Source organism: Paenibacillus sp. GD4 (genome assembly GCF_030846225.1).
Taxonomy (GTDB): Bacteria; Bacillota; Bacilli; order Paenibacillales; family NBRC-103111; genus Paenibacillus_G; species Paenibacillus_G silviterrae.
In genome coordinates this window covers 2,012,976-2,070,646 of the sequence record NZ_JAVCYK010000001.1, presented here as the reverse complement: position 1 = coordinate 2,070,646, position 57,671 = coordinate 2,012,976, and the positions used below count along the sequence as shown (strand labels likewise).

The following is a 57,671-nucleotide window of genomic DNA, read 5'->3' as shown; positions in this document are numbered from 1 at the left end:
GGGATTTCAAAGCCATCGTTGGCTTGTCTCCGGAAGAATATGTTCGAAAAAGCGTATGAAACTCAAAGCTTCCGCCTTGCCTGGCGGGAGTTTTTTTGTGGGGAGCCTCGTTCGGGGTTCCCTCCTTTTACCGTCGTGCCGTTTATCATAGTCTAAAGCGACCTTGGCATAATACCTATGTACCTCAAAAAGAAGGAGGTGCATACTTTTCATGGGCCTTGCCTTGCTATTGATTTTAGGCGTGCTTGGGTTTCTTTTTGCGCGGTGGTTTTTGTTTCAGACCGACTATGTACAGCCGGCATTCGCCGGAATTCCGGTCGCAAAGGCAAACCATAATTTACCTAGGGAGGAATCAGGCATGGTGGACAAAAAACTGGTAGAAAATATTGCCAAGAGCAAAGTAGAAGAAGAGCTGGGCGAGGAGCTTATCCCGCTGAGGGCTCAATTGCAGCAAATGCAATCGACACTGTCCCAGCTGCAAAGCCAACAGCAGCAACAGGCCAGCCAAATGATGAGTCCAAGCTCCAGCAGTGCGATGAGTTCGAGCGGCCAAGCGAACGGCACACAGCAGGTAAATCAGCTGTTGCAGCAAATGCAGCAATTCCGCACGCAAGCTCAGCAGCAGCAGCAGCAATCGTTCCAGCAACTGCAGCAAACCATTCAACAAGTAACTCAAATGCTCGGAACGGTAGCTCAAACGATCCAATCGTTCTCCGTGCTGGCGCAAATGACTCAGCAAATCGACCAGTCCCAGCAGCAGCTTCAACAGGTGAGCATGCAGCAATCGCTGTTCCAGCAGCAGGCACAAGCGATGCAGCAGCAGCAAACGGCAATGCAGAATCAGCTGAGCCAATCGAATACTACACCCATGCAGTAAGCCGGCAGGAACGTGAGATCCGGCAAAAAAGGGACTGCCGGCAAGCATACCGGACAGTCCCTTATTTTGTTCGAAAATGTCTTACAGAAGGCCTCTCGCACGGGCAAGCAGCAATCCGAAGCCAAGCCTCGTATCCGGCCAAATGCCGCTGCCGATGTTGCGGAAAGCTTCCGCGGTTTCTACATACACGACCTCAATGTCTTCATCGGGGTCGAGCTGCTGAGATCCCGCCTCTTGAATCGCATTTGTGAAAAAAAGCGTCACGGTAATCGGGCTTGTCGGGATGGAGAACGTGCCAAGCTCCGTCAGCTTGTCCGTTACGAGACCGGTTTCTTCCCTCAGCTCGCGGCAGGCCGCCTCCTCTATGCTCTCATACGTATGCATTCTTCCACCGGGCAGCTCGAAGGTGGGATGCGATCTTCCCCTCCGCGTCTGCTTCACTAGGACCAATCGGTCCTGGTGCAGGACAACGATCTTCGCTGCATGAATCTGCGGCTTGGCATTCGTCATCAGTCCGGCACCCCCTGGCAAGTAGTTTTTATAAGTACTAGTATAATCCTACTGGAGGGGGAATGCCAATCATCCCGTGCAAAAGAATCCCGAATCGTTATCTCTTAATGAAGCATAACCGGATCGGGCTTAGCCGCGGCCTGTTTATCGCCGGATAACCGTCCTTTGCTGTAAGGCACACACATCGGCGTACCAAACAGCGGATCCGGCATAATCCGGCACTTCAGATCGAAGACGGCCTCGATCATCGACTCCGTAACGATCTCCTCGGGCTTACCCTGCGCATATATTTGTTTATCCTTAATGGCGACAATATGATGTGCGTAGCGGCAGGCAAGATTAATATCGTGAAGCACCATCACGACGGTCCGCCCTTGCGAAGCATTGAGCTCGAACAGCAGATCGAGCACTTCAATTTGATGCGTCATATCGAGATAGGTAGTCGGCTCATCGAGCAGAATGGAATCGGTCTGCTGGGCCAGCGTCATGGCAATCCAGGCACGCTGACGTTGTCCGCCGGATAACGAATCGACTGCGCGTTCCGCCAGCTCGCTCAGATGCGTCGCTTCCAGCGCCGAGCGGACCTGCTCCTCGTCCTCGGAGGACCATTGCCGCAGCCAGCTCTGGTACGGATAGCGCCCTTGCTTCACGAGCTCCAGCACGGTCAGTCCCTCGGGGGCAACGGGCCCCTGTGGAAGGATGGCCAGCTGCTTGGCGATTTCCTTGGTCGGCATCTCCGCGATATTACGTCCGTCCAGCAAGATCGAGCCCTCCTGCGGCTTCAACAGCCTGGCCATGGAGCGCAGCAGGGTGGACTTGCCGCAGCCGTTGCTGCCGATAAACACGGTGACCTTCCCCTTCGGGATCATGAGGTCCAGGTTGGAGAAGATCGGACTTGTGCTGCCGCCGTACGATAACGATAAGCGCTTTGCCTCCAGGATGGTCATAAGTAAGTACACTCCTCTATACGGTTCAGCGGCCTGCCCGCTGTCGAAGTAATAAGTAGATGAAGAACGGTGCGCCGATCGCGGCGGTAAACACTCCTGCAGGAATATCCAGCGGCGCGAACGCGGTGCGGGCAACAAGATCGGCCAGCAGTAAAATCAGCGCCCCGATCAAAGCGCTCGCCGGAATGACACCGCCGAAGGACGGGCCGACGAGCTTGCGGGCGATGTGCGGCGCCATCAAGCCGATGAAGCTGATAGCGCCGCCTATGGCTACGGCCGATCCGGCCAGAGCCACGCTAAGCAGCAGCAGTACCAGCCGCTTCTGTTCCACGCGGGTGCCGACACTGGCGGCGACGTCGTCGCCAAGTTGTTGGACATTGACGTGACGGGCTAACAGCCACGTCAGCGGGATCAGCACGCCCACCCATGGCAGCAGCACGTAGACGTCTTTATCCCAGGAGACCCCATAAATGCTGCCGGTCATGAAGGTCAGAGATTTATTGGCGAGCACCATCGGTCCCGAGATGAGCAGCATGTAGGTCAGCGAGCTCATCGCCGTAGACATCCCGATGCCGATCAGGACGAGCCGCAGCGGAGACACCCCGTGCTTCCAGGCGGTGACATAGATGAAGGCGGAGACGACGAAAGCCCCGACCATGGCAGCCACCGGGAGAAGGTGAATCGTCAGCGTTTCGGCCCAGAAGAAGAAGAAGGCTACAGCGCCCAGCGTAGCTCCTCCCGTAATCCCTACCCATTCGGGTGAGGCGAGAGGATTGCGGATCACTCCCTGGAGGATGGCGCCGGCCACTGCCAAGGCCGATCCGGCCAGAATAGCGATCAGGATGCGAGGCATCCTTAGCTTGAAGATGATAACTTCCTGTGCCGACGTACCGTAACCGAATAAGGTTCGCAGCACATCGGAGAGGGCCATTTTGGAGCTGCCGAGACCGATGCTCAGAACGGCGATAACCGCAACGACGACTATTAGGGCAAGAGTAACCCACAGGGCACGGGTTTGCAGCAGGAAGGAGACGGAGCCGCCCCGGTTGCGCAGCGTAAGCAGTTTCTTCATTAGAGCGACGCTCCCTTCCTGGCGATATACACAAAGAAAGGAACTCCGATGATAGCCGTCATGACGCCGACGGGAACTTCCTTGGGCATTGCGATATAGCGGGAGCCGAGATCCGCGCCGACAAGCAGAATGGCGCCAAGGAGCGCGCAGTACGGAATGACCCAGCGGTAATCAGTGCCTATCAGGAACCGGGTGATATGAGGAATAATCAAGCCGACAAAGGCAATCGGTCCGGCTACGGATACCGCTCCTCCGGCCAGCAGGACGATGACCGTGGCGACGCCCAGCTTAATCCAAACGGTTCGTTGGCCGAGTCCGCGGGCCACATCCTCACCCATGGCAAGAATATTGATATGTCTTGCAATCCACAGAGCTCCGGCAAAACCGACCAGCACGTAAGGAAGCACGGTCTTCAGCATCGCCAGATCTCTCCCGGCGACGGAGCCTACGAGCCAGTACAGCACCTGATCGAAGGTCTTTCCGTTCGACAGAAGTATTCCTTGCGTCATGGAGGCGAAGAGGGCCGTGACGGCAGCGCCTGCGAGAGTAATTTGCACTGGAGTCATTCCGTCCCTGCCGATCGAGCCAAGAGCATACACAGCCACCGCACTCACTGCCGCGCCGACGAAGGCAATCCAGGTGAAGGACTGCAGTCCGGACACCCCAAGGTAAGCGGAGGCGATGACAATAAACAGCGAGGCGCCGGAATTGACGCCGAGCAAGCTGGGGGAAGCCAGCGGATTGCGCGTCAACGCTTGCATGAGAGCTCCGGATACGGCAAGCCCTGCGCCGACGATGGCGGCGATGCAAGCCCGGGGAACGCGAGCCGTACGAATAATAAGATGCTCATTTGAGCCGTCGAAGGCGCGATAAGCGTCAATGAATTGATGAAACGGGATATCGGTAACACCGAACAGCACGCTGCCGGTTACGCATAATACCAGCACGATAAAGCAAGCCAGCAGTCCTGCGGTGCGATAACCTATTAATAATGGTTTAGAAGTCATGAAGCGGCCTACTTTCCAGCGTTGTCCCATAAGATGATAAACAGATGATAACCATTCTCATGATAGGCTATAAGGAATTGATCTGTCAATGATTCTGAGAATCATTATCATAATTTTGTTGACACCAAGCGTTTCAGCATGTATAGTATCTTGTGGGAATGATAATCGTTATCATTTAGGTAATCTACATAAAGGGAGGCACCATTGTTATGCTACAAGGCTTGGCCATTAGAAAAAGAAGATTCGGATTTGTTCAGACGATGATTGCTTTGATCGTGTTTGCTCTCGTTTTGGCGGGATGCGGCAAGCAGGCTACTGGGGAGCAGAACGCTGCAGAGGGTAAGGCTCCGGCTCCGGCGCAAAACCAAGAGGTGCGTAAAGTAAAGCATGCTATGGGCGAGGCTGAGATCAAAGGGACGCCTAAGAAGGTCGTTGTGTTGACGAACGAAGGAACGGAGGCGCTTCTGGCCCTTGGCGTGAAACCGGTAGGCGCGGTGAAATCCTTCCTTGGCAATCCCTGGTATGACCATATCAAGGCGGAGATGCAAGGGGTTACGGAGCTAGGATTGGAGAGCCAGCCGAATATGGAGCTGATCGCCGGTCTACAGCCGGACCTGATCATTGCCAACAAGCTCCGTCATGAGAAAATCTATGATCAGCTTAAGGCGATTGCACCGACTGTGGTATCCGAGACACTTCGCGGCGAGTGGAAGGAAAACTTCGCTCTGTACGCTGAGGCGCTGAACAAAAAGGCGGAAGGGCAGAAGGTCATCGGTGATTTCGATAACCGGGTTGCGGACCTGCGCTCCAAAGCCGGCGACAAGCTGAAGAAGACGGTATCCGTCGTCCGCTTCATGGCAGGCAAGACGAGAATTTACTATACCGATACATTCTCGGGTGTTATTTTCAAGCAAATTGGTATTGCTAGACCGGAGACCAAGAGCAAGGAGACGTTCGCCGACGAGATTACGAAGGAGCGTCTGCCGGAGGTTGAGGCCGATACGCTGTTCTATTTCACCTATGAGACCGGAGACAACAAGGCAAGCGCAACCGAGACGGAGTGGACGAACGACCCGCTTTGGAAAAATCTCAACGTGGTGAAGTCAGGCAATGCCCATCGCGTGAGCGATGCCATCTGGAACACAGCGGGCGGAGTGAAGGCAGCGAACCTGATGCTTGACGATCTGTACAAATTTTATGGAGTACAAAAATAAATTGCACGACAAGGCAAAACAGCCGATCCGCCACTACTGGGGATCGGCTGTTTTTTTCGTTAATCCTGGGCGAAAATCGCATAAATCGATCGGATTTCGATTTGCCGCTCTTGTGCGAAATCCCGGAGCACGATCGTATCCTGGTCTAACTTTGATAATTGCCCTTGATAAGTGCCTTCGCGCGTACAGAGCACCACTTGCTTGCCTAACGACTTCGGAAGAGAATATTGAATATATGCGGCTTTCGGGGAGCCGGCTCGCCCGGTATGCAGACCCGGAAGTGAGGTTTCGTTATAAATGGACATTTACCATGCCTCCTTTACAAGCAATATATCGGTTATTCGTCCCGTAAAGAAGGGGTAAATGCCTATTTATTCGAAAAATGTCTGGGGATGGAAGGTTATCTGCAAAAAATATGCTTGCCGATCTGCTTAATTTGCGGCCGGCTCCAGATCCACTTCGAGGTGGCCGTTACCGGATTGAAATAATAGATCGCCCCACCGGAAGGATCCCAGCCGTCGATCGCATCCCGTACCGCCTGATAGCTGGTTGTGTTGGGCTCGAGCCAGATCTGGCCGTCATCAACGGCCGTGAAGGCGCCGGGTTGGAAAATGACGCCGGATACGGTGTTAGGGAACAAGGAGCTGTTCACCCGGTTCAAAATGACGGCAGCCACCGCAACCTGTCCCGTATAAGGCTCCCCACGGGCTTCTCCGTGGACGGCACGTGCAAGCAGCGTAACGTCATTGCTGCTAAAGCGGCCATATCCTCCCGGTCGTACCCATGCCTTAGTGGCCTGGTAGAGCTTGTCTTTCGTTTGGGGACCTGCGATGCCGTCCACCGTCATGCCGAAACGGGATTGAAACGTCCTCACAGCTTGATATGTGCCCCAGCCGTAAATTCCGTCGATGCTTCCATGATAAAACCCGATAAACTGCAGACGCCCCTGCAGCTCGTACACATCCCCTCCGCGGGAGCCGTATTTGAGCGTCCCCGTATGGAAGGAGAAGGATGTATGCGGAGATACGACAATACCGCCTATGGTGAGCGCTGCAAGCAGTAAGCTAGTGATAAGAAGTCGATAGCTTCGACGAAACAACATGGTTACACCCCTCTTTTTACACTGCTGACATGTTTTAATTTGGCAAGGCACCCGTTTCCCTATTCATGGGTCTTGTTCGAAGCGATGGCCGCGCAGTATGATAGAGATATACATTAGGGGAAATGGGGAAACCGACCATGCTGCCGTCTCGAAAGCTTGCCTTGTGCACCGGTATCGGGCTAGTTCTTACGCTTGGAGGATTATACTCGACGAAATGGTGGGGGCAGCAGCCGCTGCAGGGCGTGGGTGAGCAGGCTGCCGAGGCAGCCAAGCCGGTTCAGCCGGATGCCTGGTGGAAGGAACGAGCCCTGGCTGCGGAAGAACAGGGGCGCATGGATGTAGCCGCAGATTATCGGGCGCGGATCGAGGCGTTTCGTCTTTCGCAGGAGCCCGCTGCTGCGACGCCTGTGCCGGCTGCTGCGGACGGAGGGAAGGCTGTGCCGCCGCTGGCCGCCTCCAGCCTTTATGTGGCGAAGCCGCTGCCGGAACGGAAGGCACCGTTAGCCCTGCACGAGCCGGTGCACGGAACCTACCTCGGCATGCTGGGGGCCGATCGGAGGGTCGGGTACGATACGAGCCGCATTGAGGGCGTTTACGGACGCAAGCATGCGATGTATTTATCGTATGTCGGCTGGAGGAAATTTCAGGCGGATACGCAGACCTATTTTCCAAAACGGACGGCGGATCGGGTGAAGGAGCTCGGGGGCTCCCTGCAGATCGGCTGGGAGCCCCGGTATGGACTCGACGACGTCAAGGACGACGAGTATGTCCGGACCTTCGCCAAAGAGGCTAAGGCGTCGGGGATCCCGGTATTTCTCCGCTATGCTTCGGAGATGAACGGAGCTTGGGTACCATGGTACGGCGATCCCAAGAAATATATTGAGAAGTTTCGCTTGGTTCATGACATTATGGCGGAGGAAGCGCCCAATGTCGCGATGGTATGGTCACCGAACTTCCTACCGGCGAACAATATCGATGAGTATTATCCGGGTGATGCTTACGTGGACTGGGTCGGATTCTCGCTCTACGCCACTCCGCTGACGGGCGGCAAAGAGCATCTGGACTACAACGTCATTGATTATTTTGAGCCGCTGTACCGAAAATACAGCCATAAGCCGATTATGATCTCCGAGGGCGCTGTAGCCCATACCGTGCTGGAGGGGGAGAAGGCTTACGAGATCTGGGCGGAAGGGCAGCTTGGCTATATGTACGGCCTGCTGCCGCGCATGTTCCCGCAGGTGAAGGCGATCCTGTACTTCAATTTCAGCCGGGCGCAAGCGGTAAGGTCGAAGATGGAGTATGTCTACGACCTCGGGGAAAATTTGTACCTGGACGGCAAGTACCGCCGCTTGATCGGCTCGGATTGGTTTCTGAGCCAGGTGGAGCAGGGGGGCAGCAGTCCGGTCTCTTACACCTACGACCGGCTGGCGGCAGCCTCCTTGCCGGCCGGCAAGCATAAGATCATGGCGTATGCGAAGCCGGAGGGCAAGGAATGGCCTTTCGCCGTCGCTGTGTACCAAGGGGACCGGCGTCTGGGTATTAGCTATGAGATGCCGTGGGAGATGGATATCGAAGTTGCTCCAGGGCAAGCGAATGCGGATTGGCGTATTGTAGCGTACAACCGGAGCATGGAGCCGATGGGTTCCGGAACCTATCAGCCTTAAGATGCACAAAATCAAAAAAGCAGGACGCCGCCCGGCGCCTGCTTTTTTTGCATAGCCCATTACGCCTCTAGCTGATACTCAGTCTGGGAGCTCAGTCATGTGGTAGAATCCTGTGCATTGTGCGTTCGTCTATGCCGCTGTGTCTGCTGGTGCTTAGCGCGATACCGGGTGGGACTTTGGCCGTAAAGCGCGGTAAACTGCTTAGTCATGTAGAAGGGGCTGCGGAACCCGACCTCCTCCGCAATCTCGCCTACCTGAAGCGCGGTGTGCTCCAGCAGCCGGGCCGCATGCCGAAGGCGCAGCTTCAGCAGCGTCTCGATGACCGAATCGCCGGTCTGCTCCTTGAACAGATGCGCGAACCGGGAGGGCGAGAGCAGAACCCTCTTGGCCAAATCCTCAATAGAATGCTGCTGCTTGAGGTGGCTGCTCAAGTACTGGATCGTATCCTCCACGCGGGAATCAAGCGTGTTTCGTTCATCGAGGTTTTGCTGGAGAAGAATGAGGATCTCCTTCATATCGTTCATGGCCAAGAGATTGGCCCAATAGGTCGTTTCCCGGCTGTCTTGAATGAGGCGGCGGAACCCGTCCGTGAGACGGTTTCGCAGCAGTTTAGTCTTCACATGGGTACCATGATGTCCCGGCAGCTTAGCCGGCAGCCGCAGCAGCTCGGACCAGCCGGGCTCCGGCACGAAGTGAGCCCATACGAATTCCCACGTTTCTCCCTCGGGGGTCAAATAATGGTGGGGGGTTCCCGGAGACAGCAGCACGACGTCGCCCTCTCCGCAGCGATAAGCGTCAGAGCCCATACGGTATTCGCCTTCCCCGGCCAAGGTGAAGGTAATCAGCCAATCGCGCGTTCCCTTGGAGCGGTTCGTAGCGTACCCGAAGGGCTCGGTAAAATGACCGGATACCAGGATGCCGGGCGGCGGCGATTTGCTCTCGACAGCAGGATCGTTATGGTTTTTAGCCATTTGCTTCATTCCTTCCTTGTGAACTTCATTTTATGATGAATGCAGAGAAGCCGCAACGATTTTCAAATAATGGAGGAGATTGGAATGAGTGGACATAAGCTTGGGGGCGTGCTTTCTACAGAACAGAAAGAGCAGTTTGCGACAGATGGATTTCTGGTGGTGGAGGGCCTGTTTCGAGACGAAGTCGACCAAATCAGGGACAACTTCATGCAGCTTTATGCGGGAGGTCCGATTCCCGGCTGCTTCGAGCCCGTCCGTGAAGAAGAGGCGAACGGGGACATTCTGAAGCTGTACCCTCGCATGATGCATCCGCACCGAGTAAATCGTCTTGCCATGGACTATATGGTGCATCCGAAGGTCATGAACATTTTGGCGGACTTGTATGGCGAGGAGCCATTGGCGGCCCAGAGCATGTTTTACTTCAAGCCTCCGGGCGCGCGGGGGCAGGCGCTGCATCAGGATAACTTCTACCTTCGGGTGGAGCCGGGCACCTGTATTGCAGCCTGGACGGCGGTGGACCCGGCGGATGAAGAAAACGGAGGGCTCGTCGTCGTCCCGAAATCCAACCGTTTCGACGTGGAATGCCCGCACCAGGCAAACCCGGCCGAATCGTTCACGAAGGATGAGGTGGATGTGCCGGAGGGTTATCAAGTCGTTCCCGTGAATATGAAGGCGGGGGACGTCCTGTTCTTTAACGGCAGCGTCATCCACGGCTCGTATCCGAACCGTTCGAAGGACCGTTTCCGAAGAGCCTTCATTTGCCATTATGCAAGCATTTCCTCTACGAAGATTTCTCACTACTATAAGCCGATGTACCGGATGGACGGGTCGGAAGTGACGGATATGCTGTATGAGGATAACGGGGGACCTTGCGGGGCGGAGCACAAAGTAACGGCTGCGCATTGATGAACCTGCTTACGAAGGGAGCGTACCTTGTTGAAATTGCAATTTGTGAAAGCCTTATGGGGAATGCAGGGCAGCCTAGAGGAGCAATTCGCACGTATAGCGGAAGCGGGCTATAGCGGGGTGGAGTCTCCGATGCCGTCAGCGGAAGACGAAGAGCGTTTCCGCTACTTGCTGAAGGAGCACGGATTGGACTATATAGCGATGGTATTTACGACGGGCTCAAGCGTAGAGGAGCATATCCGGTCCTTCGAGCGGCAGGTGGAGAGAGCGGCCGGCTTTAGCCCTGTGCTGATTAATGCGCATAGTGCCCGGGATGTAATGGGATACGGGGACCAGCTGGTGTTTTACCGAAGGGCGGTAGGGGTGGAGCGTGGGATTGGCCTGCCTATCGGTCACGAGACGCACCGCGGACGTGCGATGTTCGCCCCTTGGACGACCGGGAGGCTGCTCGAGGATGTCCCCGAGCTGAGGCTGGTGGCGGACTTCAGTCATTGGGTGTGCGTATGTGAATCGCTTCTTCCCGACATGGGGGCCTACCTGGACCAAGCCATATCCCGTACGATCCACATTCACGGTCGTGTCGGCTATGCGCAGGGACCTCAGGTGCCTGATCCGTCGGCACCGGAATATTCCCGCGAGCTTGCCGTCCATATGGGATGGTGGGAGCGAATCGTCGCAGAAAGGGCGAAGCAGGGAGCCGAAGCGGTCACCTTTACGCCGGAATTCGGACCGCCGCCGTATCTTCACACGCTGCCGCATACCGGTGCGCCGGTAGCCGATCTGTGGAAGGTATGTCTCTGGATGCGGGATTACGCGGCAGCGCGGCTGCAGGTGTGATGGGGAATTGAAAACCATACGAAGACAGAGAAGCAGAGAAGCAGAGAAGCAGAGAAGCCGTGGGAGCGGCCTCCCTGCTTTTTGCGCTTATTCCCTTCTTCCGGCAGGCAGGGAATGAAGGGAGCGGAATGCGCTGGGGGTCATCCGGGTCTGTTTCTTGAACGTATGGCAGAAGTGGGAAACATCCTGAAAGCCGGAACGTGCCGCAACTTCAATGACGGACAGCTCCGAATGGAGGAGCAGGGCCTTTGCTTTGTTAATGCGGAAGGCGAGAAGGTATTGGTTCGGCGCATAGCCGGTATACTCTTTGAAAATGCGATACATATATGAACGAGACAGCTTATAGCGGCTTGCTACCTCATCCATATGGATAGGGTCCTCATAATGCTCGGCAATGTGGCTTAAAATTTGTTCGACCTTCGCGGTCAAGCCGGCTTCCGAACGAACGGGCCCATGGGAGAACCGCACCAGACGAGCCATATCCACCAGGCACTTCATGAGGAGACTTTTGACGGAGGCCTCGAAATACGGTTCTCTGTACAGCAGCTCTTTTTCCAACTGATAGAGCGTATCCTGCAGCATGGCGATGGAGCTGGCGGCGGGCGGTATGAAAAAGGAGTCCTCCGTCTTCAGTTGGCGGCCGAAGCCGCTGCTGAGCTGATCGTCCTGACGGAGCAACGCCTCCATATAATTCTCGTCCACGGAGAGAACGAAGCGCTGAAATGCCAAGCGTTCATCCGGCTTTGATAAGTGAAGCACCATCGGTCTGACGATAATAAGGGCTCCGGGCGATAAGGAATAGACGCGGTCTCCGGCCAGGAAGCTGCCGGCTCCCTGTACACATAAATACACCTCATAGCCTTGATGGGAATGAAGCATGGGCTGGCGAAGCAGCGTTTCGCGGAAGGCGCACAGAACGGGAGATTCCTCCAGCATCCGGTTGGTCACATTGTCAATGCAGTGGTCGGGCTGATTCCCGAATTTGTCCTCTTGCCCCATTCCCTACTCCCCTCTCGGATTCGAGCCGTTCAGTCTATTGTAGCAAATTGTAGACAATTCCCCAATGGAAGGAGAAGATTCCCCAAGCCATTTGAAAGATGTACCCGTTATAGTCGGTAGTAGAGATCATGAAGGCAAAGGAGCTGTTATACGGATGGGAATGACGATAACCGTGCAGCGTGTCAAACAAGCTGCCGCACTCGTATACGAGCAGATGAGGAAGGATCATACCGGCAATTGGGGAATGAATATCAACGCCTGGGATTGGGTGCCTGGGGTAGGGGTCATTGCGATTTTGTCTTATTATGAACAGAGCGGGGATGCAGAGCTTCTGACGTATCTGACGGAATGGACCCGCAGGAACAAAGGGGCATCGGAGCAGCTAAAGGTAATTAATTCTATGGCGCCATTCGCAATTTTCCCGGAGCTGTACCGCAAGTCGTCCGATCCGTATTACTTGGAAGCGGCGCTGCGTATCGGGGAGTGGATGATGAACGAGGCGCCGAGGACGCGCGAGGGTGCATTCGAGCATACCGTAACGGAAAACGCGAATTTTCCGGAGCAGGTGTGGGCGGACACCGTCTTCATGGCAGTGTTGCTCCTGGCCAGAGTGGCCCGTCTGACGAAACGTCAAGACTTCGCGGAGGAATCGCTTCGGCAGCTGGCTCTCCATCTGCGGCTCTTGCAGGATCAGGAAACCGGGGTGCTGTTCCATGGGTGGAACTGCATCTCACAGGACCATATGTCAGCCGCAAGGTGGACAAGAGCCAATGCATGGGTGGCAGTTGGAACGCCCATGATTCTGCGCGAGCTGGCGGGAGGGACGGTGATACCGGAAGAGATCGGATCCCGATACCGGAGGCTGATGGAAGGGCTTGTCCGTTACCAGCAGGAGAACGGGCTGTGGCCGACGGTTATGGATCAGCCGGACTTTTACCAGGAAACGTCCGGAAGCGCCGGGATCGCCTGCGGTATTGTGCTGGGTATCCGGGAAGGTCTGCTGAGTCCGACTATGAAAGGGGCGGCGGATCGGGCGGCGGAGGCCGTACTGCACAAAATCGATGCGGCCGGCACCGTCACGGGGGTATCTGGCGGTACGCCGGTAATGGAGTCCGTGGAAGCGTACAACCGGATCGCTTGTTACCCCACATTATACGGCCAGGGTCTTGTACTGATGCTGCTAGCACAGTATTTGCCCGAGCCTCATCTTGATGGCATAAGGATGTGAACAGAGAATGAATAACAGCCGCGATAGAGGCAAGCTTCATGGCTTGGACAGCAAATGGTTTGACCATTTGAAGAGGAAGCTCAATTCCTTGCATGCCCGTTACAATCCCGAAATCAAGATGCTCCGCTGCCCTTTTTCAAGCCCAGGGTACCATACGACGATCAAACAGGCTGACTTTGTCCATCCGGTCCGGGAGACCATGGATTATGCGCTTGCTCTTCTGGATGGGGGAGATCCGACGTATCGGCAGCGGGCGTTCGATATCATGGGCCAAGTGGTCTCCCTACAGGACCCAAACCCTCAATCGCCTACATACGGAATCTGGTCCTGGTTTTGGGAGGAGCCTCTTGCGAAGATGGCGCCGCCGGATTGGAATTGGGCTGATTTTATCGGGAAAAGGCTGCTGCTGGTACTGATCCGGCATGGGGACGTGCTTCCTAGTGAGCTGTCGGGACTAATCCGTCAGGCGATCGGCCATAGCTGTGAAGCCATTATCAAGCGGAATGTGGGGCCGGATTATACGAATATCGCAATCATGGGGGCCTTTGTCACGTTAATTGCGGGAGAACGGCTGGAGAACTCCCGTTACGCGGAATACGGCCTTGCACGGCTGAAACGGTTGTACGATTATACGATGCAAACAGGAGCGTTCCTAGAATACAACAGCCCGCCCTACAGCACGCTGGCGATACTGGAGCTGTCCGCACTGGCGGTGTATACCGCCTCTGAGGAGGCGAGGCAAATCACGAACGAGCTGCTGGAGGGAACCTGGCAAACGATAGCAGAGCATTATCATCCGCTGCTGAAGCAGTGGTCCGGGCCGCATGCCCGTTCGTATTCTTCGTTCCTCGATCCGGTACGCCGTTCGTTCCTGCACGCAGCCTGCCGTGGGGAGGTTCCTTTTATAAGCGAAGAGGAATTCCAATACGATACCGAATGGTACGGTCAGGGGGTAGCATGCCCGGAGCGGGTGTTGGAGCTGTTCGCCGAGCTGCCGGGAGTCCGGGAATTGCGTCAGGATTTACCCCCGAATCAGGCATTCAGTACCCGAACGGCATATACTTATATGACGCCAAGCTATTCACTGGGCACGTTCAATCACAATGTGATGTGGAATCAGTGCCGCAATCTGCTTGCCTATCTGGACGCGGGTGAACAGGAACAATGTTATGTGCGGCTGCGTGTTCTGCACGACGGCTACGACTTTTGCTCGGCGGTGTTCAAGAGCAATCAGAAGCATGGTTCCGTGCTGTACGGGATCCAGTTCGCTTTGGATGGCGGGGATACTCATGTGAATTTGGACCCTATTCACGGAAGGATGACGGCATCCGATCTGCGGATCCGGCTTGAAACCGGTTGTACCGGGCAAGCGCCGTCATGGGAACGTCTAGGAGACGAGGTATACCGGACGAGGATAGGGCAAACCGCGCTGACGGTACGCGGCCTGTACGGGGGGATGAGCGGACTCGGTCCGTTCCGTTGGGAAACGGCAGCTGAAGGCACGGCCTCTTACTTGGATTTGGTCGTTTATGAAGGGGAAGCGGCACCTATTGATTTTCATGCGATGGAAGAGGCGTTGTTTTGCTTCGCCCTTACCCTCTCGGAGGATACGGTGCTGCAGCCCAAGGCCTCGGCCGACTCGCAGCCGCACACCGTTCGGCTTATGCTGCAGCAGGCGGGAGCGGAGGAGCCGCTTCAGCTCACGCTTGCGAAGAAGCCCGACACCCGTGCCGTTTTGTTTCAGTAACGAGCTTAGGTTGGAAACGAAATCGACGCTTGCGGATACAGCTGAGGGCTGCCCGTAAGCGTCGAATCATCACCTGGCTTGACTATAGAAGCGGAAGCCGTTCTTCCCGCCTTGCTTGACTTGATACATCGCCGTGTCGGCCCGTATTAGCAGCGTATCCGCGTCCGTACCGTCCTCCGGGTGGAGGGCGATCCCGATACTTGGCGTAATGCAGAGCTGCTCTTGCCGGTAGCGAATCGGTTCGCCAAGCACGTGGATTAGCCGCTCGGAAAGCTTCACCACATCGTCCAATTCGCTGATGCCGCGCAGCAGCACTGTAAATTCATCCCCGCCCATCCGGGCGACCAGGTCCTGTGAACGCACTGAGCTTCTCAAGCGGCCTGCAACCTCGCCCAGCACGTAATCCCCTGCCGCATGTCCATGCGTATCATTAATCTGCTTGAAGCCGTCCAGGTCGATCCACACGACGGCGACTCGTTCACCGGGCTGGGAATCCGGACCGAGCAGCTCCGTTAACCGGTTGTGAAACAGACGGCGGTTCGGCAGCTCCGTAAGCGAATCGTGAAATGCCAGGAAGTTAATCGTTTCCAGAGCCCGCTTATGTCCGGTAATGTCTTTGGCGATACAGTACATGCCGACCACTTCTTCATCAACATAAATCGGCAGCAGCTTCATATTCAGCTCCACCCGGTTTCCGAGTGAGTCGGTCAGCGCCGAGTCAAAATGCTGCGTACCGCTGCTCTTCGTCTGCTCAAGGTGATGTCTGAAGGCGGACCTTTCCTCAGGAACGATCCACTCCTCCAGCCTGCCGTCGAGCAGCAATTCCAGCCTGTTCCCCATCATACGCTGGCCGGCAGGATTGACATCGGTCATCCTCCCGGCCAAATTCAGCGACAGGACGGCATCCGGATTTTGCTCAAAGAGAGACTTGAAGCGCTGCTCGCTTTCCTTCAGCTTCCGTTCGGCGTGCTTCCGGCCGGTTATATCCCGAATGACGCAGGCGTAGGAGATCACATCACCGTTCCGGCTTCTAATCGGAGCTACCGTTTCGCTTACCGGAAGCAGGGTGCCGTCCTTTCTCAGCCGAAAGGTCTCGCTTAGCTTCAGCTCCCACTGCCCCCCGAGCAGCCTCTCGTGGAACTCAGGCCAATCCTGCTCTCTTAACGTAGGCAGACGGGTTCCGAACACCTCCTCCAAGGTCCAGCCGAACACCGATTGGAACGTCTGGTTCACATACATGACTTGATCCTGGAGATTGCATACGATGAATGCTACGGTCGCATTATTGGTAAGAGCCTCCACCATCCCCCGGAAAAGCTCCACATCTTTACTCCACTGATGCCAAACTCCCTTGAAGGGAGCTTCTGGTACGTTGGTCATCCTTCCTCACTCCTAGCTGTCAAGCATATATCTTCTTCATCGTATGGAAGGTGGGAAAATTTCGTTAATTAATTATCATTTTCATTAAAAGTTTCATTCAGCAGGAGATGAGCCTGACGGATTCGCTCCAACTCACCCGGCTCCGCCTTCGAGGACATGTACCGGACGTCCCCGGTGCCGCTTCGGGAGAGCAGACCGTGCTGCTCCAAGACCTGACGGAGCCGCTTTATCGTTCCGCCGCTTCCGTCGATCAGCTCGACATGTGAGGGCAGCAGCTTGCGGAAATGCCGGCGGAAAAACGGGAAATGCGTGCACCCCAGCACGACCGAGCCATATTCCTCCATCCGGTAAGGAAGCAGCATCTCCCTGAGGTAGGGAAGCACCGCCTCCTCGCGAAATTCAAACTGCTCGCACAGGGTCACGAGCTCCGGGAGCGGTAGCGAGTCGACGATACTTTCGTTGTCCGTTTTAGCCACCAGGTCCTGATATTTCGTCTCCCTCAGCGTGAGCGGAGTTGCCGTAACCAGAACGCGTTTATGGAGCGCCTGCACGCGTTCTACCGCAGGCTTTACAGCCGGCTCCATGCCGATAATGGGAAAAGGAAAGGAGGCCCGCAGCTCGCTGACTGCGATGCTCGTAGCCGTATTGCAGGCGATGACCAGCGCCTTGATCCCCTGATCATGGAGCTCGGTAACCGCTTCGAAGATGCTTTGCTTCACAAGCTCCTTCGGTTTGGTCCCGTAAGGCACGTGTTTCGTATCTGCATAATAAATATAATCCTCATAGGGCAGCTGTCTCAGCGCTTCGTGAAGCACCGTGATCCCGCCAATGCCGGAGTCCATGAATGCGATGCGCATAGTGTCACCTTTTCGTTGCCTAAATTGTCTTCTTATCATTGTATACGGAATGATTGCGGAATGCATTACTCCCACACTGAGAAATCACTGAAATTTCCCTGAGAATTGGTGGAAGCTTACCGGAATTGCAGCTGGTGCAGCACCTGCTCCACCTTGCGAAGGTGAGCGGACATCCGTTCCCTGGCGAGGGAGGCCTCCTGCCGTTCCACGGCGTCCAGAATGGACAGGTGCTCTTCGTATAGCCGGTCCGATTCGCTTCGTTCGGCGAACAGCCAGAGCCTGCGGCTTTCCCGCATGACCGACCCCATGGACAGAAAAAGCCCCTCCAGCGTTCTTACGAGCAGGCCGTTGCCGGCGGCACGTGCGATGCCGAGATGGAAGGCCGCATCCGCCTTCTCCAGCAGCGCTTCCTCGTTCGAGGAGCCCATGTCCGCGAGTATGCTGCGAAGACCGGTAAGGTCGGCCTCACTTCGGCGGGAGGCGGCGAGGGCGGCGGATTCCGTCTCAAGGATAAAGCGCAGCTCCAGCCACTCCCGCAGCTGCTCGGCACTTTCGATTTCAGGAGCCTCCGCGGTCAAGGGCTCGCTTGTCCGCAGGACGAAGGTGCCGCCTCCATGGCGCACGTCGACCCAGCCCTGCGTCTTCAGCGACATCAGCGCCTCGCGTATCGTGGAACGGCCTACGCCATGGCGCTGGGCCAGCTGCTCCACGGAAGGCAGGCGCGTCCCCTCCGGCCACTCCCCTTGGCGGATATGATCCCGCAAAGTATCGGCGATAACTTCATAAGCTTTCCGAATCATACACATCGTCACTTCACTTTCCGTACCATGCTTAAGTACCGTCATTGTAGCATGTTTTGGCGCAAAGTGCTCGGTACTGGCATGACACGCATCCTTTCGGCATAGGCTCGGTACTACGTAAAGATAGTACTTCTCATTTCCCCGGTTACCAGTAAAATGAAAACTAAGATCAGGTCTTAACAACAGGCAACAAAATAAAATAGATGAGGTGTTGTTCATGAGAAAAAGACGGAATACGGCAGCGTTTAGCTTCTTGGCTTGGGGATCCTTTGCAGCGGCATTTATCGGAATGTTTATCGGAATTTATACACTGCAGGAGCCGCTTTCGGTGAAGGGCTATTACGCAGTGAGCGCACTTTACCTCACGATGGCGTCCTTCGTGCTGCAGAAGGTGGTAAGGGATAATCACGAAGACGAGTACAACGGCAAAAAGCGCAATACCGGCGCCTTCACCTTCCTGGCTTGGGTTTCCTTCGTACTGGCGCTGGCCGCGATGCTGATCGGTATCATTAACTTGGAGCAGCCGCTCTCCGTTAAGGGCTATTATGCGATGACGGCGCTGTTTCTGACCATGTCCTCCTTCGTGCTGCAGAAAACGGTGCGTGACAACAAGGAGGATGAGGCACTCGAACCGCCCGCGACAGAGGAGCATCTATAATGGGAATACCGCTTCGCGCCTCGGAAGGTGTGAGCGGTATTTTTTAGTATAGCGGAATATTCCCTACCCAAGGGGGAGGGGACGCGGTAGGCTGGTAAGAGTGTCATCAAGAGAAGAGGAGATGGTATAGATGACGACAACCATTCGGATCCGTCCTGCGACCGAGGAGGATGAGCCCTTTTTGCGGGAGATGCTGTATGTGTCGGTTTATGTGCCGGACGGAGCGGAACCGCCGGGTAGAGACATACTCGATTCGCCGGGAATAGGAGCCTATATCAAGGATTGGGGCAGGCCGGGGGACTTCGGCTTCATCGCGGAGACGGAGGACGGGCTGGCCATCGGCTCCGCTACGGCGCGGCTGTTCCAGGCAGACCGACCCGGCTACGGGTTTATTGACGAAGCGACGCCGGAGCTCGGAATTGCGCTGCTGCCCGCTTATAGAGGCTTAGGAGCAGGAACGAAACTGCTGCAAGCGCTGGCGGAAGAGGCGATGAAGAGAGGATATGAAGCCCTTTCGCTTAGCGTGGATCCGCGAAATCCGGCTGTCCGCTTATATAAGAGGCTCGGTTTTGTTGAAAAGGGCATGAGCGGCACATCGGCTGTCATGCGATGGAGCTTGAAAGAAACATGAGGAAGCCCTCCATGGAGGAGGGCTAGGATGCCGTCAATACCCATAGAGGATGATGGTGCCGCTATACGCCGTACCGTTGTTCGGGTTAATCGTGATTTGACTATTCCCGAGGGTGAGTCCGGGAATGTTGGCGGTATTATGCAGCACGATCGGGGGCTTTGCCAAAGGGGCGGGGAAGGCGATGGTTTGGGCTGTGCCCGTGCTGTTTACGTAGCCGGTCAATTCAAGGATGATTTTCCGGTAAGGCCTGGATGGGTTGGAGGTAGCAAAGCCGTCCTCCGCAATCATGGTGAGCACGACATTGCCCCCTGTGCTCCCCGTAACCGTAACCGGCCGGGGGGACCGGGGCATCAGGTAGCTTCGTCCGTCGCCGCCTACTGTAAAGTCGCTGTAATCGAACTCTCCCCGCCAGACGGCTCCGTTCCCATTCAGACGAAACACGCCAAGTCCTCCAGCCCGCTTGTAGAAGGGCGCATCCCCCGGCTCATACACCATACGCCCGAAGACAGAGCCGAGGACGACGGCATAATCCCGAGGTCTCGACAGAATGGCGTGATCCTGCCAATCGCTCCAGCTAAAGCCTACGTTGCGAATGATGGAGTCCTTTACCGTGCCGCTATCGGTTGCATTCCAGCGCTCGGTATAAATCGCCCCGTTGCCGATCGCCTCGAAGCGTAAATTATCGATCGTCCAGCCGTTGAAAAAGCCTTGGCTGGCACCCGGATTCGCAGGGGCAGGCTGATAAATGCCGTAAGGGCAATATCCGGTGTGGCAGCGCAGGATCCAGGTGCCCGAATGGCCTTCCTTGTCCCCGTTGATTGCAATCCCCGCCATTGCCGCTCCCGTAAATTCACTGTCCAGAATCGTATGATCGCCCTCATCCCGCTGCATATATAGATTGTAATAGTTTGCCTCCAGGCGGCAGCCGACAATTTGCACGTGGCTGGCACCGTTAATGTTGATGCCGTATTTGAAATTCGCGATCTTGACCCGGTTAAAAAAGCACTTCTTCGTCGCCTCAACCCCTACGGTTGTTGTTGTAATGGCCCCGATTTGTCTCGGTCCGGGACCGACGAGATACAAATCCTCCATCCCGGTGCCGTAGCCGGTCGCCGCGCTGCTGAGGAGAAACGCGGGGACATTGTCTCCGAGACTCGGAATCAGGATTCGGCTGGTGTTCATGCCGATGCCCCGGACGATAATGTTGTCCAAGGGGATGGGAGCCGTCAGGGAAGCCAGCCGGTAGTCGCCCCGGGAAAGCTGCAGCAGCCCGCCGCCTACGGAGTTCAAATAGGAAACGGCGCTTAAGAAAGCGGACGTATCGTCCTTCTGACCATCGCCTGCAGCCCCATAATCTTCGACGTGCGCAACCCCCCGGTAGCTGCCGGCAGGCGGGTTGCCTCCCCCGGCTGTCGACGTTTCGAAGGAAACATCGTCATGCCAGCTGCCCGTATACCAGGAGCCGATGCCGTGCCGGGTCGCCGTTTGATTAAAGGCATCGGCCGCCTTCAGCTTGGATTGTCCGTTATAAAATATCTCGATAGAGCTTCCGATAAAGGTCGCTTTGACCTCGCCTCCCTCCACATAGGAAATCGGGGCCGTACCGAGAGGCGTGTTCTGATCGTTCTGCCGTCTGTACAAGTTGATGGAATTCTGGTCGGAGCGAACCTCTGCAAAAAAATAGTTTTGGGCATTGGAAGCCCGGAAGGTTAGCCAGGCGGAGTTGCCGCCGTTCCCTTTCAGTTTTGCTTTGAGGGAACCGTCAGATTCGCCCGAATCGATCACGGCATTTTGATTACCAGAGCCTATGGCTTCCGCCCGGTTCGAATTAATCCGCCAGGAGCCGTTGAGAATTTGCCAAGGCTGTCCCGTTTCCGCTGTGCCCAGAGAGCTGCTTGTGCTTGCACGGTTGAAGGAATCCGTAAATATCAGCGCCATTCCGATCACCCTTTCTCTAAGTTAGCTTGAAATTGATATAGTATATGAGGTGGAAGATTAAAAGGTTTGGATAACTATGACACAGAAAGGGGAAAGTGGCTTTTTCGTCACATTGGCACGGGCTGACGGGGTCTGGGTCAAGGGGAATAGCTGTAAGGGATTTTTTATGTAGACGCGAAGGGTGGTTTTGATTACAATAAAGTCATCAGATGACCTGATGTATTTGTGAGGTCTGGATTAGGGAGAGGATAAAGCATGGCTTTGGCTGAATCGGTACGCAAGGAACTGGCTTCTATTGTAGGGGCAGGATGGTTCCGTGATGATAAAGAAACGCTCGTTTCTTACAGCTACGATGCGACGCCGCTGTATCAATCGATGCCGGACGGGGTCATTTTCCCTTCCTCGACGGAAGAGGTTTCCGCGATTATGAAGGTGTGTGCGGCGCACAAAATTCCGGTTACCCCCCGGGGAGCAGGGAGCAATTTGTGCGCGGGCGTGGTGCCGCTGAAGGGCGGAATGGTCATGGTGATGACGCGGATGAACCGGCTGATTGAGATTGATGAGGAGAATTTGACCGCCACTTTCCAAATGGGGCTGAATACCAAGCAGTTTCACCTTGCGGTCGAGGATACGGGCTTGTTTTATCCCCCGGATCCGAGCAGCATGATTATTTGCACGATGGGCGGCAATATTGCCCTTGGAGCGGGGGGCTTGCGCGGACTGAAATACGGCACGACGAAGGATTACGTCATCGGCCTGGAGGCGGTGCTGGCGAACGGGGACATCCTGCGTACCGGCGGGAAGCTGGTGAAGGATGTAGCCGGCTATGACCTGACCCGCCTGCTCGTAGGATCGGGCGGCACGCTGGCCATCCTCACGGAAGCGACGGTGAAGCTGGTGCCGAAGCCTGTTTATCGCCGCGCCATGCTGGCAGTATATGCGGACCTGCAGTCGGCGGCGAAGACGGTTTCACAAATTATCGCCAACCGCATAACTCCTTGTACGCTTGAATTCATGGATCAGGCTACCATCCAGGTGGTGGAATCGTTCGCCAAGATCGGACTTCCGGTGGAAGCGCAGGCCATTCTGGCGATCGAACAGGATGGCGAGGAAGCTCTTGTGGAGCGGGATTTGAAGCTGATCGAGGACATTTGCCGAAGTGCCGGAGCGATTCAGGTGAAGGTTGCGGCTACGCCGGAGGAGGGCATGAAGGTTATGGAGGCGCGGAGGAGCGCTTTGGCGGCATTATCCCGGCTTCGTCCTACGACGATCCTTGAGGATGCCACGGTGCCCCGCTCGAAGATTGCCGACATGGTGCTGGAGATCCAGCGGATCGCGGACAAATATAACGTGCAGATCTGCACGTTCGGCCATGCGGGCGACGGGAATCTGCATCCGACGGCGATGACGGATGCACGCGACGAAGAGGAGATCCACCGTGTGGAATCGGCCTTTGCCGAAATTTTTGAGGTCACGATAGCGCTTGGGGGAACGATTACCGGGGAGCACGGTGTAGGTCATGTCAAGGCGCCGTACCTGGAGTGGAAGGTAGGATCCTCGGGAATTGATTTGATGAAGCGGCTGAAGACGGCTTTCGACCCGGAGGGGCTGCTCAATCCGGGTAAGCTGTTCGCCGAGACGCGTAAGCGGATTGTGTTTGCCTCCGAGGCGGCTTCCTCGGATGCCGGGACCTCGGGCGAGGCTTCAGCGAAGGGCGGTGTGTGAGGATGGCGACGGAAATACAACGGTTAGCCGGAACGTTGAAGCAGACGCTGGACTCGGACCAGCTTACAAACTGCATGCGCTGCGGCTTCTGTCAGTCGGCGTGCCCGACTTTCCAGGAGACCGGTCTGGAGGCGGCGTCGCCGCGGGGACGGATCGCCTTGATGAAGGCGGTGGCCGACGGGCTGATGGAGCCGGATGCGGCGTTCAAGCAGCAGATGGATCTGTGCCTTGGCTGCCGGGCCTGCGAGCCGGCCTGCCCGTCCGACGTCAAGTACGGGCAGCTCATCGAGCAGACTCGGGAAGCGATTGCCACGGAGACGGACTACCCGTGGCACGTGCGTTCGCTGCGCAAGCTGTTCATGGAGCAGCTGTTCCCCCATCACGGGCGCATGCGCGTGATGGGCGGCCTGCTCCGGCTGTACCAGCGCAGCGGCTTGCAGCGCCTGGCCCGAGCGGCCGGCGTGATGAAGCTGTTCCCGCAGCATATGCGGGAAATGGAAGCCGTGCTGCCTGAGGCGGGCAGCGACGGAGTTGTGCTGCGCTGGCAGCGGCTCGGCCTGCCTGCGCGAGAGGAGCAGGCGCCGGATGGGGCGCGGCTGCTTGTCATTCCCGCGGCCGGCGAGCCTCTTGCCCGCGTGGGACTGTTCCGCGGCTGCATCATGGACGTCCTGTTCACGGATACCAACGTGAACACGGTCCGTCTGCTGCGCCGTGCGGGATACGAGGTCGTCATCCCGACCTCGCAGACCTGCTGCGGTGCGCTTCACGCGCACGCGGGTGAAACGGCCAGCGCCCGGAGGCTGGCCGAGCAGAACATCGCCGCCTTCGGGGGAGCTCGCATCGATTGGATTGCGAGCAATGCCGGCGGCTGCGGCGCCAGCTTGAAGGAGGCGGACCACCTCCTTCATCAGGATGCAGCTTTGGCGGGTCCCGCCAAGCAATTTGCAGCCCGCGTCCGCGACGTGTCGGAGCTGCTCGCCGAGGGCCGCCCTCTGCCGTTGAAGCGGCAGGCAGGCTCAACCTCGCAGGTCGTGACGTATCAGGACTCTTGTCATTTGCGCAATGTGATGCGCGTGCAGTCGCAGCCTCGCGAGCTCGTCCGCTCGGTGCCCGGCGTTCAGCTGCGCGAGCTTCAGGGTGCCGACCGCTGCTGCGGCTCCGCCGGCATCTACAACCTGACGCAGCCGGAGATGTCCGCCAGCGTGTTGGACCACAAGATGGAGAATGTAGAGCGAACCAAGGCGCAGGTTCTTCTAACCGCTAACCCCGGCTGCCTGCTCCAGATGAAGTGGGGCGTCCAGCGTGCGGAGCTGCAGGGCAAGATGGAAGCCCTGCATTTGGTGGACTTTTTGGCGGAATCGCTGGATGAAGAGGAAAGAGAGAGAAGCTAGTGCTGGTTTCAGCGCCCGGATCTCGATGAGATTTCGGGCGTTTTTGTGCTACTCGTGTGTAGTGAAGGAGCATATCCTACAGCCTTGAAACGTTATCCCTTTCGCTCAGTAGCTCAGCGTGGGCCTGCATCTCGACCTCATTGTATCTGAGCCATGGGGATAAGGTGGGTTTATCGTCGCGCTTCGATTAAGTGAGCGCCCGGGTCTCGATGAGATTTCGGGCGTTTTTGTGCTACTCGTGTGCAGCGAAGGAGCATATCCGCACAGCCTTGGAACGTTATCCCTTTCGCTCAGTAGCTCACTATCGACTGGCACCTCGACCCACTGTTCTGAGCCATGGGGATAAGGGTCCAACGGATTCGAATGAAGAGAACGGGTACTGAAATGGATACGAGACACGAATAGGTGGACATAGGCAAGGTGATGTTTTTGATGTGACATCTTAACCTCATCGGAACTGAGCCACGGGGATAAGAATCCAACGGAAGAAATACAGGAAAAGTGTAGCGGTGGCGTTCGAGCCCAATGGCAAATCTGCCACTGCAAGAACTAAATGCTTCGAAATCCCTGGATTAGTGTGAGATCTGCTATTACAAGGTCCAAGCGGATTTCAGTTAAGGGGAATCCGCGCCTGCAATGGCAAATCTGCCATTGCAGGGACCCTAAGGTGCGAATTGCAACCATTTAGTGTGAAATATGCGATTAAACGATGCAAGAGATCCCCTCACGCACAGAAAAGCCCGCCGCTCCGAAGAGCGGCGAGCATGACCGTCATCCGACGGAGACAACCTGAGGAGCCTTCACCTGCAGCGGCAGAGTGAAATAGAAACAGCTTCCGTGGCCCCAGTCGCTTGAAACCCCGATCTCACCGCCGTGCAGCTCGACGATTTCTTTGGCGATGGCAAGGCCCAGGCCGCTGCCGCCGTCGGCGGAATTGCGGGACTTGGAGCCGCGGTAGAATCGGTCGAAGAGATGGGGCAGATCTTCTTGGGCAATTCCGCTGCCGGTATCCGTTACTTGAACGAGGAGGGCCCCCCCATCGACGCTGACCCCGCCCACAAGCCGCAAGCTTCCGCCTCGCGGTGTATGCTTGATGGCATTGTAGACAAGATTCGAGATGACTTGTCCGATCCGGTCCGGGTCTGCGATGACGGCGAAGCCGCCTTGCTTCAACGGCTCCTGCAGCATCAGCTCATACCTCAGCCCGGCTTGCTCTGCGTCGATCTCATGCTTCTGGTACAGCTGCTGCAGCAGCTCGGCGGCCTCACAGCTGCTGTGGCTTAACTGAAGCTGACGGGTCTCCATTTTGCTCAGAAGGAACAGGTCCTTAATCAGCCTGCGAATGCTCAGTACGCGAGAATGCACGACCTTCAAGTATTTCTGCTGCTGAGCAGGCTCGGTAATGACGCCGTCAATCAAAGCCTCGACATAGCCCTGGATGGAAGTTAGCGGGGTCCCTAAGTCGTGCGAAATATTCGATAGCAGGTTGCGGCGGGATTCCTCCATTCGGCGGATTTCCTCCGTCCGCTCTCGCACCTTGTCCTCCATATGCTGATAAAGGCGGGCGTTCTCCAGCGAAATGGCCGCCTGAGAGGCAAGGATGTCAATCACCGTGCGGCGTTCCTCGGTAAAGGCATGAGTGGCCAGCGAGTTCTCCAGGTAGAGGACGGCTGTCACCGAGCCTTGATACATCACGGGCAGACAAAATACGGATCGTGCGCTGCCGTTTTGCACATAAGGATCGTTCTGGAACATGACCTCCGAGGAGGCATCCTCGAGCACCAGATGCTCCGCTGTCCGTACCGTATAATAAACAATGGACATCGGGAGCTTACCGTACACCGTCACCGGCAGGGAGTCCAGAATGTGAATTTGTTCCCCCTCGGCGGTCGTTTCCGCTTCTACCTCCACGATCAGACTGTCCTTCTCTTTCATGAGAAAGACACCGCGAGTAGCTCCGGCTGTCAGCATCACGACCCGCATCAGCTTCTGCATGAGCTGCTCCCAGACGATTTCGCCGGAAATCATCTGAGAGGCCTTGACGATAGCGGCCAGATCAAGCGAAATCGGAGACATCGTGGTCGTCGAATGGGCCGAGAGGCCAAGGCCGTTAGGCGGCACCAGCAGCAGCCAGTCGGGGAACATCCGCTCAAGCAGCTTGGCCTTCGCCTTCGCTCCCCACCGGACGTACCCCTGGTACGCCTCGGCCATGTATACTTTGCCGACCTGGTCCTGTCCCCGCTGGGCGTAGAAACGTGCCGCCCGCTCGGCTGCCAGGGCCTCGAACTGCGTAAACCCGCCGAAGCGCGCCGAGTGGATCGCGGCATGGTAGCAGGGCTCGGCTTTGCGGGCATTGCCGCCAACCCGGTAACGCTCGGCTTCCGCCAGCTGGTACAGATGCTTGTAGTTGTCGGGGCAATGCTCCGCCCACGTCTTCAGCTTCCGGCAGATGCCCCGAAGCCTCCGTTCCTCAAGCAGCCGCTCCCGGCCGGAGAGGTGGGGGATGACCGCTGCCAACGTCAGCGCGTAATAGAAGTAATGCTCGACGGTGTGAAAGAGCGCCAAAGACACATGCACAAGCGCTTGGGAGCGGCGGGCCTCGTCCAGCGCTTCCTTGTAACGCTCGAACATGTAGTAGAGCTTCATTTTTTTCATGTAATACACTTGCAAAATCACTTGGTTGAAGCAGGCTTCGAGCTTCTTCACCCGATGGGCTTCCTCCTCAGGTGAAGCCGCCAGCACGAACGAAGGCTCCTCCACACCCTGCAGGTTGTTCAGCACGTGGCTGAGCAGCTCCAGCATGTACACCGTATCCTTGCTGTGCGTTTGCCTTACGAAAGGCAGCTGACGCCGAATGTCCTCCTGAACCTGGCTTAATCGCACTCCTAGAAAATCCGACATCAAGATGGTGTACGTCACCGCATAACTCGCAAACACAAGGTCCCCCGCCTCCATCGCCGCGTGAAACGATTTGGAGAGGTGGTCAAGGCTCGTTCGCATATGCCGTTTCCACGGATTGATGAACACGGCGAACGTAAACCGGCTCTTGCTCTTCAGGCTTTGCTGGTGAAACCGTTCGCTAAGCGCTACCCCGAGACGACCGAACTCCTCGCTCAAAGTAAACTGACCGAAGCCTGAGCCGATCATGAGCCCGTAAGCATTATAGGCGTTGGACGACTCGAAGGTGTTCCCGTGCTTCAGGGACAGATTCACGATCTGGAGAAGCATGTAAAGGTAAAGATTCGCGTTAACAAAATAAGCCGGCGTGCCCACATTCATCATCAGCTTGGCGAGCATCATCGTTTCTTCGTTCGTCATCTGCTTCAGATGCAGCAGATCCTGTACGGTTTTGCGGCCCATACGCATCCGGATTTTGCCCATGATCAGCAAAATGTCGGTACGGCCGGGGGAGGATGAGAGCTTCAAGCCAAGGCTGCGTAGTCCCTCCATGCCGATGGCGACCGCCGCTTCATGCTCAACCATATTGGTCAGCATAATGACCATGATATTGTAAGCCTCCGCCCGGTCGAGATGGGTTCGGGCGCGTGTCGTCAGAAGCGTAAACTGCGCTTTCGCTTCATCGAAGCGGCCGTTCAAATAGTCGGCCTCCATCATGCCGAGCTGCAGAGGATAGGCCAGGTCATAGCGCTGGTGCCAGCCTTCTTCGCCAAGCAGGTCAAGACCGCCGCCGAATAGGCTGCCGTGCCAACGGCCTTGCGACCGGCCTTAAGGTTCAGAACAGCCAGCCGTTCCTTCTCTTCCTGATCTTCAATCAATGCGGAGCCTGCGTTATAATGGTTGGCGGTTTCAAAAAGCGCCTCATCCCCCTGATGCTCCAAGCGTTCGGCAAGCAAGCGCCCGAGCCGCAGGTGAATGGCATGCTTCTCCAGCACGGGAACATGCTCATAACACCATTCACGAATTTTGTCATGCAAAAATTTGAACCGAATCGGCTCATGACCCGGTGTGCTCGAGTCCGACGGCTGATCTCCGCTTTGAAACGGCAAAAATTTGTAGGCTGTACCGATGGGCATGATCAGGTGGGCTTGAATCGCTTCCCAAAGCGAATCGAGCGTTTCCTGCTGCGAATCTCCGGCGAGAATGGCCAGCTGCTGTAAATCGAAATGAAAGCCGATGCAGGAAGCGAGACGAAGCACCTGAACGGCTTCCGCCGGAAGGGCCTCGATTTTGTCACCGACCATGCCGAGCACATGATCGCTTAAGTTCAGCTCGCGAATGGTGCAGGAATCCCACATCCACCTTGCCTCTTCATAATCGAAATAAAGCAAGCCCTTGCGGTGCAGCTCGGTAAGGAACTGCTTCAGATAAAACGGGTTGCCTCCCGTTTTGTGAATCAGCATCCCTGCCAAATGGCGGCAATCCTCCGGTCCGCAGTTCAGCGTGTCGCACAGCATACGGAGCACGTCTTCGGGCTCCAGCGCCTGCAGGACGATCGATTCCGCATCGGCCTTCTTGTCCAGCTCGCCAAGCAGCCAGTTCAGGGCATGAGCCTCCTGCAGCTCATTGTCGCGATAAGCGCCGATGATGAGGAACGATTCCAGCTTGGCCTCCTCGATCAGATAGAGCATCAGCTGGAGCGAGCCTTGGTCTGCCCATTGCAGATCGTCGAGGAACAGGATCAAAGGGGTTCCATGCGCGCTGAAGCATGTCAGGAAGAGGCGAATGGCGGTGTGAAACCGCTGCTTGGCTTCCGACGCAGGAAGCGGCTCTACCCGGGGCTGCGGCCCTAAGATCCATTCCAGCTCAGGAAGAACCTCAGCGAGAACGGGGGCATGCTCGCCAAGCGTGCTACGCAGCGCGTTCGCCTTGGTTTCCAGCTCCTCTCCCGATTCGGAGGCAAGCCGGCGGATCAGTAGGCGAAAGGCTTGCAGGAACGCGGAGTAAGGCACGTGGCGACGCAGGGAATCGAATTTACCTAGAATGAATTGTCCCTCGTCCTCATTCGCCCTTTTCATCATCTCGAGAATAAAGCTGGACTTGCCGATGCCGGAGTAGCCTGAAACGAGCACGCAGATGCTCTCGCTGAACGATAGCCGCTCATACACGGCATGCAATCGCTCGAGCTCTTGCTCCCTTCCGTATAAACGCTGAGGTATATAAAAGGAATCCTTCCGATCATTGGTGCCGATCGCGAACTCATCAGACAAGCTGGAGGACAGCAGTCCCTCATAGCAATGCTCCAGATCGCAGAGCAGTCCGTAAGCGCTCTGATACCGGTCCTCGGCGTTTTTGGCCAGGCATTTCATGACGATATCGGATACGGACTGCGGGATGCTCGGATCCATTTGAGCGGGAGGCAGAGGGGCTTTGGCAATGTGGCTGTGAATGAGCTCCATCGGCTCGGTCGTGGTGAAGGGCAGCTGCCCGGTCAGCAGCTCATACATGGTTACGCCGAACGAATAAAAATCCGTCCGCCGGTCGATGACCCGGTTCATGCGTCCGGTTTGCTCCGGAGACATGTGGGTCAGCGTACCCTCCAGCTCCCGGGGACTCAGCGGCTCCGAGGTTTCGGTATCGAGCAGGGAAGCGATGCCGAAGTCGGTGATCTTAACCGTTTCGCAGGAGGAATCCACGATGATATTGCTTGGCTTCACATCCTTATGAATGACGCCGCTTCGATGCAGCGATTCGAGGATCGCCGCCAGCTTCACTGACAGCTGGAGCGCTTCACTCAGCTCAAGGCGCCTTCGGGCGAGCAGATGGTGCAAGGACTCGCCTCCGAAGTCCTCCAGAAAAAGCGCATACGATCTGCCGTCGGGAACCATGGCGAGCGGTCGTACAACCCCCGGAAGATTGACGCTTCTTGCAATGTCGTACTCCCTGTGCAGCCTTGCATCGTCCTCCGGCAGCGGATGGTCGGAACGAAGCCGTTTGACAATGACATGTCTTCCCGTGGCTTGATGCCTGCCGCGGCTGATGAGTGTCCGTGTTCCCTCATATATGGTTTCAACCAAGTCATAATCGGATATTGAGATCAAATGTCCAGGCTCCTCAGTTGTGATATGATCCCATAATTATACAACAGATTTGAGATGAGGTGTGCGTTAGGCGAACAATTCTCCGATTGCCGTTCTGCCGTCCCACGGTTCATCCTTGCGGAAGCGGGTACGGTCATTCGAATGCCAAGGCGCGAGCCAGTCGATATGAAAGGCTTCGTACCGGTACATCTCGAACACCTCACAACGCTCCGCTTCGACCCCGGATGCCTCCAGAATGGCGTTTACCGCCCGGCGGGCCGCTTCGTTAGCTCCTTCCATAGTGGCCAGGTCCGTATTCGTGCGAACATAGTCCGAGGCCAGGAACAGGTTGGAAACGCTGGTGTAGGCATACGGTCTTAGCGGCCAGGTATGGACCTCGTTGACGAGCAGCGGCTCAATATTCACGCAGTTTTGCCCGCCGTTTGTGAACTGGATATCGGTATCAAGGAACGAGGAGTGGAGCACCTCATCCCGCAAAATCTCCGTGCCGACATTCAGCCCCTTCTTCAGCTGATACCACACCTCTTCACGGATTTCTTCCGCCGTGCATTCCATCGCCGGCTTTTTATGCAGCTCTCCCGGCGTTGTCCAGTCCGACACATCGACGGAGAGGATGCCTTTGACCGTACCGTCACCATATTGGCTGAGATCAACGTGGGGCCAGAACTGCTTTTGCGAAATGGACGTCAGCGACCAGGGGGAATCGAAATACATCACGTGACCCGGGGTTACGGGAACGTCCTCTTTGAGGTAAAACTGAATGCCGTTCATCCAATCCACCGCGCTGGACAGACGACGAATGTTATCCAGGTCCACATGCGCATCGGCCGCTTCATCCGTGATGAACGTAGCCATCACCTCTACAGGAAAGGCGGCGACATAATAGTCCGCTTCCACCTCGTAGGTAACCCCGTCGCGGGTGACAATCACCTTCTGCACCTGACCGTCCCGGATATCGATCTTCTCCACTTTGGCATCAAGATGATAGGTTACATGCTTTGCCCGCAGGTAGTCGAGCCAGGGCTGAATCCAGCGGTCATTGGTCGGACCGTTCAGGATGCGCACGAAGGAGGTGCCGGGCGTTAACAGGTCCATTGTCATTTGGGCGGCTACTGTACCTACGGTCTTGGTGTTCGCTTTGGTCGATTTGCAGGCTACCAGAGTGCGCGTAATGTTGGCGAAAACCTTCTGGAAGGTGGGGGAGTGCTGGGCCGCTTCGATAAAATCCCACCAGGCGATGCGCTGGTACTCCTCTTCGCGGCGCTCGTCACAGCTGGTCATTACCTGCCACAGCTTGTCCGTATATTGGTCGATGTCCTCCATCGTAAGTCCCAGGCCGTTATCGAAGAGGGTGTGAATCACCGTTTTAATATTACCGGGTGTCAGCTCCATCTTGGTGACGAGCTCGACCATCGGGTGGGTTTCCGTCGAAATATTCAGCCGGGGCACCTCCACTAGATTGTCATATACGGTTTGTTTGCCGTAAGGAATACGCTTCATCGTGTCGATGACATGCTTGTAGAACTTCGGGAACAGCCGGAAGCCGTGTTCCCCCGGAAGGTCCGGACGCCCATCCTTGCCTGACCCTTCAAAGGGCATGCTCCGCGCTTTACCGCCCGGGATTTTTTTGAATTCAAACACCTCTACTTCAAATCCGCGTAACATCAGTTCATGGGCCGCAGTCATACCGGCTACACCGCCGCCTAGGACAGCCACTCGTTTCCCCATCGGAAAATCCCCCTTTTTTTGCCTATTTCCTCCAATTTTAATACAAAGAGTCCTAGGAATAAAGTCCTTTTCTGCGGAAAATGGTCGAATCTCGCGAAAACGCAATGATCACTTTGTGCTACTTTTCAGCGATTCGGGGGGTACCGGCGAACCGGGACCGAAAGTACACTAAAGAGGAGAAGAGCGATAACAAAGGAGGCCGATGGGCATGATCACGAAGGGACAGCCGTTTTCTATTGAGCAGTATCGGGAGGAAGGGTATTGCGGACCGATTCAGGGGCTTACACTGCAAGAGGCGGATGATTACTATGAACGCTTCTTCGGGGTTCTAGGACAGTCCCGGTACGAGCCGGGCCCGGCTGGGATGAATTTATCCGCCTGGCATCAGCGCCACCGCTGGGCTTACGAGCTGGCTACGCATCCCGGCATCGTAGCTGCAATGAAGCAAATTCTTGGGGACGATCTGGTGCTGTGGGCGATGCATTTTTGGTATAAGGAACCGGGAAACGGCAAATACATTCCATGGCATCAGGACATCAATTATTGGCCGATGGAGCCCGCAATTAACGCTACGGCTTGGGTGAGCCTCGGGTGGTCGATTCGCGAAAACGGCTGTCTGCGGGTTATTCCGGGGACGCATCGCAGCATCGTCGAGCATGCTTCGACAGGCGACGAGAGCAGCGCCTTTACGCAGGGGATCGCGGCGGAGCTGATAGACGAATCGAAGGCCGTAGATGTCGAGATGTCCCCGGGCCAGATCGCTTTTTTCAATGAAGCGACCTTCCATGGCTCGGACCGCAACGATTCGAATATTCCCCGCGTCGCTTTTTCGGTACGATACACTACACCGGAGGTGAAATTTCTTATGGAGGAGTGGGGAGGCGACACAAGCCGAATCCGCACTTATCTCGTGAGCGGAGAGGACCGGTTTCGTTTGAACGACAGCATCAAGGGAGTCATACCTGCAACCTAAAGAAGCGGCGGCCGCGCGACGGTCGCCGTTTTTATGTTTTCCGCAGCAGAACCAATGGTTTCCATGGATTTTCCAGTATTCGAGGCTTGGCATCCTTTGTATAAATCCGTTATGATGAGGGAAATAGGGCATGCTAGGAGGAGAGTGGATGGTTCCCCTGCAGCTGTTTATCGAATCGCTTATCGTCCGGTTCTGGCACGTGAAGGATTATGCCCTGGACAGCAGCTGGCGCATCGGCGCAAGAGAGCTTCAGCATAACGTCCTGTGGTACGTTCGGCAAGGCCGGTTCTCTCTAAGCGTCAACGGGACAACCTACTCCGGGGAAAGCGACAGCGCTTACTTGCTGCCCTCCGGCTCGGAGGTCGCCGTGTATGCCATCTCGGCTGAAATCTCGCTGATCAGCGTCAACTTCGATGCGGAGATTTCCTTCTTGAGCGGCCGAAGCTGGTCGGAGCTGCTCCGCCTGCCTGTGCGGACGGAAGATCCGGCTCAAGAGCTGGCGCCTTTATTTGAACATATGCTAGTCCACGCATCCGAACGGCAAAGGATCGGTCAGAGTCTGCTGCTCCAATCGGACCTGCTGCGGATCTTGTCCGCGCTGCTCGATCATGCGGCCCATTCGCCTCCGGCGGACACGGCCGCTTCGATTGCGATGGACAGCCGGATTCATACGATCGTCGATTATTTGTTAGGTCATCCGGAATACTTGCCATCGATCGGAGAGCTGGCTGAATTCGTGCTGCTCAGCGAGTCGCATTTGCGCAAGCTGTTCCTGCAGCATACCGGCATGTCCCCGCTGGCCTTCCTGCATCAGCTCAAGATGGAGCAGGCCAAGCGGCAGTTGATCCTGAGCAACAGGCGCATATCGGAAATCGCGTTCGGGCTCGGCTTTGAGGATGCGAACTATTTTACAAGATTGTTCGGCAAGTTGACGGGCACTACCCCGCAGCAATATCGCCGGCAGCATCGGCTTTGGACACATGAATCGAAGGAATCACCATAGAGCATCGAACAAAGGAGAGTGTTACCCGATGAAAAAATTTGTGCTAGGACTGTTATGCGGTGCGATCTTGGCGGCGTCGACTACGCTATATGCATCGGATGAAATCCGAGCGACGTTATTCCCGGTTACGTTTCAATTCAACGGGGAAACCAAGGATCTGGGATCCCGCTTTGCCGTGCTGAATTACGACGGTCATACGTATGTGCCTGTCCGTTTCATGGCAGAGCAGCTGGGGGCAGGGGCACGTTATGATGAGACGACCCGCACGGTTTCGGTACAGTCGTCACCGGCAAGCGGTAGCGATTCGGATAAAAAGGTATGGTCGGTTCAGTACCGGCTGGAGCGGGGAATGTCCCAGAAGGACGTGAAGCCGATCATCGGCGAGCCCTCCTTCGTCACGTTGATCGACAGCAGCAGGCAGCAGGTGTCGAGGTATGATTTTGGCGCCGGCGCCGACTATAAGCACGGGGGCCTGAATGTGGATACGGAGGGCTTGCTTAAAGGGAAGCTTGACGCGCAGCTCTTCATTCGCTGGACAACCGAAGGCGCAATCGAACGAATGGACCTCTGGTATGCGAAAGGAACGGAGGCTCAGCGTACAGTCCATACGTATATCGTTTACCCCGACGGTACGGTAGCGGAAGGGCTTTACGAATAACGCATGCTTTGCCCAATTCCGCCACTTCCGAAAGCTTTTCCGGGAGCTTGTACATAGCTTCGGAGAAGGTAAGGCATCCTAATTTCGTTCTATGGAACAAATTCAAGGAAAAGTGAGTGGAGGATTTCCAAATGCAAATCGAGCAGCCGCGTTATGCCGCACATGAGTTCCTGGAGACCCAGGAAGCGATTCGAACGAAGGCAGCGAACATCGAGCTGTACGGCGTGATGTTTGCGATGGCCAAGGACACGCATCTGAAGGATATTTTGTTTAATCAGCAGCGCCGGATGATCGAGGGCTACAACTTCCTCTCCAATCTGCTGCGCGGCCGCGGCATGGCGATGGCGCCGCACACGCCGCATTTTCACGTGTATGAAAGACCGCAAACAGGCTTGAAGCAGCCTCAGATGCAGGCGCCGAATCCGAATGCTACCGAGCTTTCCGACCAAACGATCGCGACGCTTGCGCTGAATATGCACAAAACCGGATCGATGATGTCGATGCTTTGGGCTTCGGAATGCGTTGACCCGGATATCCGCTCGTTCCATGCTACTTCGGCTAATATTTGCCAGGAGATGGCTTACGAGATGTTCCAATACATGAACTATCGCGGCTTCTACCAGGCTCCTCAGCTGGCGAACCATACCATGCGCACCATGATGCAGGGCATCGCGCCGATGGCGCAGGGCCAGCAAAATTATCAGACGCATTTTCAACAATAAGTAAGAAGAAAAAGCCGAACCGGGAGTCAATAGCTCTCCGGCTCGGCTTTTTCCATTCGATCCTTATACTAAGAAGCCGCCCAGTGTGATGATCACCAGCAAGATGTAGAGCACCAGAATCGCACCTGTGGAAGTGTAGCCGCCTGCAACTGTCATATGTTATTCCTCCTTTAGGTTCTTCAGTTCTCCGGGGCTTGTGGCCTCGGTACAATACTACTATATGCTCGGGGACGAAAGACGGGTGGGTAGAGGCCCGGGATTTGAAAAATGGGTAGAAACCTAGTCGTAGGTCCCGGCCGGCGCATTCTGACACTCGCCTAACTTGTCACCTCTGCCTTCCCGGTGCGGAGGTTCTTTTGCATTGCGGGGCACGCCTTTGTCATTTTGGAACGGTTTGTGCTATCTTGGTAGATACAATGCTTGAGAGGCAGGGATATCATGTCGGAATCCAGGAAAAAGAGAATCGTATGCTTAGGGGAGCTGCTCATTGATTTCGTCCCGGAGACGAACGGACAGCCGCTTTCCGATGTGCCCGCCTTTCGCAAGGCTGCGGGAGGGGCACCCGCCAACGTAGCGGCGGCCGTAGCGAAGCTGGGCGGCTCGGCCCGTTTCATCGGGAAGACGGGACGCGACGCGTTCGGGCAGTTCCTGCGCAGCACGCTGGAGGACGCCGGCGTGGATGCCCGGCTCGTGGAGACGGATGCGGCGCGAACGGGCCTTGCCTTCGTCTCGCTCCGCGAGGACGGCGAGCGGGACTTTTTGTTCTACCGCGAGCCGGCAGCCGATATGCTGCTGGAGGCGCAGGAGGTGGACGCCGCGTGGCTGGAGGACGCGGCGGTGTACCACTTCGGCTCGGTATCGCTGATCGCCGAGCCCTGCCGTTCGGCCACGCTGGAGGCGGCTCGTAGGGTGCGCGAGGCCGGAGGCCTCGTGTCCTACGACCCGAACCTGCGGCCGATGCTGTGGCCTGACGCGGATCGCATGCGTCAGGAGGTGCTAGCCCACATCGGGCTCGGCGATGTGGTGAAGGTCGGCGAGGAGGAGCTGACGTTCCTCGCCGAGGAGAGTGACGCCGCCGCCGCGGAGCAGCGGCTGCTGGCGCTGGGCGCCCGCGTGCTGGTCGTGACGCTGGGCGGCGAAGGCTGCCGCGTCGTCACGTCCGGCGGCGCGCGCATTCGCGTGCCCGGCTTCCCGGTGCACGCGGTGGACACCACCGGCGCCGGCGACAGCTTCGTCGGCGCCATGCTGCACCGGCTCGTGGAGCTGGGCGTCACGGCCGAAAGCGTGGTGAGTCGCCTCAGCGACGAGGCGACGGTGCACGACGTGTTCCGCTTCGCGAACAAGGTCGGCGCATTAACGACAACGCGCCGCGGGGCGATCCCGGCGCTGCCTACCCTAGCCGAGGCGGAAGCCTTCCACCCCGGCAGCTAAAAAACAAGCCTGCAGCGGATTATCTCGCTGCAGGCTTTTTCACTTAATATACTCGAATCTCGTATACCTCGGCATAAGGCGTGCCGTTGGTCGCTTCGACCGCCAGGCGCAGCTTCGCGGCTGTCACTGGAGCGTCCAGACGATGCACCCGCTTGCGCTTGCGGTTCGCCGTCTCCCGGTGTAGCACGGTCCATGCCCCATCTATCAGCGCTTCCACGCGGTAGTCGCGTACCAGCTCCGGGATAACCTCGAACGGGGTCCGGTGGTGGTGCAGGTTGATCAAATCCTCGTTCACATCGTCGTTAAAGACGATATGCACCTCTTGAATCGCCGTTCCTTCACTCCAGCTCAGCTCAACCGAAGCTTCCCCGCCGGCAAGCGGCTCCGACACCCACAGGTGAGGGCCGCCATAGGGGCGAAGATACCCGTCGGTTACGTTCTCCGCGGCAAAGGCGGATGTCTCCGGATAAGCGCGGAAGCAGAACGGCTTCCGGTTCAAGCCGCGCATCGACCATTGGACGACGGGCTGCGTCGGGGTGTGATCCTCCAGCTGCTTCACCGTGCGGCCTTCGCCGACCCGCTTGAAGGACAGTACGCCCGTTTGCTGCACGTCGCTTGCCAGCAGGGATACGGCCGCATTGGCGCGGACGATAACGAAGGCGTTCTGCGCGCTTTCCGGCTTCCACGCCAGCGGCACGCTCACCCATTGGCGCTCTCCGGCGCCAATCGCCGCAGAGCCGGATACCTCGAACGTGTGAGGCACATAGTTCTCGGCACGGCCGGTGCTCCAGAGCTCGACCTGCAGTGTGGTTGCCTCGGCGGCATCCACAAGCAGCTCCAGCTTCTCGAGCTCCGGTGCTACCGGCAGCAGCAGAGCCAGATCCGTATCCAGCTTCACGGCCTCCGCCGGCGCTTCTACAGCAAGGCGGCACAAAGTGCTGGAGGCGGTAACGGTCGCTTGCCTTGCCGCATCGGCTGCGTCCTCATTGCGCAGTCCGATGACCGAGGCATCCTGCTTCAACAGCGTCTGCTGCAGCTCGGCCAGATGGTTCTCGTACACGCCTCTTGGCGTTGTACCGTGCTTCACGGCCAGCGCAGCACCGGTCCCCGCCGCTTCCCCGATCACGGCGCAGGTGGCCATGACCCGTGTCGTACCGAAGGCGACGTGGGATGCGCTGATATTGCGCCCCGCGAACATCATATTCCGTACATTCACGGAATACGTGGAGCGGAACGGAATGTGGTAGTTGCCGTCCATATGCATGTGCTTCGAGCCGCTCTCCGTGGAGTACATTCCTTGCGGCGGATGAAGGTCGATCGACCAGCCGCCGAAGGCGATCCGGTCCTCAAATTCCCGCTGGGCGATAATATCGTTCTGATTGAGCACGTAATCCCCGACAAAACGACGGTATTCCCGCTTGCCCGGCAGCGTGCCCACCCATTCGAGGGTCATATTCTCGGCGTTGAATTTGCCTGAGTTTTTAATGTAGTCCCAAATGCCGTAAATGACGGACCACAGCTCATCGCGGATGCGCTCGTTCTCATGCACCGTATCCAGCTCGCCGCCCCATTCGATCCACCAGTAATGGCAGCCCGAATCGCCGCTGCGAATGACGCGCTTCATCGGAATGGTCGTTTTCGTAATATCCTTTGCGAAGCTTGGCGGAATGTATTTGACCGGCTGGCCGGCATCCTTGGAGTAGAACAGGATCGTGCTGCCGAGAGTAATATCGTCCGCTACCTCCGGCGCCCATTCCTCATTGTATTCGTGCTGTGCTTCGCGGCCAAGACGGAATTTGGCGCCCGCAAGAAAGCCGACCAAGCCGTCGCCTGTGCAATCGAGGAACATCTCGCTTTCGAAGCGAATGCGCCGCTCGGAGCCCATCATCCAGCCCGTTACCGAAAGGATGCGCCGATCGTCCTCGTCGCCCTCCGCTTCGACCTCATGCACGTCCGTGTTTAAAAAGAGCTGTATATTTTTCTCCGCCCGGACCGCCTCCAGCACCACCAAATCCCAGAAATACGGGTTCCCCTCCGGGTTGCGGAACTGGTTCTCGACGAACATTTCGCCCATGATGCCGGTTTCGCGTGCATATCGTTGCGTACCGTGCGCTGTCGCGCCGCATACCCATACGCGCACCTCGCTGCTGGCGTTTCCGCCGAGGACCGGTCTGTTCTGCACAAGAGCGACCGTACGGCCGAGCCTGGCGGCAGCAATGGCGGCGTTCACCCCGGCGAGCCCTCCGCCGATGACGGTAATGTCCGTCTGAATCGTTTCATGTCTCATCTTCAGTCACCTCGAGATTAAATATAATATCTAAAATTTCACCTTGAATTGAAAGCGGATAACATTTCACATAACCAATTGTATCGAAAGCTATTTACTTTTTACATACACGGATTTACGATAGACATATACAAAATTTCAAGGGGGTTACGGCATGTGGGATCCTCGTATCGCCCCGATTACGATTTCACACGTTTATTGGAAGCAAAAGCCGGCGTTTCAATTTCGCGAGGACGAATATGCCGATTGGGTGCTGTTTGCGGTAGCGGACGGCCGGTTCCGTTATCGGATCGAGAGCTTCTCCGGGGAGGCCGGCTTCGGCGATCTCATTTTTTGTCCTCCTTCTACGGTGTTTGAGCGGGAGGTGCTGGAGCCGGTTTCGTTTTATTTTTATACTTTCGGCTTGGATTCCGAAGGAGATGAGGCGCCGCGTCCTCCCGTCCATCTGACCGTGAAGGATCATCACCGCTTGGCCTCGACGTATCAATACATGGAGCAGGCGATGCAGCAGGGCTTAGCACATGATCTCAGGCAAAGGCGGCTGGAGCATTATTGGCAGGATCTGTGGGTGCTGCTGAGCGTGGAGGCGGAGCGCCGGCGGCAGGCGGCGGCCAAAGGTGGTGTCCCGGACCCCGAGATGCAGGAGGCGGCCCGTCAGCTGCACCAATATGCGCTCGGTCCGGTAGCCATTCATGAGGTAGGTCTTCAGCTGGGGCTGAATGCGGTCCAGTTTACCCGGCGCTTTCAAGCCGCCTTCGGCCAGACGCCGATGGATTACGTCACTTCGCTTCGTCTTCAGAAGGCGCAGGCGCTGCTTACGGAAACCGATCTGACGCTCGACCGGATCGCGGAGGCCGTCGGGTATGAGAGCGGCTTTTATCTGAGCCGAATGTTTACCAAGAAGCTTCATCTCAGTCCCTCTGTTTATCGCAAAACGCATCGAGTATAACGGCGGCTTCATTTTTTTGGCGGATCGGAAGCGTCTTCGAATGATTCAGCTAATTGTTGGTAACCCTAACCCTGCCAAGCTACTACCGCACGGGAAGGATGATACGGAGCATGCCATTTGCCAATGTCAACAGGACGAGGATACATTATCAGGTCAAAGGGAGCGGCGTGCCCATTATTTTCATTCATCCGCCGATGATTACTTCCCGGATGTTTATGTATCAGCTGAAGCAGCTGTCGGAGCGTTATCAGGTGGTCGTGTTTGACTTAAGGGGCCATGGGGAAAGCAGCTATTCGAAGGAATCGGTTACGTACGGCCTGCTTGCGGAAGACGTTCGGGAGCTGATGGATGAGCTCGGTATTAAAAAAGCCTACATCGCCGGTTACTCCACGGGCGGTACTGTCGCTTTGCATGCGCTTATGAACTACCCGGACCGTTTCTATGGAGGCATCCTCATCAGCGCCATGTCGGAGGTCAGCAGCCTCTCGATGGTCGGCGAAATTTGGACGGGGCTTCAGCTGGCATCCTTACGGGCCAAACGCATCCTTGCCGCAGCGCTCTGCGCGGCGAATGCGGATTCCCTGGAGACATTTAAAGGATTGTATACATCCGCCATTAAGGGAGATATTCGCAACCAACGGCAATATTTGAGGCAAAGCTATGTCAACAAATGTACGGAACGTTTGCAGGAGATTACAGCCCCCATGCTTCTTCTATACGGGGATAAGGACCGGCTATTTCACCGCTACGCTCAAATATTGCACGACGGCTTGCCGAACAGCTCGCTGAAATTTTTTGAGAATAAACGCCATCAGCTGCCGACGAAGGCTTACGATGCCGTAAATCGCGTGATTCGCGAGTGGATCGAGCTGGTACACCCTACGGCCAGGGAACGCTTGGCCCAAGGCTATACGGTCTCCCCGGAGAAGGGGCTAAGGGATGTTTTTCCCCCGTTGCTGGAGGAGCTGCAGCCGGAGCAGCCTGAAGCGGAGCTGCATTAAAGAAAGAGGCTGTCCCAAAAGTCATCATAGATGACTAAGGGAAGCCTCTTTTTCTCATTTTTGTAAAACAAAAAGAAACCAATCCTTGGTAAAATGGAAGTGTCGAGCAACCATTGAAAGGAGAGGTTTCTTTGTTTATTCAATATACCATGGATCAGCTATGTCTGCCAATAGATTTGGAAATGGACATCCCCCCACGTCACATAGCGCGAGTTATTAATAATTTCATCAATCGTTTGGACGACCGCTTGTTTACATCTGCGTATCCCGGAGGCGGTCGGGATAGCTACCATCCGAAGATGCTAACGAAAATCATTGTATATGCTTACTCGCAACGCATTTACTCGTCTAGACAGATCGCTAAAGCTGTTCGCGAAAACATCCCATTCATGTGGCTGGCAGGTCGTCAGCAGCCCGACTTCCGCACCATCAATCGTTTTCGTTCCGAGCGGATGAAAGACCAGCTGGAGAAAATCTTTGCAGGAATTCTGCAGCTGCTTGTGGCCGAAGGCTACATCAAGCTGGAGAATTACTTCGTTGACGGCACGAAGATTGAAGCCAACGCAAACCGGTATACCTTCGTCTGGGGAAAGGCTGTCAAGAAACAGAAGGCCAGACTGGAAGAGAAAGTGAAGCAGCTCTTTATTGAGATTGAACAGTAGGAGATTCAGGAAGATAAAGAGCACAACGGCAAGGACCTGCTCGAGCTGGGTGAAGATATCGACCTAACAAGCGAGAGCATGGAGGAGGCTTTAATTATGTTAGAAGCCAAGCTGAAGAGTGAACCAAAGAACAAAACGGTAAAGAAAGCGGTACGGCAGCTGCGTAAGGATTTTGTTCCCCGCCAGCGGAAGTACGAAACTCAGCTTCAGATCCTTGGCGAACGAAATAGTTTCAGCAAAACGGATCCAGATGCGACGTTTATGCGAATGAAGGAAGACCACATGCGTAACGGTCAACTCAAGCCCGGCTACAATGTACAAGTTGGCACAGAGAACCAATTCATCGTAGGTTACTCCCTCCACCAACGCCCGACAGATACACGTTGCCTCATCCCGCATCTTAACAAGGTAAAAGAGACGATTGGTCGCCTTCCTAAAACCGTCATCGCCGATGCGGGCTACGGTGGCGAAGAAAATTACGCGTACCTAGAGAAAGAAAACATGGAAGCGCTCGTGAAATACAATTCCTTTCATAAGGAAGTCTCGAAGGCATGGCGAAACGATGTGTCCCGCTTAGAGAACTGGACGTATAACGAGGACAAAGACAACTGGGTATGCCCAAACGGAAGAACGCTGCATTTTATTAGGGAGAGCAAGAGCAAGACCGATAGTGGCTACGGGGTCAAGCTAAGGATCTACCGGAGTGAGAACTGTGAGGGGTGTCCGTTCAAAGAGAAATGCACCAAGTCTGAACGCAGCCGCGAAATAAGGGTCAGCTTGGAGTATCTTCGCTAGAAAAAAGTAGCTAGAGAAAAATTAAGAAGCGAAGATGGACGCAAGCTCTCCGTTCAGCGAATGGTTGAAGTGGAAAGTGTGTTTGGACAAATGAAAAATAACCGGGGATTCCGGAGGTTCCTGCTTCGCGGCTTACCAAAAGTAAGCCTGGAGGTCGGGTGGCTTTCGCTTGCCCACAATTTGCTTAAGGTGGTAACCACGGAGCAAAAAAGACATATAGTCGGGCAAGAATGAACCCTGTCCGGCCATTTTTTTTACGAAATATGGGGTTGTATAAAAGGGGCTGTCCCTTTAAGTAGATTTTTCGCTACTTTTGGGGCAGCCTCTTTCTTTGGCTTTGCAAGGAAATGCCGGGCGAGTTACAATATTTGCATGTTTGATATTAGTGTTGAGCGGATGGGAGGGTTTGGCATGTTTGTCTTGTTTATGATCGTATTGATCGCAGCGATAGCGATTATTATCGTTTCGCTTGCGAAAGCAGCCTCATCCGGCGGGAACGGGAATTCCGGGGCGGCAAGCCCCTCTGCGGGCTTCTCCCGCCACACCCACGATCCGGTGTATACGGGAGAAGACGGGCGGCCTTCAGAGGACGACGACACCCATCGAAGGCCGTTTAAAGATGATAGCGAGGATTACCGTACCGGCTCCCATTCAGAGGATTCCGGAAGCGGCTCTGACGGAGGCGGCGGAGGTAGTGACAGTGGCAGTGACGGAGGGGGAGGAGATTGATCATGAGGGATCAAAATCGGACGGAACACGTCCTTGAGCAGGCAAGGGCTTATGCGAGGCAAGAGCTGGAGCGGGACAGCAGCGGTCACGACTGGTGGCACATTGTGCGGGTTACGGAGATGGCGAAGCGGCTTGCGGCAGGGGAGGGAGCGGATTCGTTTATTTGTGAGCTGGCGGCACTGCTTCATGACGTCGCGGACGAGAAGCTCAATCCCAGCAAGGAAGCGGGAATGGATAAGGTTCGAACCTGGCTTGCGGGCCATAACCTGGATGAGGCGGATCGCGAGCACGTGCTGGAGATCATCGCGACGATGTCCTACAGCGGCGGACACGGCACCCCGATGCGCACGAAAGAAGGGCGCGTCGTACAGGATGCGGACCGGCTTGATGCGCTGGGCGCCATAGGCATTGCCCGAACGTTCGCATACTCGGGAGCGAAGGGCCAAGCGATGCACAATCCTGAGCTGCAGCCGCGTGAACAGATGACCGCGGAGCAGTACCGGAAGGAGCAGGGAACAGCGGTCAATCATTTTTATGAGAAGCTGCTCAAGCTGAAGGAGCTAATGAACACAGACGCGGCGCGCCGGGTGGCGGAGGAGCGGCATCGCTTCATGGAGCAGTTTTTGGAGCAATTTTATGCAGAATGGCGGGCTAACGACGCGGAGGTATAAGTGCTTATAATGGTACCTGCCATACCATGCTCGGAACAAACGGTACATAAGGGGAACGTTCGTTATGACACGCAGCGGTTTGATCGATTTTCTTAGGGGCTGGGCCATTCTGGGCGTGATCACCATTCACGTGCTCCTGCTGGTTCCGAAGGAAGGGATTTCGGAGGAGATGCTCTCTCTGGCACACTGGGGAGACCTGCTGTTCCGGTTTGCCGTGCCGTTTTTCATCGCGATTCTGGGCTTCATGACGTACGAGAAATACCGGCATACACAGAGCTGGTTGTCCTTCTACAGGAGAAAGCTGCTGTACGTCGCCATTCCCTTTCTCCTTTGGTCGTGGCTGTATACCGGGACGCCGGATATTTTTACGGACTATTTGGACTATGTCCGGCAGGACGCAGCGGGGATCTTGCTCGGCTACGCAGAGATTCATCTGTATTTTATGATCGTTTACTTAGGCTTTATTGTGCTTACCCCCCTAGTCGTCGGGCTGTTTCGAATCTTGCCGTCTAGCTTACATCCTCTGTTGGCATGGGGCTTGCTTCTAGTGCATCTGGTAATGCTTTACCAGGTGGAGTCGGATATTTTCGCCGGACGCTTCGATACGTTCTATATTCAAACGGAGTCCCATCTCCCGCTGCATTGGTTCGGTTATTACGCGGCAGGAATGCTGCTCTCCATGACCCGGTTACAGCTGCTGTCCTGGCTCCAGCGCCACCGAGCCCGAATCATGCTCCTCGGTGCATTGCTAATTCCCCTGTATCTTGTACTGGTCGATTCCATGGTGGAGATGCAGGTGTATTTGTATATTTATCACACTCCCGTTTTGTATATATTGAGCGGGCTTGCCTTCCTGCTGCTTAGCTGGTTGTATGCATGGATCGGACAAGGACGGGCCCGATGGATCGCATGGCTGGGCCGCTATTCCTTTGCCGTATATTTGTCCCACGTGCTTTGGATCATCGGCGGATGGCTGCTTGCCGGACAAATGGAGCTGTCTCTGCCTTGGGCGATCGGCTTTACCTGGATCGTGGCTCTGGCCGGCTCGGTTTTGTACATCCCGATTCACCGGTGGATTGGAGGCTATGCAGCCAAATTCGAGAGGAAGAGCGCACAATCGAGTAAAGACATCGCCGAAGGAACAGATTAAAATGAGGAAAAGAAACCGTTCCCAATAAAAGGAGACGATGACCATGAAGCCTTATCGAATTGTTGTGGCCGGCTGCGGCGGGATGTCCAAGGCCTGGATCGAGTATGCAGTAAAGCGAGAGGACACGGAGATCGTCGGGCTGGTGGATCTGTATAAGGAGCATGCCGAGAAGATGGCTGCCGCTTACGGCCTCAGCTGCGGAGCTTATACGGATGTGTCGGAGGCGATCCGTGAAGGCGGGGCGAATCTGGTATTCGACGTTACGATCCCCGAGAGTCATACGACCGTAACGGCAAAAGCGCTTGAGCTCGGCTGCCATGTGTTTGGCGAGAAGCCGATGGCCACCTCGATGGAGGATGCGAGACGGATCGTGGGGCAGGCTGAAGCGTCCGGGCGCACCTATGCGGTGATGCAAAACCGCCGCTACAACCCTCAGATCCGCGCCTTCCGCAGTCTTGTTTCGTCCGGCACGATTGGCGAAATCGGCTTTGTGAATGCGGACTTCTTCCTAGGGCCTCATTTCGGCGGGTTCCGCGAGGCGATGGAAAGTCCCTTGCTGCTCGACATGGCGATCCATACGTTCGATCAGGCGCGGTTCATTACAGGGAAGGACCCGATTTCGGTGTATTGTCACGAATTTAACCCGGCGGGCTCATGGTATGCGGGGAACGCGGCCGCGGTTTGCATTTTTGAATATGCCGACGGCGGGGTGTTCTGTTACCGGGGCTCTTGGGCCTCCGAGGGCAGTCCGACCTCTTGGGAGGCGAACTGGCGTATCTCCGGGAGCAAGGGAACGGCACTATGGGACGGGACGGCAGCCCCTTTTGCGGAGGTCAAGGACCCTGATGCCGCTGCGGGCTTCTCCAGTAAATTTCGCCGGGTGGAAGCGGAGCTGGATTGGAAGGGCAGCAGCGGTCATGCAGGCTGCCTGGACGAGATGTTCGCCGCTCTGCAGGAAGGGCGTAAGCCGGAAACGGTCTGCACGGACAATCTCCGAAGCATGGCCATGGTCTATGGAGCGCTGGAGAGTGCGAAGGAAGGCCGCAAGGTTTTGTTGTAAGCTGCACCTGCGCATTGCCGGGAGGCCCTTGGGAACGGTATAATAAAGGCAACCATAAGGTACAACCCGAACGGAAGGTGAGTGAAGCGCATGGAATTAGAGTCCAAGCCGGCGGCGGATACGCCAGCGGCAACGCCTGAACAGGGGGAGAACTGCTGTCATACCGAGGGCGAGAGGCGCAGCCACCATTCGCAGAAGGTGAAGGATAATCTGGTATCCCGGCTGAACCGGATCGAAGGTCAGATTCGCGGCGTGAAGGGGATGATCGAGAAGGACACCTATTGCGACGATGTGCTGAACCAGATCGCGGCGATCCAGTCGGCGCTTAACAGCGTGGGCCGGATTTTGCTCGAGGGCCACATGCGCAGCTGCGTGGTGGAGAGGCTGGAGCAGGGCGATGAAGAAGTGATTGAGGAGCTGCTCAAGACGATGAGCAAGCTGATGAAATAATCGAAGGTCCCGGGGGTAGCGTTCTCTTCCGGGACTTTCTTTATAAGATTAGAATTTATAAGTTTTGAGCGGAGCTCAAGGATTCTAATGTTTCAAGAAAAGCTTCCTCTGGGCACGATGCACTTATTGCAAGTTGAGATTACCCTATCCTGCCCTTGCTCAAAGGCCATCGCGTATGGGCAAGGAATAAATGCTGCTCCAGAAGTCAATTTCATAATAAAATTGACTTCAATCGCACAAATTGAGCTTTGAATTCTGCCCATTAAGATGATTTTCATAACGTTACTAGGAGCATTACCGGCCCGATATAAGCGCCGACGCCTGTAACGCGATTTTTTCATCTTACGGTGGCAGATGAACACATTCTTGGTACAGTAAGGTGATTTCATAGCGTTACAAGGAGCGTTACCGGGCCGTGTTAAGCACCAGACGCATTGTAACGCGATTTTTTCATCTTACAGTGGCAGATGAACACATTTTGGGTACAGTAAGTTAAAATGAACGAAACCGACTACCATTTTGCATTACGTAGGTTGATTTTGGAAATCAATTGAATTGAGTAATCAATCAAATAATCCAAAACAGAGCTACAAACAAAAGGAGTCGGTTTAGTAATGAGTATAACCATAAAATATGTTGGTCTAGACGTATCCAAAGAAAAAATAGCTGTAGCCATCGCCCCCGAAAATAGAAATGAACCCGTCAGGTTCCATGGTGTCATCTCGCATACGAAGGAGGCTGTTCGTAAACTAGTTAATCAGTTAATGAAAGATGATGACGTAAAGTTAAGTATATGCTATGAGGCTGGCCCTACGGGGTTCGTCTTGTATCGATGGCTTTTGGAGATGTATGTGGAATGCAGCGTCATCGCACCAACAGACTTAGAGGGGAATACTCGAATAAAAACAGATAAGAGAGATGCTGTACGTCTAGCGCAGCTCTGGAGAGCAAATGAATTGACAGAGATCTATGTACCACGTCCCGAGGATGAAGCCTTGCGAGATTTGGTTCGGGCCAGGGAAGATGCCGTACAAGACAGGAATCGGCATAAACAGCGTTTAACCAAGTTTCTGCTTCGCCATCAGATCCACCCGCCCAAGGGCGTTCGAGTGTGGACTCAGCCATATGAAAATTGGTTAGATACTTTACGGTTTTCTCGGTGTTGTGAGGATATGGTATTCCAAGAATACCGAAACAGCATCCAAGAAGCTACGAACCGGATCCGAAGATATGAAGCGGAGATGGAGAAGCAAACGAGTGAAGGATGCCAAGCGACCATGATCCAAGCATTGCAGGGGCTCCATGGCGTTGCCCTAATTACAGCCGTTACTGTAGCTTCGGAACTTGGCCACATTGCAGGAAGATTCGCATCCCCTCAGCAGCTCATGAGTTATGTGGGGCTGGTGCCATCAGAACGTTCTAGCGGGGGGAGTCGTTGGCAAGGTGGGATAACGAAAGCTGGAAATGCCCATATACGTAGGGTATTGGTTGAAGCCGCCTGGAGCTATCGGAGCTCACCTGCCATACGGAAAACGCTGCGAGATAGGCAAAAAGGACTGAGTTCGGAAATTGTCAATATCTCCTGGAAAGCACAAAAGCGATTACACCACAAATACAAGAAGCTCCTTTTCAAAGGAAAGCACAAAGGAACCATCATCGCCGCAGTAGCCCGAGAGCTTATAGGTTTCATATGGGCCATAGCCAAGGAAGTAGATAAGCAAAAAAACAGCATCACAGCATAAAAAATAAGGGTATGATTGAATGAAAAAGGAAGTGATTCCGGCTTAGTGAGTTAGGCAATGCGTTACGTTACATTCTTTGGCTCGAGGGCAAAGTACTAAAGCAAGGCAGAGAGTAATAATCCGCGGAAATCACCTGCGCAAAGTCAATCTTTCAGGTAGTGCGGCTTCATGCGCGTCGTAAGTTTAGCAGGTAAGCTCTCTGGTCGTATACAATTCACTTGTGATAACCCACGAATATCAGGTTGCCAACCGGCGCAAAGAACCATTTTGCCCTCGTGCCAAGGAATGAAACTCATTCGAACCACAAGCTCAAATTAAAGAAAGACAGCAGGGAGCACGCCCCCTGCACCCCGTTACTCGCCGTAGGGCAGGGTCTGGCTTGATCAGCCAGACCGAAGTAAAAAAGTATGGGCAGAGTGAACCGCCTGTCAAAAAAGGCATTTGACAGGCTTACTTTAGAGCACTCCAAATCAAGGGTACGTGCTGAGCACTTGACGGTTTCGTTCATATCAGGTGATTTCATAACGTTACTAAGGAGCATTACCGGCCCGTGTTAAGCGCCAGACGCCCTGTAACGCCATCTATATGCCGCAGGTAACCGATTTCGAGTTGTACATTTAGTTCGAGATCGACAAAAGCCCGTGTTTTTGCACCCTCGTGTTGCCCATGCCATTTGGTAACCTTAACTTCGAGAATGTGGGGAGGTACTCCTGTTCCACGATCCCAGACGATGTTCGGAACAGGATTTGCGAGAATAGGCATTGTTTTTGATTTCAAACCATTAAAAAGCTGCGTATTAGCAGAATTATGCATTCAATGATGGCAGGCCTTGGCTTACACATGGGTCGAAGCTTTTCTTATACCTGGTTATTACGAAGAAGAAGGGAGGCTGCCGATGTACAAGCTGATCTTGGTGGAGGACGAGGAGGATGTCCGGGAAGGGCTGGTCCAAGAGATCGACTGGGCGGCCTGCGGCTTCGAGATCATCGATACGGCGGAGAACGGGAAAGAGGCTTGTGAGCTCATTGAGCGCTCCGTACCGGATGTGGTGGTGACGGACATCAAAATGCCGTTCATGGACGGAATGGTGCTGTCGGAATGGATTCGTGAACGGTATCCGGTGATGAAAATCATCATTTTGACCGGCTTTGACGAGTTCGAGTATGCCCGCAAAGCGGTGAAGCTGCATATCGACGAGTATTTGCTGAAGCCCTTCTCCGCGCAAGAGCTGGTCCAGGTGCTGGGCAAAATCAAGTCTCAGATAGACGAGGAAACGGCTCAAAGGGAGAATGTGCAAACGTTACAGGTGCACTACCGGGAAAGTCTGCCCGTGCTTCGGGAGGTGTTTCTGGCTTCCCTCCTTACCAGGAGGCTGCCGGGCAAAGAGATCGAGCGGAAATCCGCAAGCTATGGTTTGGCGCTTAGCGGCCGCAGCTACGTCGTTTCGGTCATCAGCATTGACCACTTGCAGGAGGACGAGATTGTCCTGGGAGGGGAGCAATCTCTTCGTTCTTCGAAGGATATGGAGCTGAAGCTCTTCGCCGTTCGCAACATCGCGGATGAGATTGTTGAGAAGCATCGTCTGGGGATCGTCGCTCTGGTGGGCGATCAGCTTGCGGTTCTGACGATCGATGAGGGGGATAAGGAGGAGGCGCTGAAACGAACGTTAAGCGTGATCGAGGAGGTTCGCCAGAGCATCGAGAAGTATCTTCGCTTTACGGTGACTATAGGGGTAGGGACTGCCGGCTCAGAGCTGACGAACGTGGCATATTCCTACAAGGATGCGGTGCTGGCACTGGATTACCGGCTGCTGCTGGGCAATAACCGTTCGATCTATATTGAAGACGTGGAAACGAGGGTGCTGGAGAAGCTGCGGTTCGACGAGCTGAAGGAGCAGTCTCTGATCCGAACGCTAAAGGTAGGTACGGCGCAGGAGCTGCGTGAGATTATGGATGCTATGTTTCTGGGCATTGCCGACACGCCTGTGTCGATTACGGATCTGCAGATTTACTTGTTCGAGATCGTTACTGCAATTCTCAGGGCTGCTAAGGATTCGGGTGCGGCTCTGGAGCCGGTTGTCGGAGCCGACTTCAACCCGTTTGTGGAGATCGGACGTTTCACGCACACGGAGGAGGCCAAGCAATGGATTCTTGGCCTGTGCGGCCGGTTGATGAGCCAGATCGCCAGCAATCGGCAGCATACGTACAAAAGCCTGATCGAGCAGGCCCTTGCCTACATGAAGGCCCATTATCACGACCCGGATATCACGATCAATAAGCTTTGCCAGCACCTGCACATCAGCGCGGGGTACTTCAGCACCTTATTTAAGAAGGAAACGAAAATGACCTTCGGCAGCTATTTGATTCAAATGCGCATGGAGGCCGCGAAGGAGCTGCTTCGCACAACGGAGCTGAAGGCCTTTGAAATTGCGGAGAAGGTAGGATATGCCGAGCCGAACTACTTTAGCTACGCGTTCCGCAAAAGCTGCGGAATGTCGCCCAAGGAGTACCGGGAGAGCATGACGCAGGGCCACGGGGGGTGAGCGAATGAGAGACAGGCTCCGGCGATGGCTATTTTCGCTGTATAACCTATGGAAGGTCAAGAGCATTCAGCTGATTCTCACAATCTCCTTCACGGTCATTACCTTAGGGGTCATGATCGTCGTCAGCGTCATTTTGTACGATAAGTTCGCCGAGACTGCGGAGCGGAACGCCCATCTTAGCAACCAACAAATTGTGGAACAGGTCAATTACAACTTGGAGCTCTATCTTCGCGGGATGACGGATGTGTTCGGGTCGCTTGAGCAGCGGCTTCGCGATACCGGGATCGGTTCGGGGGGAGAGCCGGCCTTGCTGGAGCCGTTCGAGACCATCGCGGGCACCCGGAAGGATCTCGTTTCGATGACCCTGCTGACGTTGGACGGAGAGCCGATCTTCAGCCTGCCAAGCGGTGGAATGCGCGAGGGGCTCCGCCTGCGGGAGCAAGGCTGGTTCCAGGCGGCGCTGGACCGTCCGAATTCCTTGACGTTTTCCCTCCCCCATATTCAGAATTTGTATAAGGGCCAGTATAAGTGGGTCGTCTCGATGACGAAGGTCGTTCCCGTGGTGCGTGCGGGGCGGACGGAGAATGCCGTGCTGCTGGTCGATATCAATTTTAGTACGATCGACGAGCTGTGCAGGAGAGTGAGCTTAGGGAACAAAGGCTACGTCTACATTATCGACGAAGGTGCGGGCAACATGATTTACCATCCCCAGCAGCAGCTGATCTATATCGGGCTGAAATATGAGAATGTGGAGCAAGTGTTGAAGTATGCTTACGGAAGCTTTACCGACGAGCAGGGGGGAGAAAGGCGGCTGGTCACGATCAAGACGGTTTCCGGCGTCGGCTGGAAAATTGTCGGCGTCTCCTACATGGATGAAATCATGACCGCGCGAAAGGAAATCAGCGGCTTTATGGTATGGCTGCTGGTTGTCGTCATTGTGTTTGTGCTGCTCATCTCGGCTTTCATGTCCGCCCGCATATCGAGGCCGATCAAGCGGCTGGAACGATCCATGAGGCGTGTAGAGCAGGGAGACTTCGATCTTCATGTGCCCGTCGGCGGGGAGGATGAAGTCGGTCGCTTGTCACGGCAGTTCAACGTCATGGTAGGACGTATCGGCGAGCTGGTGGAGCAAAATATCAGAGAGCAGGAGGCCAAGCGGCGAAGCGAGCTCGAGGTGCTCCAATCTCAGATCAATCCCCATTTTCTTTACAATACCTTGAATACGGTTGTGCGCATGGCGGGCAGCGGCAAAGGGGAGGATGTCGTTACGATGATCACCTCGTTGTCCAAATTTTTCCGGATCAGCTTGAGCCGCGGGCAAAATATCATCCCCGTTGCCGACGAGCTCGATCATGTGCGAAACTATTTGATCATTCAAAAGGTGCGGTACAAAAATCAGTTCGAATTTCAAATTACCGCTGACGAGCAGGTGACTGGGCTGCTCACGATGAAGCTGCTCCTTCAGCCGCTGGTAGAGAACGCGATCTATCATGGCGTCGAGCTGATGCCTGACCCCGGGCGCATTGAAGTCCGCGCCAATGTCTGTGACGGGAAGCTTCGCTTCCAGGTTCGGGATAACGGACTTGGGATCCGTGAAGAACGCTTAAGGGAAATCCGGCAGGAGCTGTATGGCTTGGGCGGAAGCCCTGCGAACGGGAAGACTAACGATTCGACTACCCGCGGCGACGGCTCCGGAGTAGGCGTGAAGAATGTACATGAACGGATTCGACTGCGCTATGGCGAGCCTTACGGCCTGGTGATGGAAAGCGAGCCGGAGGAAGGTACGACCGTTACCTTATGGCTGCCGCTACTGCGTGAGGGGGGACGAAAGGAATGACGGCTCGTCTGGTCCGGCTATGGATGGCAGTGCTGCTGCTGACCTTGGTTTCCGCCTGCGGCTCAGGGCTCGGCGGGAGCGGGAAGGATCCGCTCGGGGAAAGTCCTCGGGTTACGCTCGTAGCCCGCATGCAGCAGATCGACTATTGGAAGACGGTAAGGCTGGGTGCGGAGGCGGCGGCGAAGGAGATGGCCGTTACCCTGGAGGTGGTGAGCCCAGCCAGCGAGGAGGATGTAGAAGGGCAGGCAGCGCTGATCGATCAAGTGGCGGCAAGCGGGAAAACGGACGTGCTGATCGTCGCCGCCAACGATTACAAAGGCGTCGCTCCCGCAGTAGATCGTGCCGTCAGCCGAGGCCTTCCCGTGATCAACATTGATGCGGAGGTCGATTCGCCTAAGGTGAAAAGCTTCATTGGCATCGACAATGTCGAAGCCGGGCGGCAAGCGGCGGCGCGGCTGGCGGAGCTGATCGGCCAGCGGGGCCAGGTTGCCGTGATGAGCTTCGGCGCAGGTCCGCGCAACGGGGAGCAGCGCCGGCAGGGCGTGCTGGAGGTGCTGGAGCGGCGGCCGAACATCGAGGTGGTCGCGGTGGACCACTGCTACTCTGTGGGCACGTCCTGCGCGGAGGTAACGAGAAGCTGGGTGGAACGTTTCCCCAAGCTGCAAGGTATCGTCGCACTCAATGCAGTGTCCTCCCTCGGCGTGGCCCAGGAGATGGAGCGGCTGGGACTCGGAGGCAAGGTCAAGCTCGTTACGTTTGACAGTACGCCGGAGGAGGTGGAGCTGCTGCAGGAAGGCGTGATTCAAGCGACCATTGTGCAGAACCCGTTCAGCATGGGATACCTTGGCGTCAAGCATGCCGTCGATGTGTTGGAGGGGCGGAAGGTCCCAGCGCGTACGGATACCGGAACGAAGGTGATCGACCGGGAGAACATGTTCTGGCTGGAGAACCAGAAGCTGCTGTTCCCGTTTGTTCAATAAAAGCGAGTGGAAGAAGCGCTGCTTTTCTTTAAGGATGCGTTAGGCAAGAGCATCCCTGAAGAGCAGCGCTTTTTTTCATGGAAAAGACAGCAGCTGCAACACATGAGGATTTCGATAGAACAGATGAGGATTTTGCCTGTGAGGAGCCTCGGATTTCGAAGATAATGAGATTGTAAGCAAACGAGACAAGACAACTACATGCCAAATAAACTTATTGGAGGTCTTCATCAGATGAAAAAGAAGAGCGCAATGAAACGGCAAATCGCAGGTATTCTCCTGGCATCGGCCATGGCGGCGACCGTCGGCTGCGGTAACGCAAGCACTCCGGCGTCGACGTCAAACGGTGCGTCAGGCGGCTCGGGCTCCGGCGCGGAACAGAAGAACATCGGCGTAGCGATCTACAAGTTCGACGATACGTTCATGACCGGTGTCCGAAATGCCATCTCTGCGGCAGCGGAAGGCAAAGTAAAGGCGGATATCGTAGACAGCCAAAATTCCCAGCCGACGCAGAACGATAAAGTGGATTTGTTTATTACGAAGAAAATGAATGCGCTTGCAATTAACCCGGTTGATCGTACGGCGGCAGGCGTCATTATCGATAAAGCGAAAAAAGCGAATATCCCTGTCGTTTTCTTCAACCGCGAGCCGCTGGCCGAGGATATGAAGAAGTGGGATAAGGTGTACTACGTAGGCGCAAAAGCGGAGCAGTCCGGCACCATGTCCGGCGAGCTGGTGGCGGATTACTTCAAAAAGAACCCTGCCGCCGACAAAAACAAGGACGGCACGCTGCAGTATGTCATGCTGAAAGGCGAGCCGGGACATCAGGATGCGGAGCTTCGCACAAAGTTCTCCGTCAAAGCCCTCGAGGACGCGGGCATCAAGGTAGAGAAGCTGGCGGAGGATACGGCGATGTGGGATCGGGTTAAGGGCCAGGAGAAAATGGCTGCCTTCCTCGCGGCACACGGCGACAAGATTGAAGCGGTTTTCGCCAATAACGACGATATGGCGCTGGGAGCGATCGAGGCTCTGAAGGCGAAGGGCTATTTCAAGGATAACAAGTATGTCCCTGTTGTCGGTGTGGATGCAACGGCTCCGGCACTGAAGGCGCTGGAGGAGGGCACACTTCTCGGAACGGTGCTGAACGATGCGAAGAACCAAGGCAAGGCTACGCTGAATCTGGCGAACGCTTTGGCTAACGGCCAGACACCAACCAAGGACTCAATCGGCGGCTATGAGATTACGGACGGCAAGTATGTATGGGTGCCGTACAAGAAGATTACGAAGGATAACATGAACGACGCAAAGTAAACGGACGACAGCATAGGCAAGGCAAGGTGCAGGCGGGGCAGCGCAAGGCAGGAAGCGCGGCTCCCCTCCTTGCTTCTTAGGAACAGAGGGGGAGGCTTACCTTATGGCACCGGCTCAAACGGAATATGTACTCGAAATGCTAGGCATTTCCAAGGAATTTCCCGGCGTGAAGGCGCTGGATAACGTATCGATCAAGGTTCGCCCGGGCACGGTTCACGCGCTCATGGGCGAGAATGGCGCCGGAAAGTCGACGCTGATGAAATGTCTTTTCGGTATTTACCGGCCGGACTCCGGTGAAATTCGATTGAACGGCGTCCTTGTAGACATCGTGAATTCGAAGGCAGCCTTGGCGAACGGCATATCAATGATCCACCAAGAGCTGCACCCGGTCCCGCACCGGAATGTCATGGAAAATATTTGGCTCGGCCGGTTTCCGGAAAAAGGTTTCGGACCGCTGAAGCTAATCGATCATAAGAGGATGTATAAAGAAACCGAACTGCTGCTGCGTGATCTGGATATGGACATCGATCCCCTAGCCATTGTCGGGACCATGTCGGTATCCAAGGTGCAATCGCTTGAGATTGCCAAAGCGGTATCGTTCCGCTCCAAAATCATCGTGATGGATGAGCCCACCTCCTCGCTGACAGGCAATGAAGTGGAGCAGCTGTTTCGCATTATCGCCGAGCTGAAAAGCCGCGGTGTCGGGATCATTTATATCTCGCACAAAATGGAGGAAATCCTTCGCATCTCCGATGATGTGACGATCATGCGGGACGGGAAGCTGGTGGGGACTTGGCCTGCTGAAGAAATGACGACAGATACGATCATTACCAAGATGGTCGGCCGGGACCTCAGCGAACGTTTTCCCGAGCGGACGAATGTCCCCGGCGCTCCGATTCTTAAGGTGGAGCAGCTGACTTCTCCGGATCCGAGATCGTTCAAGGACGTAAGCTTCGAGCTTCGCCGAGGGGAGATTCTCGGCATCGGCGGCTTGGTCGGATCCCAGCGAACCGAGCTGGTGGAAGCGTTGTTCGGACTTCGGGCGGTGGCCTCCGGCTCCATTTCGCTGAACGGCGGCAAGGTAAAGATCGAATCGCCTATTGATGCGAAGAAGCACAAGATCGCACTCCTTACCGAGGAGCGGCGCGTTACGGGGATTTTTCCCGTGCTTTCCGTGCATGAGAATACCATCATTGCGAATTTGGAGCGTTTCCTATCGCCGCTGGGCTTGCTGAACGAACGGAAGGCCCGGGCGGAGTCCAGGGCTAGCGCCGAGAAGCTGCGGGTCAAGACGCCCTCGGTGGAGGCGCTCATTAAGAACCTGTCGGGCGGCAACCAGCAGAAGGTGCTGCTGGCCCGATGGCTTCTGACGGAACCGGACATTCTGATGCTGGATGAACCGACGAGGGGCATTGATGTCGGAGCGAAGTTCGAGATTTATTCAATGATTACGGAGCTGGCGAAGCAGGGCAAAAGCATCATCATGATCTCCTCGGAAATGCCGGAGCTTCTAGGGATGTCCGATCGCATCATGGTCATGTGCGAGGGACGGATGACGGGAATTGTAGACGGCAGGTCGGCTACGGAAGAGGACATCATGCGGCTGGCGACAGGTCACAGGGTCTAAAACAGGGGGAGGCAATAAGGCTATGAACACCAAGGCTGTAGGCCGCGTTTTTTCCCAATACGCCATTTATATTGTACTGGCCGTATTGGTTCTGGCTATCGCGGTGAAGGACCCGCGGTTTTTATCGGTTGATATATTTCGGGATATCTTATTGCAAAATTCCACGCGCGCCATCATTGCGCTAGGCGCCGCCTTCGTGCTCATCACCGGGGGCTCCGATCTTTCGGGGGGCCGCGTGGTGGGCTTAACCGCCGTACTGTCGGCTTCCATGCTGCAGATGGCGGATTATCCGAGACGCTTTTTCCCGGACCTTCCGGATTTGCCGATCTGGCTTCCGATTCTCGCCGGTGTAGCGGCGGGGCTGCTGGTCGGTCTGGTTAACGGCTGGATTGTAGCGAGGCTTCACGTGCCTCCGTTCATCGCAACGCTCGGTACCATGGTTATTGTGTATGGCGCAAACTCCATCTATTTTGATATGAAGCCGAACGAATCCCAGCCGATTGCGGGTCTTCGGGAGGAATTCACCAATTTGGGAACCGGCTTTATCGGGCCCAACGGGCCTTATTCGATTCCTTACATCGTCATTATAGCGATCCTTGTGGCGGCTATGGTATGGGTGATTTTCAACAAAACGAGGCTGGGCAAACATATGTACGCCATTGGAGGCAATGTTCATGCAGCGACCGTATCGGGAATTAACGTCAACCGGAATCTGATTTACATTTACGCCATTGCGGGCGGCTTGTACGGCCTCGGCGGTGTGCTGGAAGCAGCCCGTACCGGCGGTGCCACGAACAATTACGGCAACATGTACGAGCTTGACGCTATTGCTGCCTGCGTAGTGGGCGGCGTTTCGACGGCGGGCGGCATCGGAACGGTTCCGGGCGTGCTTGCGGGCGTACTCAT

Annotated in this window: 48 protein-coding genes and 2 pseudogenes (2 of these 50 cut by a window edge); 33 read left to right on the top strand and 17 right to left on the bottom strand. The window is 55.6% G+C overall.

Going from position 1 to position 57,671, the window contains the following annotated elements; genetic code table 11:
* Window positions 1-59, top strand: partial view of a helix-turn-helix domain-containing protein gene (locus RAC89_RS09660; protein ID WP_306613234.1) — the final stretch only. 754 nt of this gene lie to the left of the window's left edge; 59 of the gene's 813 nt are visible here — the last part of the coding sequence; its start codon lies beyond the left edge, outside the window; its stop codon occupies window positions 57-59.
* A 299-nt stretch (window positions 60-358) separates the two neighbouring features.
* A complete protein-coding gene (locus RAC89_RS09655; protein ID WP_306613233.1) occupies window positions 359-877 on the top strand; it encodes a hypothetical protein in 519 nt (172 codons plus the stop codon).
* An 81-nt stretch (window positions 878-958) separates the two neighbouring features.
* Here the strand turns inward: RAC89_RS09655 and RAC89_RS09650 are convergent, their stop codons facing one another.
* The 4 genes from RAC89_RS09650 to RAC89_RS09635 form a co-directional block, all read right to left on the bottom strand.
* Window positions 959-1,387: an NUDIX hydrolase gene (locus tag RAC89_RS09650; protein ID WP_284642387.1), complete on the bottom strand. Its 429-nt coding sequence runs from the start codon at window positions 1,385-1,387 to the stop codon at window positions 959-961.
* A 104-nt stretch (window positions 1,388-1,491) separates the two neighbouring features.
* Window positions 1,492-2,334, bottom strand: coding sequence for an ABC transporter ATP-binding protein (locus RAC89_RS09645; protein ID WP_306613231.1), 843 nt, complete (start codon window positions 2,332-2,334; stop codon window positions 1,492-1,494).
* Between the two features lie 25 nt (window positions 2,335-2,359).
* Window positions 2,360-3,406 carry a FecCD family ABC transporter permease gene (locus tag RAC89_RS09640; RefSeq protein WP_306613229.1) on the bottom strand — a complete coding sequence of 349 codons (1,047 nt, stop codon included), beginning with the start codon at window positions 3,404-3,406 and terminating at the stop codon, window positions 2,360-2,362.
* Complete coding sequence (locus RAC89_RS09635) at window positions 3,406-4,413, bottom strand: FecCD family ABC transporter permease (protein ID WP_284642381.1); 1,008 nt, start codon at window positions 4,411-4,413, stop codon at window positions 3,406-3,408. Before RAC89_RS09635 ends, RAC89_RS09640 begins: the two co-directional genes overlap by 1 nt.
* Window positions 4,414-4,622: 209 nt before the next feature.
* Between RAC89_RS09635 and RAC89_RS09630 the strand changes: the two genes are divergently transcribed.
* Entirely contained in the window at window positions 4,623-5,627 is a 1,005-nt protein-coding gene (locus RAC89_RS09630; RefSeq protein ID WP_306613228.1) for an ABC transporter substrate-binding protein, read from the top strand.
* A gap of 59 nt (window positions 5,628-5,686) precedes the next feature.
* Here RAC89_RS09630 and RAC89_RS09625 read toward each other — a convergent pair whose 3' ends face one another.
* Both RAC89_RS09625 and sleB read right to left on the bottom strand, forming a co-directional pair.
* On the bottom strand, window positions 5,687-5,932 hold the full coding sequence (locus tag RAC89_RS09625; protein WP_306613227.1) for a hypothetical protein: 246 nt from the start codon (window positions 5,930-5,932) through the stop codon (window positions 5,687-5,689).
* A 95-nt stretch (window positions 5,933-6,027) separates the two neighbouring features.
* Complete coding sequence (sleB, locus tag RAC89_RS09620) at window positions 6,028-6,729, bottom strand: spore cortex-lytic enzyme (protein ID WP_306613226.1); 702 nt, start codon at window positions 6,727-6,729, stop codon at window positions 6,028-6,030.
* A 137-nt stretch (window positions 6,730-6,866) separates the two neighbouring features.
* On the opposite strand from sleB, the gene RAC89_RS09615 reads away from it, so the two are divergent.
* Entirely contained in the window at window positions 6,867-8,393 is a 1,527-nt protein-coding gene (locus tag RAC89_RS09615) for a glycoside hydrolase family 26 protein (protein WP_306613225.1), read from the top strand.
* Between the two features lie 95 nt (window positions 8,394-8,488).
* Here RAC89_RS09615 and RAC89_RS09610 read toward each other — a convergent pair whose 3' ends face one another.
* The gene (locus RAC89_RS09610) at window positions 8,489-9,364 is read right to left on the bottom strand and encodes a helix-turn-helix domain-containing protein (protein WP_306613224.1); all 876 of its coding nucleotides are present in this window, start codon (window positions 9,362-9,364) and stop codon (window positions 8,489-8,491) included.
* 84 nt (window positions 9,365-9,448) lie between these two features.
* On the opposite strand from RAC89_RS09610, the gene RAC89_RS09605 reads away from it, so the two are divergent.
* Together RAC89_RS09605 and RAC89_RS09600 are read left to right on the top strand one after the other, a co-directional pair.
* On the top strand, window positions 9,449-10,270 hold the full coding sequence (locus RAC89_RS09605; RefSeq protein WP_306613222.1) for a phytanoyl-CoA dioxygenase family protein: 822 nt from the start codon (window positions 9,449-9,451) through the stop codon (window positions 10,268-10,270).
* A gap of 30 nt (window positions 10,271-10,300) precedes the next feature.
* A complete protein-coding gene (locus RAC89_RS09600; protein ID WP_306613221.1) occupies window positions 10,301-11,107 on the top strand; it encodes a sugar phosphate isomerase/epimerase family protein in 807 nt (268 codons plus the stop codon).
* 87 nt (window positions 11,108-11,194) lie between these two features.
* Here RAC89_RS09600 and RAC89_RS09595 read toward each other — a convergent pair whose 3' ends face one another.
* Window positions 11,195-12,106, bottom strand: a complete 912-nt coding sequence (locus tag RAC89_RS09595; protein ID WP_306613219.1) for an AraC family transcriptional regulator — start codon at window positions 12,104-12,106, stop codon at window positions 11,195-11,197.
* Between the two features lie 154 nt (window positions 12,107-12,260).
* On the opposite strand from RAC89_RS09595, the gene RAC89_RS09590 reads away from it, so the two are divergent.
* Both RAC89_RS09590 and RAC89_RS09585 read left to right on the top strand, forming a co-directional pair.
* Entirely contained in the window at window positions 12,261-13,334 is a 1,074-nt protein-coding gene (locus RAC89_RS09590) for a glycoside hydrolase family 88/105 protein (protein ID WP_306613218.1), read from the top strand.
* A gap of 7 nt (window positions 13,335-13,341) precedes the next feature.
* Window positions 13,342-15,081, top strand: a complete 1,740-nt coding sequence (locus tag RAC89_RS09585) for a hypothetical protein (RefSeq protein ID WP_306613217.1) — start codon at window positions 13,342-13,344, stop codon at window positions 15,079-15,081.
* Window positions 15,082-15,150: 69 nt separating this feature from the next.
* Here RAC89_RS09585 and RAC89_RS09580 read toward each other — a convergent pair whose 3' ends face one another.
* From RAC89_RS09580 to RAC89_RS09570, 3 genes are all read right to left on the bottom strand, one after another.
* Window positions 15,151-16,461, bottom strand: coding sequence for a diguanylate cyclase domain-containing protein (locus tag RAC89_RS09580; RefSeq protein ID WP_306613216.1), 1,311 nt, complete (start codon window positions 16,459-16,461; stop codon window positions 15,151-15,153).
* A gap of 68 nt (window positions 16,462-16,529) precedes the next feature.
* A complete protein-coding gene (gene murI / locus RAC89_RS09575) occupies window positions 16,530-17,318 on the bottom strand; it encodes a glutamate racemase (RefSeq protein ID WP_306613215.1) in 789 nt (262 codons plus the stop codon).
* Between the two features lie 116 nt (window positions 17,319-17,434).
* The gene (locus tag RAC89_RS09570) at window positions 17,435-18,163 is read right to left on the bottom strand and encodes a FadR/GntR family transcriptional regulator (protein ID WP_306613214.1); all 729 of its coding nucleotides are present in this window, start codon (window positions 18,161-18,163) and stop codon (window positions 17,435-17,437) included.
* Window positions 18,164-18,335: 172 nt separating this feature from the next.
* Between RAC89_RS09570 and RAC89_RS09565 the strand changes: the two are divergent.
* The 3 genes and pseudogenes from RAC89_RS09565 to RAC89_RS09555 all read left to right on the top strand — a co-directional run.
* Window positions 18,336-18,509 (top strand): annotated as a pseudogene (locus tag RAC89_RS09565) (YiaA/YiaB family inner membrane protein); the annotation flags it as partial.
* On the top strand, window positions 18,486-18,776 hold the full coding sequence (locus RAC89_RS09560) for a YiaA/YiaB family inner membrane protein (protein ID WP_373430013.1): 291 nt from the start codon (window positions 18,486-18,488) through the stop codon (window positions 18,774-18,776). The pseudogene RAC89_RS09565 and the gene RAC89_RS09560, both read left to right, overlap by 24 nt.
* A 130-nt stretch (window positions 18,777-18,906) precedes the next feature.
* Window positions 18,907-19,407 (top strand): GNAT family N-acetyltransferase, encoded by a 501-nt coding sequence (locus RAC89_RS09555; RefSeq protein WP_306613213.1) that lies wholly within the window; start codon window positions 18,907-18,909, stop codon window positions 19,405-19,407.
* 33 nt (window positions 19,408-19,440) lie between these two features.
* Here the strand turns inward: RAC89_RS09555 and RAC89_RS09550 are convergent, their stop codons facing one another.
* Window positions 19,441-21,345 carry a right-handed parallel beta-helix repeat-containing protein gene (locus RAC89_RS09550; RefSeq protein WP_306613212.1) on the bottom strand — a complete coding sequence of 635 codons (1,905 nt, stop codon included), beginning with the start codon at window positions 21,343-21,345 and terminating at the stop codon, window positions 19,441-19,443.
* 255 nt (window positions 21,346-21,600) lie between these two features.
* Here RAC89_RS09550 and RAC89_RS09545 point away from each other — a divergent pair, with 255 nt between their 5' ends.
* Together RAC89_RS09545 and RAC89_RS09540 are read left to right on the top strand one after the other, a co-directional pair.
* The gene (locus RAC89_RS09545; RefSeq protein WP_306613211.1) at window positions 21,601-23,070 is read left to right on the top strand and encodes an FAD-binding oxidoreductase; all 1,470 of its coding nucleotides are present in this window, start codon (window positions 21,601-21,603) and stop codon (window positions 23,068-23,070) included.
* A gap of 2 nt (window positions 23,071-23,072) precedes the next feature.
* Complete coding sequence (locus RAC89_RS09540; protein WP_306613209.1) at window positions 23,073-24,461, top strand: (Fe-S)-binding protein; 1,389 nt, start codon at window positions 23,073-23,075, stop codon at window positions 24,459-24,461.
* 771 nt (window positions 24,462-25,232) lie between these two features.
* Here RAC89_RS09540 and RAC89_RS09535 read toward each other — a convergent pair.
* From RAC89_RS09535 to RAC89_RS09525, 3 genes are all read right to left on the bottom strand, one after another.
* Window positions 25,233-28,076, bottom strand: a complete 2,844-nt coding sequence (locus RAC89_RS09535; protein ID WP_306613208.1) for an ATP-binding protein — start codon at window positions 28,074-28,076, stop codon at window positions 25,233-25,235.
* Complete coding sequence (locus RAC89_RS09530; protein WP_306613207.1) at window positions 28,073-30,460, bottom strand: ATP-binding protein; 2,388 nt, start codon at window positions 30,458-30,460, stop codon at window positions 28,073-28,075. Before RAC89_RS09530 ends, RAC89_RS09535 begins: the two co-directional genes overlap by 4 nt.
* A gap of 66 nt (window positions 30,461-30,526) precedes the next feature.
* Window positions 30,527-32,188, bottom strand: a complete 1,662-nt coding sequence (locus tag RAC89_RS09525; RefSeq protein WP_306613205.1) for a hydroxysqualene dehydroxylase — start codon at window positions 32,186-32,188, stop codon at window positions 30,527-30,529.
* A gap of 208 nt (window positions 32,189-32,396) precedes the next feature.
* On the opposite strand from RAC89_RS09525, the gene RAC89_RS09520 reads away from it, so the two are divergent.
* The 4 genes from RAC89_RS09520 (at window position 32,397) to RAC89_RS09505 (ending at window position 35,544) form a co-directional block, all read left to right on the top strand.
* Window positions 32,397-33,161 (top strand): phytanoyl-CoA dioxygenase family protein, encoded by a 765-nt coding sequence (locus RAC89_RS09520; RefSeq protein ID WP_306613204.1) that lies wholly within the window; start codon window positions 32,397-32,399, stop codon window positions 33,159-33,161.
* Window positions 33,162-33,309: 148 nt separating this feature from the next.
* On the top strand, window positions 33,310-34,164 hold the full coding sequence (locus RAC89_RS09515) for a helix-turn-helix domain-containing protein (protein WP_306613203.1): 855 nt from the start codon (window positions 33,310-33,312) through the stop codon (window positions 34,162-34,164).
* 28 nt (window positions 34,165-34,192) lie between these two features.
* The gene (locus RAC89_RS09510; protein WP_306613202.1) at window positions 34,193-34,822 is read left to right on the top strand and encodes a stalk domain-containing protein; all 630 of its coding nucleotides are present in this window, start codon (window positions 34,193-34,195) and stop codon (window positions 34,820-34,822) included.
* 131 nt (window positions 34,823-34,953) lie between these two features.
* Window positions 34,954-35,544, top strand: a complete 591-nt coding sequence (locus tag RAC89_RS09505) for a spore coat protein (RefSeq protein ID WP_306613200.1) — start codon at window positions 34,954-34,956, stop codon at window positions 35,542-35,544.
* Window positions 35,545-35,607: 63 nt separating this feature from the next.
* On the opposite strand, the gene RAC89_RS09500 is transcribed toward RAC89_RS09505, so the two are convergent.
* A complete protein-coding gene (locus RAC89_RS09500; RefSeq protein ID WP_284642333.1) occupies window positions 35,608-35,700 on the bottom strand; it encodes a YjcZ family sporulation protein in 93 nt (30 codons plus the stop codon).
* 282 nt (window positions 35,701-35,982) lie between these two features.
* Here RAC89_RS09500 and RAC89_RS09495 point away from each other — a divergent pair, with 282 nt between their 5' ends.
* Entirely contained in the window at window positions 35,983-36,975 is a 993-nt protein-coding gene (locus RAC89_RS09495; protein ID WP_306613199.1) for a PfkB family carbohydrate kinase, read from the top strand.
* Window positions 36,976-37,018: 43 nt separating this feature from the next.
* Here the strand turns inward: RAC89_RS09495 and RAC89_RS09490 are convergent, their stop codons facing one another.
* Window positions 37,019-39,262, bottom strand: a complete 2,244-nt coding sequence (locus RAC89_RS09490; protein WP_306613198.1) for an FAD-dependent oxidoreductase — start codon at window positions 39,260-39,262, stop codon at window positions 37,019-37,021.
* Between the two features lie 154 nt (window positions 39,263-39,416).
* On the opposite strand from RAC89_RS09490, the gene RAC89_RS09485 reads away from it, so the two are divergent.
* From RAC89_RS09485 to mglC, 15 genes and pseudogenes are all read left to right on the top strand, one after another.
* Window positions 39,417-40,211, top strand: a complete 795-nt coding sequence (locus RAC89_RS09485) for an AraC family transcriptional regulator (protein WP_306613196.1) — start codon at window positions 39,417-39,419, stop codon at window positions 40,209-40,211.
* Window positions 40,212-40,321: 110 nt separating this feature from the next.
* On the top strand, window positions 40,322-41,212 hold the full coding sequence (locus RAC89_RS09480) for an alpha/beta fold hydrolase (RefSeq protein ID WP_306613195.1): 891 nt from the start codon (window positions 40,322-40,324) through the stop codon (window positions 41,210-41,212).
* Window positions 41,213-41,343: 131 nt separating this feature from the next.
* Window positions 41,344-42,903, top strand: a pseudogene (locus tag RAC89_RS09475) (IS1182 family transposase).
* Window positions 42,904-43,080: 177 nt separating this feature from the next.
* Complete coding sequence (locus tag RAC89_RS09470; protein WP_306613194.1) at window positions 43,081-43,398, top strand: hypothetical protein; 318 nt, start codon at window positions 43,081-43,083, stop codon at window positions 43,396-43,398.
* Window positions 43,399-43,400: 2 nt separating this feature from the next.
* Complete coding sequence (locus tag RAC89_RS09465; protein ID WP_306613193.1) at window positions 43,401-44,069, top strand: HD domain-containing protein; 669 nt, start codon at window positions 43,401-43,403, stop codon at window positions 44,067-44,069.
* 64 nt (window positions 44,070-44,133) lie between these two features.
* Complete coding sequence (locus RAC89_RS09460; protein ID WP_306613192.1) at window positions 44,134-45,219, top strand: acyltransferase; 1,086 nt, start codon at window positions 44,134-44,136, stop codon at window positions 45,217-45,219.
* 43 nt (window positions 45,220-45,262) lie between these two features.
* Complete coding sequence (locus RAC89_RS09455) at window positions 45,263-46,279, top strand: Gfo/Idh/MocA family protein (RefSeq protein WP_306613191.1); 1,017 nt, start codon at window positions 45,263-45,265, stop codon at window positions 46,277-46,279.
* A gap of 90 nt (window positions 46,280-46,369) precedes the next feature.
* Entirely contained in the window at window positions 46,370-46,729 is a 360-nt protein-coding gene (locus RAC89_RS09450; protein ID WP_306613189.1) for a metal-sensitive transcriptional regulator, read from the top strand.
* Between the two features lie 614 nt (window positions 46,730-47,343).
* Complete coding sequence (locus RAC89_RS09445; protein ID WP_306612462.1) at window positions 47,344-48,471, top strand: IS110 family RNA-guided transposase; 1,128 nt, start codon at window positions 47,344-47,346, stop codon at window positions 48,469-48,471.
* 895 nt (window positions 48,472-49,366) lie between these two features.
* The gene (locus tag RAC89_RS09440; RefSeq protein ID WP_306613187.1) at window positions 49,367-51,013 is read left to right on the top strand and encodes a response regulator; all 1,647 of its coding nucleotides are present in this window, start codon (window positions 49,367-49,369) and stop codon (window positions 51,011-51,013) included.
* A gap of 4 nt (window positions 51,014-51,017) precedes the next feature.
* Window positions 51,018-52,850, top strand: a complete 1,833-nt coding sequence (locus RAC89_RS09435; protein WP_306613186.1) for a cache domain-containing sensor histidine kinase — start codon at window positions 51,018-51,020, stop codon at window positions 52,848-52,850.
* On the top strand, window positions 52,847-53,830 hold the full coding sequence (locus RAC89_RS09430) for a substrate-binding domain-containing protein (RefSeq protein ID WP_306613184.1): 984 nt from the start codon (window positions 52,847-52,849) through the stop codon (window positions 53,828-53,830). The genes RAC89_RS09435 and RAC89_RS09430 overlap by 4 nt, the downstream gene beginning before the upstream one ends.
* Window positions 53,831-54,079: 249 nt before the next feature.
* Window positions 54,080-55,138, top strand: coding sequence for a galactose ABC transporter substrate-binding protein (locus RAC89_RS09425; RefSeq protein ID WP_306616075.1), 1,059 nt, complete (start codon window positions 54,080-54,082; stop codon window positions 55,136-55,138).
* A gap of 103 nt (window positions 55,139-55,241) precedes the next feature.
* The gene (locus RAC89_RS09420; protein WP_306613183.1) at window positions 55,242-56,765 is read left to right on the top strand and encodes a sugar ABC transporter ATP-binding protein; all 1,524 of its coding nucleotides are present in this window, start codon (window positions 55,242-55,244) and stop codon (window positions 56,763-56,765) included.
* Between the two features lie 22 nt (window positions 56,766-56,787).
* A protein-coding gene (gene mglC / locus RAC89_RS09415) for a galactose/methyl galactoside ABC transporter permease MglC (protein ID WP_306613182.1) crosses the window boundary here: on the top strand, window positions 56,788-57,671 show its 5' portion. It continues 127 nt past the right edge of the window; 884 of the gene's 1,011 nt are visible here — the first part of the coding sequence; the start codon lies at window positions 56,788-56,790; its stop codon lies off the right edge, out of view.

What these genes read in the sequence shown, in the direction of transcription:
- RAC89_RS09615 (WP_306613225.1), top strand. Translation starts at nt 6,867, where the DNA reads ATGCTGCCGTCTCGAAAGCTTGCCTTGTGCACCGGTATCGGGCTAGTT.
- RAC89_RS09635 (WP_284642381.1), bottom strand. Translation starts at nt 4,413, where the DNA reads ATGACTTCTAAACCATTATTAATAGGTTATCGCACCGCAGGACTGCTG.
- RAC89_RS09510 (WP_306613202.1), top strand. Translation starts at nt 34,193, where the DNA reads ATGAAAAAATTTGTGCTAGGACTGTTATGCGGTGCGATCTTGGCGGCG.
- RAC89_RS09455 (WP_306613191.1), top strand. Translation starts at nt 45,263, where the DNA reads ATGAAGCCTTATCGAATTGTTGTGGCCGGCTGCGGCGGGATGTCCAAG.
- RAC89_RS09425 (WP_306616075.1), top strand. Translation starts at nt 54,080, where the DNA reads ATGAAACGGCAAATCGCAGGTATTCTCCTGGCATCGGCCATGGCGGCG.
- RAC89_RS09580 (WP_306613216.1), bottom strand. Translation starts at nt 16,461, where the DNA reads ATGACCAACGTACCAGAAGCTCCCTTCAAGGGAGTTTGGCATCAGTGG.
- RAC89_RS09460 (WP_306613192.1), top strand. Translation starts at nt 44,134, where the DNA reads ATGACACGCAGCGGTTTGATCGATTTTCTTAGGGGCTGGGCCATTCTG.
- RAC89_RS09525 (WP_306613205.1), bottom strand. Translation starts at nt 32,188, where the DNA reads ATGGGGAAACGAGTGGCTGTCCTAGGCGGCGGTGTAGCCGGTATGACT.
- RAC89_RS09645 (WP_306613231.1), bottom strand. Translation starts at nt 2,334, where the DNA reads ATGACCATCCTGGAGGCAAAGCGCTTATCGTTATCGTACGGCGGCAGC.
- RAC89_RS09435 (WP_306613186.1), top strand. Translation starts at nt 51,018, where the DNA reads ATGAGAGACAGGCTCCGGCGATGGCTATTTTCGCTGTATAACCTATGG.
- RAC89_RS09420 (WP_306613183.1), top strand. Translation starts at nt 55,242, where the DNA reads ATGGCACCGGCTCAAACGGAATATGTACTCGAAATGCTAGGCATTTCC.
- RAC89_RS09500 (WP_284642333.1), bottom strand. Translation starts at nt 35,700, where the DNA reads ATGACAGTTGCAGGCGGCTACACTTCCACAGGTGCGATTCTGGTGCTC.
- RAC89_RS09465 (WP_306613193.1), top strand. Translation starts at nt 43,401, where the DNA reads ATGAGGGATCAAAATCGGACGGAACACGTCCTTGAGCAGGCAAGGGCT.
- RAC89_RS09535 (WP_306613208.1), bottom strand. Translation starts at nt 28,076, where the DNA reads ATGATGGAGGCCGACTATTTGAACGGCCGCTTCGATGAAGCGAAAGCG.
- RAC89_RS09570 (WP_306613214.1), bottom strand. Translation starts at nt 18,163, where the DNA reads ATGACGGTACTTAAGCATGGTACGGAAAGTGAAGTGACGATGTGTATG.
- RAC89_RS09450 (WP_306613189.1), top strand. Translation starts at nt 46,370, where the DNA reads ATGGAATTAGAGTCCAAGCCGGCGGCGGATACGCCAGCGGCAACGCCT.
- RAC89_RS09480 (WP_306613195.1), top strand. Translation starts at nt 40,322, where the DNA reads ATGCCATTTGCCAATGTCAACAGGACGAGGATACATTATCAGGTCAAA.
- RAC89_RS09595 (WP_306613219.1), bottom strand. Translation starts at nt 12,106, where the DNA reads ATGGGGCAAGAGGACAAATTCGGGAATCAGCCCGACCACTGCATTGAC.
- RAC89_RS09560 (WP_373430013.1), top strand. Translation starts at nt 18,486, where the DNA reads ATGGCGTCCTTCGTGCTGCAGAAGGTGGTAAGGGATAATCACGAAGAC.
- RAC89_RS09545 (WP_306613211.1), top strand. Translation starts at nt 21,601, where the DNA reads ATGGCTTTGGCTGAATCGGTACGCAAGGAACTGGCTTCTATTGTAGGG.
- RAC89_RS09445 (WP_306612462.1), top strand. Translation starts at nt 47,344, where the DNA reads ATGAGTATAACCATAAAATATGTTGGTCTAGACGTATCCAAAGAAAAA.
- RAC89_RS09555 (WP_306613213.1), top strand. Translation starts at nt 18,907, where the DNA reads ATGACGACAACCATTCGGATCCGTCCTGCGACCGAGGAGGATGAGCCC.
- RAC89_RS09550 (WP_306613212.1), bottom strand. Translation starts at nt 21,345, where the DNA reads ATGGCGCTGATATTTACGGATTCCTTCAACCGTGCAAGCACAAGCAGC.
- RAC89_RS09515 (WP_306613203.1), top strand. Translation starts at nt 33,310, where the DNA reads ATGGTTCCCCTGCAGCTGTTTATCGAATCGCTTATCGTCCGGTTCTGG.
- RAC89_RS09440 (WP_306613187.1), top strand. Translation starts at nt 49,367, where the DNA reads ATGTACAAGCTGATCTTGGTGGAGGACGAGGAGGATGTCCGGGAAGGG.
- RAC89_RS09495 (WP_306613199.1), top strand. Translation starts at nt 35,983, where the DNA reads ATGTCGGAATCCAGGAAAAAGAGAATCGTATGCTTAGGGGAGCTGCTC.
- RAC89_RS09540 (WP_306613209.1), top strand. Translation starts at nt 23,073, where the DNA reads ATGGCGACGGAAATACAACGGTTAGCCGGAACGTTGAAGCAGACGCTG.
- RAC89_RS09520 (WP_306613204.1), top strand. Translation starts at nt 32,397, where the DNA reads ATGATCACGAAGGGACAGCCGTTTTCTATTGAGCAGTATCGGGAGGAA.
- RAC89_RS09610 (WP_306613224.1), bottom strand. Translation starts at nt 9,364, where the DNA reads ATGGCTAAAAACCATAACGATCCTGCTGTCGAGAGCAAATCGCCGCCG.
- RAC89_RS09485 (WP_306613196.1), top strand. Translation starts at nt 39,417, where the DNA reads ATGTGGGATCCTCGTATCGCCCCGATTACGATTTCACACGTTTATTGG.
- RAC89_RS09625 (WP_306613227.1), bottom strand. Translation starts at nt 5,932, where the DNA reads ATGTCCATTTATAACGAAACCTCACTTCCGGGTCTGCATACCGGGCGA.
- RAC89_RS09640 (WP_306613229.1), bottom strand. Translation starts at nt 3,406, where the DNA reads ATGAAGAAACTGCTTACGCTGCGCAACCGGGGCGGCTCCGTCTCCTTC.
- RAC89_RS09630 (WP_306613228.1), top strand. Translation starts at nt 4,623, where the DNA reads ATGCTACAAGGCTTGGCCATTAGAAAAAGAAGATTCGGATTTGTTCAG.
- RAC89_RS09490 (WP_306613198.1), bottom strand. Translation starts at nt 39,262, where the DNA reads ATGAGACATGAAACGATTCAGACGGACATTACCGTCATCGGCGGAGGG.
- RAC89_RS09505 (WP_306613200.1), top strand. Translation starts at nt 34,954, where the DNA reads ATGCAAATCGAGCAGCCGCGTTATGCCGCACATGAGTTCCTGGAGACC.
- murI (WP_306613215.1), bottom strand. Translation starts at nt 17,318, where the DNA reads ATGCGCATCGCATTCATGGACTCCGGCATTGGCGGGATCACGGTGCTT.
- RAC89_RS09655 (WP_306613233.1), top strand. Translation starts at nt 359, where the DNA reads ATGGTGGACAAAAAACTGGTAGAAAATATTGCCAAGAGCAAAGTAGAA.
- RAC89_RS09470 (WP_306613194.1), top strand. Translation starts at nt 43,081, where the DNA reads ATGTTTGTCTTGTTTATGATCGTATTGATCGCAGCGATAGCGATTATT.
- RAC89_RS09605 (WP_306613222.1), top strand. Translation starts at nt 9,449, where the DNA reads ATGAGTGGACATAAGCTTGGGGGCGTGCTTTCTACAGAACAGAAAGAG.
- RAC89_RS09650 (WP_284642387.1), bottom strand. Translation starts at nt 1,387, where the DNA reads ATGACGAATGCCAAGCCGCAGATTCATGCAGCGAAGATCGTTGTCCTG.
- sleB (WP_306613226.1), bottom strand. Translation starts at nt 6,729, where the DNA reads ATGTTGTTTCGTCGAAGCTATCGACTTCTTATCACTAGCTTACTGCTT.
- RAC89_RS09585 (WP_306613217.1), top strand. Translation starts at nt 13,342, where the DNA reads ATGAATAACAGCCGCGATAGAGGCAAGCTTCATGGCTTGGACAGCAAA.
- RAC89_RS09590 (WP_306613218.1), top strand. Translation starts at nt 12,261, where the DNA reads ATGGGAATGACGATAACCGTGCAGCGTGTCAAACAAGCTGCCGCACTC.
- RAC89_RS09430 (WP_306613184.1), top strand. Translation starts at nt 52,847, where the DNA reads ATGACGGCTCGTCTGGTCCGGCTATGGATGGCAGTGCTGCTGCTGACC.